Raw genomic sequence first — 57,098 nt, 5'->3', positions numbered from 1 at the left:
CCCGACGCCGCGCCCAGGCTGACGATCGCCAAGATCATGCCGAAGCACGTGTTCAGCCAGGCGGGCGCGTGGGACAAGGCCAAGAGCGGCATGACGATGGGCTCGGGGCCGTACAAGCAGACCGCGCACAACCCCAAGTCCAACACCACCTTCGAGGCGTTCGACGGCTACAACGGGCCGCGTCCGGCCACGGCCAAGAAGATGAACTGGCTGACGATCGTGGACGCCGCCGCCCGCGTCGCCAAGATCTCCGGTGGCTCGGCCGAGGCGCAGATCGCCGACAACATCCCGTACGCCAACGTCGAGCAGCTCAAGCAGCAGGGCCTGACGGTCGAGGGCGGCAAGGGCATGAACCACATGTTCCTGATGTTCAACACGGGCGCCAAGCCCTTCGACGACGTACGGGTGCGCCAGGCCCTGCACTACGCGATCGACAAGCAGAAGATGATCGATGTGGCGCTCAAGGGCCACGGCACGGCCTCCAGCTCCTTTCTCAACGAGGGCAACCCCGCCTACAAGCGGGCCTCGGTCGTCTACGACTACGACCCCGAGAAGGCCAAGGCGCTGCTGGCCGAGGCCGGGGTCAAGAACCTCACGATCAACCTCATGGCCGTGAACGTGAGCTGGATCGCGGACTGCCTGCCCACCATCGCCGCCTCCTGGGAGGCCATCGGCATCAAGACCACGCTGGAGCCGCAGGACACGGCCGCGTTGTTCGCCAAGATGGACCAGTTCCAGGACTACCAGGTGGTCGCCGCCGCCTCGAACCCCAACCAGTTCGGCATGGACGCCGACCTGATCCTGCACTACAACTACGTGCCCGGCGGCCTGTGGATGAAGTACAGCCACTGGGACGGCACCGCGGACGCCAAGAAGCTGTTCGCGATGATGGACGAGGCCAGCAAGGAAACCGACAAGGCCAAACGGACCGAAGTTATCCACAAATATCTGGACTTTGTGGCTGAGCAGGCCATCCTCTACCCCGTCGTCCACAATGAGCTGATGACCGCCTGGGACCCGAAGAAGCTGTCCGGCATCCGCGCCCAGCCCTACCCCGGCATCAACCTGCTGCAGGCCAAGAGGACATGACGCTCGTCGCCAGGATGCTGCTCCGGCGGCTCCTCATGCTGATCCCGCTGCTGCTCGGCGTGGTCGCGTTCGTGTTCATCGTGATGCGCTTCTCCAACAGCAAGCCGGAGTACGCGTACTTCCAGGGTGCGAACCCGACCCCCGAGCAGATCCACCAGTTCCAGGTCGAGAACGGCCTGCTGGACCCGCTGCCCCTGCGCTATGTCCGGTTCGTCGCCGACCTGGCCCAGGGAGACATGGGCACCAGCGTGCTCACCAAGCAGCCGGTGGTGGACTCCATCACGACCGCGCTGCCGCTGACGTTGCAGCTCACGTTCCTGGGCCTGGCCGTCGCGGTGGTGCTGTCGCTGGTGTTCGGCGTCACCGCGGCGCTGTTCCGTGACCGCTGGCCGGACCAGGTGATCCGCGTGGTGTCGCTGGTCGGGGTGGCGGCGCCGTCGTTCTGGCTGGCGCTGCTGATGATCCAGTACCTGGCCGTCGGCGAGGGCCTGTTTCCGACGGGCGGCTACATCAACCCGGCCGACTCCACGGCTGGCTGGCTGCAGTCGATGACGCTGCCCGCGCTGTCGCTGTCGCTGCCGATCGCGGCCCAGCTCACCCGCATCATCCGCACCTCGATGGTGGAGGAGCTGGACCGCGACTATGTGCGCACCGCGATCGGCAGCGGCCTGCCGCCGATCGTGGTCGTCGGCAGGAACGTGCTGCGCAACGCCCTGATCACCCCGCTGACCGTGCTCGGCCTGCGCATCGGCTACCTGATCGGCGGCACCGTCGTCATCGAGACCATCTACGGCCTGCCCGGCATGGGCCAGCTCATGATCAACGCCGTGCGCGACGGCGACCCGGCCGTCGTCCAGGGCGTGGTGCTGACCATCGCGGTCGGCTTCATGGTCGTCAACCTGGTCGTGGACGTCCTCTACCTGCTGGTCAACCCTCGCCTCAGGAGCGCCGCATGAGACGTGGACTGACGGAACGACTCTCCCGGCCGGGCGTGGCCTTGCGCCGCCTCAAGCCCCTGTCGTGGCTGGCGGTCGGCATCGTGGCCGTGGTCGTGCTGGCCGCGCTGCTGGCGCCGTGGATCGCGCCGCACTCGCCGTACTTCCAGGAGGTCACCGGCGGCGGCCCGTCGGCCGCGCACTGGATGGGCCTCGACAGCGCCAACCGCGACATCCTGTCCAGGCTCCTGTACGGGGCCCGCTGGTCGCTGATCATCGGCCTCGGCGCGACCGGGCTCGCCCTGGTGGCCGGGGCGATCGTCGGCGCGACCGCGGCCACCTCGCGCAGGGCCGTGGACGAGACCATCATGCGCCTGCTCGACATCATCATGGCCTTCCCCGGCATCGCGCTGGCGGCCGTGCTGGTGGCGGTGTTCGGCGGCAGCATCCCGGTGCTGGTCATGGCCATGGCCTTTCTCTACATGCCGTCCGTGGCCAGGGTCGTGCGGGCCAACGTGATCGCCCAGTACGGCGAGGACTACGTGGCGGCCGAGCGGATCATCGGGGCGCGCACGCCGTACATCGTCGTCAAGCACGTCGCGATCAACTGCGCCGCGCCCGTGCTGGTCTTCTGCACGGTGATGGTGGCCGACGCGATCGTGTTCGAGGCGTCGCTGTCGTTCATCGGCGCCGGCGTGCGCCCGCCGAACCCCTCCTGGGGCAGCGTCATCGCCGACGGCAAGAACCTGGTGCTGCTCGGCGGCTGGTGGGCCACCGTCTTCCCGGGCCTGCTGATCCTGCTGACCGTGCTCGCGCTCAACATCCTCTCGGAGGGCATCTCCGACGCCTGGGCCGCGCCCGCCACCCGCAGGGCGGTCGCGAAGAAGGACGACGCGTTCGAGCGGGCCAGGCCCGGCTCCGGCGAGGTCGTCGAGCTCCCCGGGCTGGCCGAGGCCGCCCGCAGGCTGGCCGAACGCGCCCGCCCGCTCCCGCAGGGGCCACCGATCCTCTCGGTGGAACGGCTGCGGATCGGGTTCGCGGACGGTGTGGACATCGTGGACGGCATCGGCTTCGAGGTGCACCCGGGCGAGGTGCTCGGCCTGGTCGGCGAGTCGGGCTGCGGCAAGTCGCTGACCGCGCTGACCATCATGGGCCTGCAGCCGCGCAACGCCCGCGTCAGCGGCCACGTCCGCTTCGACCAGCGCGAACTGCTCGCGGAGTCGCGCCGCGCCCGCCGCCGCCTGCTCGGCCACGAGATGGCGATGATCTACCAGGACGCCCTCTCGTCCCTGAACCCGGCCATGACCATCAAGGCCCAGCTCAAGCAGCTCACCCGCCGCGGCGGCCGGCGCACCCCCGCCGAACTGCTCGAACTCGTCGGCCTCGACGCCCGCCGCACTCTGTCCGCCTACCCGCACGAGCTGTCGGGCGGCCAGCGGCAGCGGGTGCTGATTGCGATGGCGCTGTCGCGCGACCCGAAGCTGATCGTCGCCGACGAGCCCACCACCGCGCTCGACGTCACCGTCCAGGCGCAGGTCATCGAGCTGCTGCTGAAGCTGCGCGAGGAGCTGGGGTTCGCGCTGATCCTCGTCTCGCACGACCTCGCGCTGGTCGCCGACGTCACCGACCGCGTGGTCGTCATGTACGGCGGCCAGATCGTCGAGACCGGCGCCACGGCGACCCTGGTCGGCGCGCCCGCCCACCACTACGCCCGCGGCCTGCTGGGCTCGGTGCTGTCGCTGGAGTCGGGGGCCGAGCGGCTCACGCAGATCCCCGGCGTGGTGCCCGCCCCGGCCGACTTCCCGCCCGGCTGCCGGTTCGCCGACCGGTGCCCCATGGCCACGGACGTGTGCCGTACCGAGGCTCCGGTGCTGACGGGGGACACCACGCACGCGGTGGCCTGCCATCACCCGGCGCTCGTAGGAAGTGAGCAGCATGCTTGAGCTGAAGGATGTGCACGTCGTGCACAAGGCCCGCTCGGGTGGCCTGTTCTCGCGGGACCGCGTCCACGCGCTGACCGCGGCGAACCTCACGGTGAGCGCCGGCGAGACGGTCGGGGTCGTGGGGGAGTCGGGCTGCGGCAAGTCCACGCTGGCCAGGGTGCTGGTCGGCCTGCAACAGCCCACCCAGGGCAGCGCGACCTTCCGCGGCAAGGACCTGTGGGCGCTGAAGGAGGGCGAGCGGCGCGCGCTGATCGGCTCCAGCGTCGGGATGATCTTCCAGGACCCGTCCACGGCGCTCAACCGGCGCCTGCCCGTCAGGCAGGTGCTGCGCGACCCGCTCAACGTGCACCGCCGCGGCACCCCCGCCCAGCGCGACGCCCGCGTACGCGAACTGCTCGCCCTGGTGGGCCTGCCCGCCAGCGCCGCCGACGCGCTGCCCAGCCAGCTCTCCGGCGGGCAGCGCCAGCGCGTGGCCGTGGCCAGGGCGCTCGCGCTCGAACCCGACCTGGTCGTGGCCGACGAGCCCACCAGCGCGCTCGACGTGTCGGTCCGCGCCCAGATCCTCAACCTGCTGCTCGACCTGAAGGAACGGCTCGGGCTCGCGCTGGTGTTCGTCTCGCACGACATCCAGACGGTACGCAGGATGAGCGACCGCGTGGTCACCATGTACCTCGGCAGGATCGTCGAGCAGGCGCCCGCGCGGACTGTGCCGATGGGCGCCCGCCACCCGTACACGCGGGCCCTGTTCTCCGCGACCCCGGGCCTGATCTCGCCGATCAACCCGATCCCGCTCGTGGGCGTGGTGCCCTCCGCCACCAGACCACCGAGCGGCTGCCCGTTCCGCACCCGGTGCTGGCGGGCAGACCACCTTTGTGCGGAGGACTGGCCGGCGGCGCAGACCGAAGGCGACCACCTCTTCCACTGCCACCACCCGGTGGCGGCGGGAGCAACTGATGTAGAGCTGATCCAGGAGCGCGCATGACTTTGACCGGCGTCATTCCCCCGGTTTGCACCCCGTTGACCCCTGACTACGAGGTGGACGCCGCCTCGCTGGTCCGGTTGGTCGACCACCTGCTGACAGGGGGCGTGGACGCGCTGTTCGTGCTGGGGTCGTCGTCGGAGGTGGCGTACCTGACGGACGCGCAGCGCCGGGTGGTGCTGGACACCGTGGTCGGCCACGTGGGCGGGCAGGTGCCGGTGCTGGCCGGGGTGATCGACATGACGACGCCACGCGTGCTCGAACACGTGCGGGTCGCGGCCGAGGCGGGGGTGTCGGGGCTGGTGGCGACCGCGCCGTTCTACACGCGTACCCATCCGGAGGAGATCCGCACCCACTTCCGGACCATCGCCGCGCGGGGCGGGCTGCCCGTTTACGCGTACGATCTGCCGGTTTCCGTGCACACCAAACTGAGCGCCGAACTCCTGCTCGGGCTGGCCGCCGAGGGCGCGCTGGCCGGAGTGAAGGACTCCAGCGGCGACGACGGCGGCCTGCGCCAGGTCATCCTGAGCCGCGAGGCGCCCTTCAGCGTGCTCACGGGGTCCGAGGTGACCGTGGACTCGGCGCTGTGGATGGGCGCGGACGGCGTGGTGCCCGGGCTGGGCAACGTGGACCCGCAGGGGTACGTCGAGCTCTACCAGTGCGCCTCCCGGGGTGACTGGCAGGCGGCAAGGGCGGAGCAGGAGCGCCTGGTCAGGCTGTTCGAGATAGTCCGTGTAGGCGGCTCACGCATGGGCGGCAGCTCGTCGGGCCTCGGAGCCTTCAAAGCCGCGCTTCACCTACGCGGTGTCATCGACTGCCCGATCACCGCGCTCCCGCAGGTTCCGCTCAATGACGACGAGGTAGGCCGGATCGGCAAGCTCCTGGCTGCCGCCGGGCTGCTCTGAACTATGCCGTGCCGGCCAGCTGGGCCACGTCGTCCGCGCCGTCCTCGATCAACTTCGAGGCCAGGTTGGACAGGGCCCGCCCAGCGGCCAGCTCGTCCCCGATCCCGGGCACCGGGCGGTCGGTGGGATTGCGTCGGGCGTGTGCCACGCTCTCGTGACGTTTGCCGTCCGCGGTGAACAGCACCGCCGTGGCCGTGGTCACGGCGTCCTCGTCGTCCTCACTGATCCAGATCTGTATGTTCCACTGTTTGTACTCCATGGGAAGACACCTCCCTACCTTCGAGGGTCTCTCTTACGAGCCCAAAGGTAAAGGTCAGGCCCCCGGAACGGCCCTGGTGCCACCCCGGCGGGGGGCCCACGCCGGGCTGCTGGTCTCCACCCGGCACGAGCCCGGGTGCTCTGCTCGTCCCGGTGGCCGCGCCACCCGCCTTCGCGATCGGCCTTGCCGCATGGCTAATAGATTGACGCAATGATTGCGTCAATCTATTATGGCAGCATGTTGTATGCCACGCCGTCCCTCGCCGCGGAAGACGGTCGGGTCCTCGAGGAGATCGAGGCAGCCCGAAGTGCGTTGCATCATCAGGTTCGCGCCACACCCACCAAGTGGACCGCTGGGCTCCGGAAGTTTCTGACCGCCGACGCGGTCGCCGCCTCCAACTCCATCGAAGGCTTCAAGGTCTCCACCATCGACGTGGAAGACCTGATGGAGGGTGAGAGGGACGTGGATGTCTCGGAAGAGAACCGCGAAGAGACCCTCGCCTACCAGCGGATGATGACCTACATCCAGACTCTCCACGACGTCGAGGACTTCCGCTACAGCGCGGGCTTCCTCAACGCGCTCCACTGGATGCTCCAGGGTCACCGCCACACCGTGCGCAAACCCGCCGGGCGGTGGCGCAAGGGTCCCGTCTACGTCACCGACGCCCGTGATCCGAGCATCGCCGCCTACACGGCTCCTGAGGCGCTGGACGTACCCAGCCTGATGCGCGAGTTCTGCGACTGGCTCAACACCGACAACGGTGATTACCCGCTCATCAGAGCAGCTATGGCACATCTGCACCTGGTCTCGATCCACCCCTGGGCCGACGGCAACGGACGGATGTCACGCTCACTGCAGACCCTGATCATCGCCAGGGACGGGGTGCTCGCGCCGGAGTTCTCCTCCATCGAGGCTTGGCTGGGCAGGCCGGGCAACATCTGGGAGTACTACGCTGTGCTCGCCCGGCGCGGCGCGACCTATCGTCCGGACCAGGATGTTTCCGACTGGATCCGTTTCAACCTCACCGCCTACCACCAGCAGGGACAAACGGTAAAAGCCCGCCTTGAGCGCTCTAATCGGGTATGGGTGCTGCTGGAGGAGTTCGCCCGGCAACGGCGGCTCGACGAACGCGTGGTGACCGCGCTGCACGATGCCGCGATATCCGGACGCGTCCGCCGCACCCGCTACGAGAGCGCCGAAGGCCTCAGCGTTCAACAAGCCCAACGCGACCTACGCGACCTGGTCACCGCCCAACTGCTCACCCCAGTCGGTAAGACCCGCACCCGCTTCTACACCACCGGGCCGGCCTTCCCCGAGGAGGTGCTGGAGGTCGCCCGGACCCCGTCACCCCTGGTGGACCCGTACGCTCCCTAGACCGCGGCTCAGTGCGCCAGGCCTTCCGCGCCTGGGGCAAGGAATGTCGCGTAATTCCCTGGGGTTCGTAGGCGATCTTCGCGTCGGCTCTCGTGACTCTGCCGACAAGATCGCACTCCTGGCGTGTGGGCTGACGACTCGCTGAGACTTGATCGCCTGACGAATCGGCGAAGCGAGCGGGGGTTTGGGGGGCCGCGCCCCCCAAACTCACAGCCTGAGCTCCAATGCGCGAAGCGCTATCCAGCGAAGACCATGCCGTTTCCCGTCAGGGCTTGGAGGCGCCGTCGGAGACCGTGATTTCGTGTTTGTCGCCCGGCGCCAGGAACTCCAGCAGCCTCCGCGCCTCCTCCTCCACCTCCTCCAGGACCGGGATCGGCATCCACCGGTGGATGGTGAGCGTGGAGGTGCCCTTGGCGCGGGCCACCGTCCAGTCCCCGGCGGTGAAGCCGTCCACCAGGATGACGCGCGGCATCACGTTCGTGCCCATGAAGCCCTGGAGGGCGGTCGCTCCCGTGTCGGAGATGGCCCGTGAGCGGTCGGCGTACGACAGGAACAGGTTGTCGAAGTCGTACATCAGCCGCACCGGCGCCGGGGTGTCCTCGTCGGGCCGTACGGCGTCGGGCAGGTCGTACAGGGTCCGGCCGGCCTCGTCCCTGAAGCGGACCAGGTCGAGCGAGTCCACCACCTCGCCCAGCCGCGTCAGCCCCGACCACGTCTGCACGTCCATCACCGACGCCGGCCCGAACGCCGCGAGATAGCGCCGCACCAGCTCGGCCGCCGTCATCGGCGGCACCTCGAAGCCCAGCCAGGACTCGGCGCTCGTGTGCGCGATGGGCCCGCTCTTGCCCCACACGCCCCTGGGCGGCACCTGTACGAGCGGCACCAGCCACCGCACGCCCTGGCCGAGCGCGTGCGGATCGTTCGACGGCCACCGCTCGGCCAGGTTCCGGCCCAGCTCGGCGAACGTCATGGGCCGCTCCTCCAGCAACTCCCGCCCGACCGCCGCCAGCTCGTCCAGGTCGACCCCTTGCCACCGCTTGCCGAACGTCGACGTGGTCATGCGCCCGATGGCGGGCTGCAGCAGCGGCCGGATGGCCAGGCAGTCGCGGGCGGAGACGAGGTGGATCGTGCCGCGCTGCAGCGCGATGCGTACGAGCTCGCGCGAGAGCAGCAGGTCGGCGGCGTCGGCGGGTTTGAAGCCCTCCACCCGGTTCCACAGGCCGGTGTACCAGGTGTGCGGGGTCTGCGCCTGGAGCCCGCCGAGGCGCTCCACGACCTCGACCACGGAGTTGTCGGTGCGGCGAAGCAGGTGCTGGCGGTCGAGCGTGGCCCGGTTGAGCGCCCTGCGGCTGATGAGGGGGTCCATAGGTCAAAGGTAGGGGGTATTGAGGTCGATTCCGGACCTCAACAGCTCTTGATCGAACGAAACTAAAACGATCATTTCGAAAGGCATAGGATCGAGGCATGTCCGTCGAGCAGCGCCACAGGCTCATCCTCCGCCAGGTTCGCGACCGCGGCTCGGCCCGGGTGGCCGACCTGGCCGAGGCGCTGGGCGTCTCCGCCGTCACCCTGCGCAGGGACGTCGAGCACCTGGCCGCCCAGGGCCTGCTCACCAGGGTGCACGGCGGCGTCACGCTGCCCGCCGCGGCCCCCGCCCCGCGGGCCGGCGGGCTGACCATCGGCATGCTGGTCCCGACCGCGCACTACTACTACCCGGCCGTGATCAAGGGCGCCCAGGAGCAGGCGGCCAGGGCGGGGGCGCGGCTCGTGCTCGGCATCTCCCGGTACGAGGACGCCGAGGACCGCGCCCAGGTGCGCCAGCTCGTCAAGGGCGGCGCGGAGGGCCTGCTGCTCACCCCGAGCAGGCAGCCCGACGGCTCCCACGTGGAGTGGCTGGCCGGGCTGAGCGTCCCGGCCGTGCTCGTGGAGCGCCGGGCCGAGCCGGCGGGCCCGGCCGCCACGCTCGACGCGGTCGCCTCCGACCACGCCCACGGCGCCTACCTCGCCGTACGCCACCTGGCCGAGCTGGGCCACCGCGGGCTCGCGCTCGTCGCCTTCCCCAGCCCGACCACGCCGGGGATCCGGGCGGGTCTGCTGGCGGGCGCCTCGGCGCTGGGCCTGGACACCCCCGCGGAGATCGTCATCGACCGCGACCGCACCGACGAGCTCGTGGCGGGCGTGCTGCGCCTGGTGCGCGACCGGGGCGTGACGGGACTGCTCGTGCACAACGACGAGGACGCGCTCACGCTGGTCAGGCACCTGGTCGCGGCGGGTGTGGACATCCCGGGCGAGGTGTCGCTGGTCGCCTACGACGACGAGGTGGCCGCGTTCTGCTCACCCTCGCTCACCGCCGTGGCGCCGCCCAAGGAGGAGGTCGGGCGCTGCGCGGTGGACCTGCTGATCGCCCGACTCACCGCGGGCGCCGCCCCGGTCGGCCGCCACGTGGCGCTGCTGCCCGAACTCAGGCCCCGGGAGTCGTCCGCACCCCCTTCGTTATGATCGATTCGATCGTATTGATTGCGGGGGGAGCGATATGAGCGAATCACGGCCGAAGACGCTGCTGGCCATGGGTCGACCGGTGGCGGCCCGGCTCTTCACCGGCGAGGTGCGCGACCGCTTGGTCGGCATCGCCGACGTGGACCCCGGCCTGGTGGCCGAGGACTTCGCGGATCCGGCCGTGGCCGAGGCGCTGGCCGGCGCCGAGGTGCTCTACACGAGCTGGTGGTGCCCACCCGTCACCGCGGACGTGCTGGCCAGGGCGCCCAGGCTGCGCGCGATCGTGCACGCCGCCGGCACCGTGAAGCACCACGTCACCGAGGCGTGCTGGGAGCGCGGCATCGTCGTGTCGTCCGCCGCGGCGGCCAACGCCGAGCCGGTGGCCGAGTTCACGCTGGCCTCGATCCTGTTCGCCAACAAGCGCGTGCTCGACATCGCCGCGCTCTACCGGGAGCGACGGGCGCGGATCGACGTGGACGGCCGCTTCCCCGGGTTCGGCAACTACCGGCGCACGGTCGGCATCGTCGGGGCCTCCAGGATCGGCCGCCGGGTGATCGAGCTGCTGCGGCCGTTCGAGCTCGACGTGCTCGTGGCGGACCCGTACCTGACGGAGGACCTGGGCGTGCCGCACGTCGGGCTGGACGAGCTGATCGAGCGGTGCGACGTGGTCAGCCTGCACGCACCCTCGCTCCCCGAGACCAGGCACCTCATCGACGCGGCCCGCCTCGCCCGCATGCGCGACGGCGCCACGCTGATCAACACGGCCAGGGGCGCGCTCGTCGACCAGGACGCGCTCGTCGCCGAGCTGGCGAGTGGACGGCTGTACGCGGTGATCGACGTGACCGAGCCCGACCCGCTGCCCGCCGACTCGCCCCTCTTCGACCTCCCGAACGTCCTGCTCACCCCGCACATCGCCGGGTCGCTCGGCGGCGAGCTGTCCCGTCTGGCCCACCAGGCGCTCGACGAGCTGTCCAGGTACGCCCAGGGCCTGCCCTTCCGGTACGGCGTCGAAGCGGGGTCGCTGGCGATAAGCGCGTGATGCCCGTACTGCCGGGGTCCGATGGCGCGGGCAGCGGGTCGGCCCTACGCTGCTCTGCATGCGCAAACGGGTGATCGACGACCGCTTCGAGCTCACGGAGCGGCTCGGTGGCGGGGGCATGGGCCTGGTGTGGCGGGCCTGGGACGTGGCCCTGCACCGCGAGGTCGCGCTCAAGGAAGTACGCCCGCCCGACCCCTCCATGGACGAGCACGACCCGGCGGGCGCCCGCGAGCTGCGGGCCAGGGTGCTGCGCGAGGCCCGCGCCCTGGCCCGGCTGAACCACCCGCACGTGGCCACCATCCACCACATCGTCGACCCCGGCGAGCAGGGCTACCCGTGGATCGTCATGGAGCTGGTCACGGGCGGCTCCCTCCAGGACCGCATCCAGCGCGGGCCCATGTCGCCGCAGGAGGTGGCGCGTCTGGGCCGGGAGGTCCTGTCCGCGCTGCGGGCCGCGCACGCCGTCGGCATCCAGCACCGCGACGTCAAACCCGCCAACGTGCTGTTACGCGAGGACGGCCGGTCGGTGCTCACCGACTTCGGCATCGCGGCGGTACGCGAGTCCACGAGCCTGACGGCGACCGGGTCGTTCATCGGCTCGCCCGAGTACATGGCGCCCGAGCGCATCAACGGCGTCGAGGGCGACCCGGCCTCCGACTTCTGGTCGCTCGGCATGATGCTGTACGTGGCGGTGGAGGGCCGGCACCCGCTGCGCAGGAGCACCACGCTGGCGACCCTGGCCGCGGTGCTCAACCAGGAGGTGCCGCCGCCGGAGCGCGCAGGGGCGCTCGCCCCCGTGCTGAGCGCGCTGCTCAGGCGTGACCCGGCGGGCCGCCCCGACGCCGAGACCCTCGACCGCATGCTGGCCTCGGCGGCCGACCCCGGCGCGGCCCCGCCCCCGATGCCACCCGCACCCGCTCCCGCTCCGGCGATGCCAGGCCCGCACGCCCAGGGCCCCGCCCCGGCGGGCCCCGCGATGGGCCCCGGAATGGGTCACGCGACAGGTCCTGGGATGGGTCACGCGACGGGCCCCGGGATGGGTCACGCGACGGGTCCCGGGATGCCCGGGCCGCACGCCGCCTACACGGTCCCGCCCAGGGCCGGTCACCCAGGGCCGCCCATGGCCGGGCAGACCATGCCGCCCGGGTACGGCCACGCGCCGCAGCAGCCCCCGTGGGGTCCGGCGCCGATCCCGAAGGCGACCACCATGCACGGCCGCCGCCGCCGCGGCGGCGGCGGCCTCACCGTGGGCATCGTGACGTCGGCCGTCGCGGTCACGGTGGCGGGCGTGCTGGTGTGGCAGCTGATCCCCTCCGCGTCGAGGAGCACCACGAAGAAGGACCCAACGGTGCGCTCCACCTCGGAGGACTCCTCAGAGGTGGAACGCACCGATCCCGAGTCCCCGCGCGACAGCACGCCCGCCACGCCCGGCAACCTGCACACCCCTGCGGGAATGCGGGCCCTGATCACCAAGATCAAGACCGAGCTCGGCGACACCAAGGTCGTCAGGATGACGGTCTACCCCACGTACGCGTCGATCGAGGCACCGCTCAGGCGCGACAAAGAGCTCTATGACACGTACTTCTACCGCGACGGCGAGATCACCCGCTCGAGCGCCGGCGGCAAGATGAGCGGCAAGCCTTTCGTGGACCTGCAGAAGTACAACTGGGACGCCCTCCCCGCCCTGTTGAAGAAGGCGAACAAGGACCTCGGCGTCGCCAAGCCGACCTCGCGCTATCTGATCGTGGACCCCGACTACGCGTTCGCCACCCCGCGCCAGGTGCTGCTCGTCTACGCGTCCGACGAGTACAGCTCGGGCTACCTGGTCGCCAACCTCCAGGGCAAGGTGGTCAAGACGTACGCGAGCGACTAGCAGATCTTCTGGTAGCCGCTCTCCGGGATCAGCCGGGTCCACTCCGCCTTGCTCAGCGACCCGCCCGCCCTGGCGCACACCGCCTGCGCCGCCAGCCCGGGATCGACCGGGCTCTCGCGTACGGTGCCGTCCGGCCCGACGCCGCGCAGCCGCTTGCCGTCCTGGGTGAAGGCCGGCCCGGCGGCCCACGAGCCCGCCTGGCCGACCTCCCGCATCGTGCTCGCGTCCCAGAGCGAGGTACGGGCTGCGTCGATGGCCAGCAGGTCGCCGCCGGGGGAGAAGCGGAGCTCGTCCACCGGGGCCGTCCCCGTCTGGATGGTGCCCCGCGCCTTCCCCTTGCGCAGGTCCCAGAGGAGCACGTGCCCGCCCTCCAGCCCGAACGCCAGCGTGCGCCCGTCGGGCGAGAAGGCGAGCGCGGTCGGCGCGGGCGGGTCCTCGTCGGGGTCGGCGGACCGATCGAGGACCAGCGGGGTGATCGCGCCGGTGCGCAGGTCGAGGAGTTTGGCGCCGGCGGCCAGCGTCGAGCCGTCGGGGCTGAAGGCCATCGCCAGGTCGCCCGCGCCCTCGTACGCCTTGATGCGCCGCCCCTTGCGCACGTCCCACGTCTCCAGGGTCCTGCCCCGCGCGGTGGCCAGCGTGTCGCCGGTGGGGGAGAGGGCCACGGCGAGCACGTCGCCGCCCGCGTCGATGGCGGCGACCCGGCGGCTGCTGGTCACCTCCCACACGGTCACGGGGTCGCCCGCGACGGCGAGCAGCCGGCCGTCGGCGTCGAAGGCCAGGTCGCCGGCGGCGGCGATGCGGCCGAGCGGCTTGCGCTCCACGGTGTCGGTGAGCTCGATGGAGTCGCCGACCTCCTTGGCGGCGACCCGCCCGTTGCCGGAGAAGGCGGCGGAGGGGGCGTCCTCGGACGGCAGGGGCAGCCCCGAGACGTCGAGCGAGACGACGGAGCCGGTGCCGCTCAGGTAGCGCAGCGAGCGGCCGTCGGCGGAGAAGGCCAGGCCGCGCTCGGGGTTTCGGAGGGGGTAGGCGCCCGCGAGGCGGCGTTCGGCGACGTTCCAGACCCGGACCTCGCCGTCGCCCGGCAGCGCGAGCAGGCGTCCGTCAGGGCTGAAGGCGGGCGGGTCGGCCGAGGTGTGCCCCAGGGAGTCGGCTCCGACCACCTCGACGCCGCGCACCGACTCTCGGGCCGTGCGCCCGTCCGCCCGGAACATCTCGGGTGTTCCGGACGCCGTGGGGTTCGGCGTGGTCGCCCGCTTGGGGATGACGGGGCTCGGGGGCCTGGCCGCCACGAGCGTGATCCCGTCGCGCCCGGCCACGGCCAGCGTCGCCCCGTCGGGGCTGAACGCCAGGGCGGGCGCCGCCGCGTCCGCGCCGGTGGGCGGCTGGACCGAGACGGTGCCGGTCTTGGTCCGCCCTACCAGCTCCCACAGATCGACCCGCCCGCTCAGGCTGGAGAAGGCGGCCCTGGTCCCGTCGGCGGAGAGCGCCACCTGGCGGTCGGCGACGTCGAACAGCAGCCGCCCGCCCCGGTAGACCCTGGTCCTGTTGCCCTGGCCGATCGCGTAGGTGACCGGCTCTAAGGGCGCGCGCCCCGTGGACACCTCGAACGGCCGGCCGTCGGCCGCCTCCGCGAACCTCCCGTCGTCGCTCAGCACGCTCCCAGCCGGCAGCGAGTACGAGCCGAGCCGCTGCCCGCCGGCCAGGTCCCAGACGGCGACCGTACCCGTGCCCCATTTGACCAGTTGGTCGCCGCGCAGTACGTAACGCGCCCGCAGGTCGGCGGCGGGATCGGTGAACACCCCCAGCTCCGGCTGCACCAGCGACGCCTGCAGCGCCGCCCGCGCCTCGAACACCGGCGACAGCTTCCAGGCCGCCACGCTCAGCCGCATCGCCGTACGCGGATCGGACGACCGCAGCGCCTCCGCCCGGGCGGCCACGGCCCGCGCATTGGCCTCGACGAGCTGCCCGCGCAGCTGGTTCTGCCCGTGCACGGACACCACGGACAGCGTCACGGCGATGGCCAGCACGGCGGCCAGCGCCGCCAGCGCGGGCGTGAGCAGCCTCCTGCGCTGCTTGGACAGGGTCACGCTGTCGTTGACGAAGTCGCGTTCGAGCTGGTTGAGGCGTAGATGACGGCGCTTGGTCGCGGCCCAGGCGAGCGCCGTGTCGAGCGCCTGGCCGCGGAAGAGGTGGCTCCTGCCGCGCCGGTGCTCCGACCAGTTCCTGGCGGCGTCGCGGATCTCCCGGTGCACGTGCATGCTCTCGCGCTCGTCCTCGACCCAGGCGCGCAGCCGGGGCCAGGCCCGGTAGAGGGCCGCGCTGGCCGGGGCCACCCGCTGGTCGCTGACCGCGACGAGCTTGCCCACGGGCGTCTCGGTCGGCGCCACGCGCACGCTGCGGCGTACCAGGAGACCCGCCTCCATGAGCGGGCCGAGCACGTCGCCCTCGTCGTGCGGGCTGTCGCCGTCGAGCAGGCGCAGCAGCAGCCCCGGCACCTCCGCCTGCTGCCGCGGCGTGAGCGCGAGGTAGACCTCCTCGGCCACCTCGCCCAGCGAGCGCGGCCCGGCGTGCCCCTCGGGCGGCCGTACGTCGGCCGGGCTCTCGACCCACAGCTCCGGCGCGGCGGGCCGGTCGGCGGGATCCTTGGCCAGGGCGCGTCCGACCAGCTCGCGCAGCGGCTCCGGCAGCACGCCGAGGTCGGGGTCGACGGTCAGCAGCCGGTGCATGACCCCGCCCAGGCTCGTCCCGCTGAACGGATCGTCCCCGGTGGCCGCGAACAGCACCACGGCGCCCCACGCGAACACGTCGGCCGCCGCCCCCGAGTCGCGCCCGGTCAGGACCTCGGGAGCCGTGTACGTGTACGTGCCGCCGGCCGGCACGCCCAGCTCGATCACCTTGGGCCCGTCGGCGGCCAGCAGCACGCTCTCCGGATTGAGCCCCCGGTGCGTCAGACCCGCCTCGTGCAGCGCGCTCAGCGCCGACGCCAGCGCGCCGGCCAGCGCGACCAGCTCGTCGCCCGCGTAGGGCCCGTGCAGTTCGACCGCGCGCCGCAGGTCAGGTCCGTCCACGTACTCGCTCACCACGTACGGCACGCCCTCGTCGTCGCCGACGGCGACCACCTCCGCCAGATGGGGGCAGGTGACCCGCTCGAACCGGCGACCGACCTGGCCACGCGGCACCGTCACCGCGAAGCGGCGGCCCTCGTCGTCGTAGGCGTCGTAAACCACGCCGCGCCCGCCCGCGCCGAGTCTGGCCGCCGGCCAGAAGCCGCCGAGCCTCTCGGGGTCACCGGGCACCAAGCGCATCGTCACTGATGCTTAGATGCACGCCACTGCCCAATGGTTGTCCCAAAGACGCCACAGGTCCCCCGCGCGCCTCGGGGGACCCATGCGTCATGATCATTATGCCAGGCTTCCGGATCTTGCCGGCCATTCGCGCCGGAGCACCGACATGAGCACCGCGTCGTGCCATTCGCCGTCCCACAGCAGGGCGTCGCGTTCGACGCCCTCCTCGACGAAGCCGACCTTCTTGTAGACGTGCCGCGCCCGCTCGTTGAAGGCGTAGACGCCCAGCCTGATGCGGTGCAGCGGCGTCGTGGCGAAGGCGTGGTCGAGGACCAGCTCGATGGCCTCGGTGCCGTAGCCCTTGCCGAAGGCGCGCTCGCCGATGAGGGCTATGCGGAGGTTGCAGGCGAGGTTGTGCTGGTCGAGCTCGTTGAGCACGATCTCGCCGACGTATTCGCCGGCGGCCATGATGGCCAGGTCGAGCCGGTCGGCGTGGTCCTTCCTGGTGGCGTACCACTGGTGGGCGGCGCCGCGGTCGATCTCGCCGTGCGAGCCCGTCAGGCGGCCCACCTCGGGGTCGGAGACCAGCTCGAAGAGGCCGTCGACATGCTCCGGGCCGACCGGGCAGAGGGTCACGCGGTCACCCGTCAGGGTGGGCTTCTCGGCGAACATCCCCTTTGGCTATCAGTGCCGATCGCCTTCGGGCAAACCCATTTCCCGCAGCGTCGCGTCCCGCACCTGCTCGGGGGTCAGCTCGCCGACGTCGCACCTCAGGTCCGCGACCTCCCGGAAGAACGGCTCACGGCGGGCCCGCATGACGGCGGGGCCGTAGTCGGGGCGGTGGCTGCTCGACTTCATCCGCTGGGCCAGCACCTCGTCGGCGGCGTCCACCCAGACCACGAACGCCTTGGCCAGCGCCGCGCGCACCTCGGGGAACTCGACCGTGCTGGCCGCCGCCGCGATGACCTCCGGCTCGCCGGCCAGCTGGTGCAGCACGTGGTCGGCCTCGTACCGGTGCAGGGCGTCCGCTCCCTCGCGTTCGGCGATCTGCGCGGCGGTGCCGCCGTAGCGCTCCTGAAGGAACGGATCGCTGTCGCTGAACGGCAGCCCGAGCGCCTGCGCGATCAACCGGCCGGCGCTCGACTTGCCCGAGCCCATAAGCCCGACCAGTACTACTGGTTTGTTTTTCGACATGTGGATAGAGGTTCCCGTGTCAAGGAGGTAAATCTGATGACTATCGCCGGAAGCATCATCCTCATCATGCTCGGCGCGATCCTCACCTGGGCCGTCGAGTTCGACCTCGCCGGTCTCGACATCAACGTAGTGGGCGTCATCCTCATGCTCGGCGGCCTCGTCGGACTCCTGTTCGGCATCTACAGGATCAGCGTCACCCGTAGAGCGGTCGGACCCATCGACGAGCCGGTTCACCGTCACGAGGTCTACGAGGAGCCTGAAGCCCGCAGGACCACCGTGTACGAGGAACGCCGCCGCTACGACGAACCACCGCTGTAGGAGGTGAATCGACATGCCAGCTGTTGAAGAGCTGCCGTCGACCATCAAACGTTCGCCGAAGAGGGCACAGAACACGTGGATCAAGGCGCACGACAACGCCGTGAAGGAGTACGGCGAGGGGCGGCGCGCCCACATGACCGCGTTCGCCGCGCTGAAGCGATCCTTCGAGAAGGTCGGCGACCACTGGGAGCCCAAGAAGGGCCCCTCCGACAAGGCGACGATGACCCGGACCGCTAAGGCGACCACGACGCGGACCAGTGGCCGGACCAGTGGCAAGGCCACGATGACCCGGACCGCCAAGGCCGCCACCCGGACCGCCAAGGCCGCCACCCGGACCGCCAAGGCCGCGATGACCCGGACGGTCAAGACGGCCGAGGGCGTCAACCTCAACGCCACCAGGGAGTACCTGCAGAAGATGGCCGCCAAGCTCGATGTGCGCGGCCGGTCCAAGATGACCAAGCAGGAGCTGGTGAACGCCATCAGGAGGGCCAACAGGAGGCTGACGGCGAAGGCCCGCTGACGGGAGGTTCCCGTTCAGGGGGCCGCGCCAAGAGGGCCGGGGGCATGTCGCCCTTCGGCCCTCACTCATGTCCGGCACTCATGTCCGGCATATCCATCACAGGAGCCGCTTGACCGCCTCGGCGATCGCGTGGCGGTCGATGCCGGCGTCGGCCAGCTGCTCCTCGGGTGTCGCGGACCCGGGCAGGCCCGTCACGGCCAGCTTCACCACCCGCGGCCCGAGCTCGCTGACCGCGTCCGACACCGCGTCGCCGAGCCCGCCCTCCAGCCGGTGGTCCTCCACCGTGATCAGGTTGCCCGTGGTGGTGGCCGCCTCGACCAGCGCGGCCGTGTCGACCGGCTTGACCGAGTACAGGTCGATCACCCCCACCGGGATCCCGGCCCCGCCCAGCTCGTCGGCCGCCGCCAGCGCCTCGTGCACGGTCACGCCCGCGGCCACGATCGTGGCCCGGTCGTTGGGCGAGTGCCGCAGCACCCGCGACCCGCCCACGGGGAACCGCTCGTCCGGCGGGTAGATGACCGGCGTCTCCCCGCGCGTGGTGCGCAGGTAGGAGACGCCTTCGACGTCCGCCAGCTCGGCAGTCAGCGCCGCCGCCTGGTTGGCGTCGCACGGGTAGAGCACGGTGCTGCCGTAGACCGCCCGCAGCATCGCCAGGTCCTCCAGGCCCATCTGGGAGGGCCCGTCCTCGCCGATCGCCACCCCCGCGTGCGACCCCACGAGCCGGATCGAGGCCCTGCTCACGCCGGCCATCCTGATGAAGTCGTACGCCCTGGTCAGGAACGCCGCGAACGTGGCTGCGTACGGCTTCCACCCGCGCACCTGCAGGCCGATGGCGGCGGCCACGAGCTGCTGCTCGGCGATGTACATCTCGAAGAACCGCTCCGGGAACTCCTTCCCGAACGCCTCCGCCCTGGTCGAGTCCGCCACCTCGCCGTCCAGCGCCACGATGTCCCCGCGCGCCGCGCCGAGCGCCGCCAGCGCCTCCCCGAACGCCGTCCGGGTGGCCGCCTTGTCGCCCACCTTGTACGCGGGCAGGCTCATCGGCCTGGTCTCGAACCGGTACGGCGCCGCCGGGGCCTCGGGCTTGTGCACCTCCACCCGCAGGTCCCGCCGGCCGCCCAGCTCCTCGATGGCCTTGTCCGGGTCCTTGAGCGGTTTGCCGTGGGCCCCTTCGCGGTTCTCGACCTCCAGGGCCCCCTCGCCCTTGCGCGTCTTGGCCAGGATCACCGTCGGCCGCCTGCGCGTGTTGCGGGCGTCGCTGAGCGCGTAGTCGATCTGCCCGGGATCGTGCCCGTCGATCTCGATCGTGTGCCACCCGAACGCCCCGAACCTGCGCGCGTAGGCCCCCGTGTCCCATCCGTGCCGGGTGGGCCCGCGCTGGCCGAGGCGGTTCACGTCCACGATCGCGGTCAGGTTGGCCAGCCCCTCGCAGCCCGCGTGCTCGGCCGCCTCCCAGATGGACCCCTCGGCGAGCTCGCTGTCCCCGCAGAGCACCCACACCCGGTACGGCATCCGCTCCAGCCGCCCGGCCATGGCCACCCCGACCCCGACCGGCAACCCCTGCCCGAGAGACCCGGTGGCCACGTCCACCCACGGCAGCCGCGGCGTCGGATGCCCCTCCAACCGGCTGCCCCGCCGGCGGAACGTCAGGAGCTCCTTGTCGTCGACGACCCCGGCTGCCTTGAAGAGCGCATAGAGCAGCGGGGACGCGTGCCCCTTCGAGAAGATCAAGTGGTCGTTGGCGGGGTTGTCCGGGTTCTCGAAGTCGTAGTGCAGGTGGCACGCGAAGAGCACGGCCATCAGATCGGCCGCCGACATCGACGATGTCGGATGGCCGGACCCGGCCTCAGCGGCCGCCCGCACGGAATCGACCCGCAGTTGCGCGGCCAGCTCGGTCAGGTACTGAAGATCGCGCTCAGGCATCATGGCCTCCTCGGAAGCGGTTTCCCGCCGCCTACCCCGCCAGGCCCGCTTAAGTCGGGTCGATCAGGGGGACGGGGCTCGGCTCATCGCCCGCGCAGGCGCAGGGCGGCCCACGCGGCGGCCGCGCCGCCGGCCAGCGCGAAGAGGACCGCGCCGCGGTGCTGGGCCAGCCAGAGCTGGGGGCTGTGGGCGTGGGAGCGCGCGTCGAACGAGCCGTGGGCGCCGAAGTCCACGTCCTCGTCCACCGGCTTCCACAGGTTGGCGACGCCTTCCGGCGGTTTGTCGTCCGTCTGCTGGGACCGCGCGCCGGTCCTGGCCAGATAGCGGTCCACCAACGCCGGCGCCACGCGCTGGGCCAGGAGGGTGGCGGCCGTGCTGGCCCCCACCCAGTACTCCTTGCGCTCCGGGTGCTCGGCCGCGTACACGATGGCCCTGGCGGCCACCTCCGGCTGGTAGATCGGGGGGACCGGCTGCGGGTGGCGCCGCAGCTTGGACAGCACCCAGTCGAACTGGGGGGTGTTGACCGCGGGCAGCTGCACCAGCGTGATGTCGATGCCGCTGCGGTCGGCCAGCAACTCCGTGCGGACCGACTCCGTGAACCCCTTGACCGCGTGCTTGGCGCCGCAGTACGCCGACTGCAGCGGGATGCCGCGCTGCGACAGCGCCGAGCCGGTCTGGACGATCGCACCCGCGTTGCGCGGGCGCATGAGGTCCAGGGCCACCTTCGTGCCCCAGACGTAGCCCAGGTACGTCACCGCGGTGGTGCGGGCGTACTCATCTGGGGAAATATCGGTGAATTTGGCGAAGACGGAGGAGAATGCGGTGTTGATCCAGACGGAAATGGGCCCCATCTCCGCCTCTATGCGCTCGGCCGCCCTCCGCACCTGGTCATAGTCGGCCATGTCGGCCTCGAATACCTCGCCGATGCCTCCTTCCACCCCCACGTCCACGGCGGCGGCGCCCAGCCCGGTCGTGCCCCGGGCGATGAGCGCCACCTTCGCACCCTGGTGCCCGAGCTGCCGGACGACCGCTCGCCCGACCCCGCCGCTGGCACCCGTCACCACCACTACGCGCCCTTCAAGTGGTGTCATGTCGCAGTCAGCCCGCCTCTCCGTCCTGTCGCAGCTTCTGGCGTCGTACGGCCAATGCGATGTCGACCACCGTGGCCAGGGCCACCACGAGCGCGATCCCCGTCATGACGGGCGCCCCGACGATGATCCCGAGCACCGCGAACGCGAACATGAACACCAGCAGGAACGACCCGATCCTGATGTGCGCAACGTCGCGTGGCGTCGCGGGCACCATGGCATGGCCCCTGATGTCCCGCTCCTCGTGCCACTTTCCGTTATCCGGTATGTCCCTGTTATCCGACATGCCGCCCACCTGCCCGTTCTGTTTGTCCCTTAACTTCCGGGGTAACCGCCGCCCCCCGCGGGCGGTCGAGGCGTACGGCCAGGACGGGACGATATTTCGGGCAACCGGCCACGGCGGGCCCGGTCGAGCAGGCGGTTATTGACCCTATTCGTGCCGTTTGAGGTGTTAATCCAGGGGCATGCGGCGACAGAAGAAGGAGGCGAGCGATGGAAGCTCCGCAGTACGTCGCGGCCCGTGTCCAGCAGGCGCTGGCCGAGGACGGACGCACGCACGAGCTCGGAATCCGCGTCGACATACGAGGCGACCAGCTGTTCCTGCGCGGTGAGGTCAGCGGGACAGGGCAGCGCGAGCGGCTCGGCCAGGTGGCGCACGAGGCCGCGCCCGAGCTCCACCTGCACAACGAGATCAGGGTCGTGGAGGCCAGTGAGCCGGGGGAGGATGAGCGTCTTGACTGACCTGCGTATCGCGGCCGTCGGAGACATCCACCTGGGGGAGGACGACAGAGGCCAGTACCGCAAGAGACTGGTGGGCATCGAGGAACGCGCGGACGTGCTGATGCTGGCAGGCGACCTGACCAGGCACGGCACGCTGGAGGAGGGGCGGGTCGTGGCCGACGAGCTGCGCGGCCTGCCGATCCCCGTCGTCGCGGTGCTCGGCAACCACGACTACCACTCCGACTTGCAGTACGAGATCGCCGGCGAGCTGCGCGACGCGGGCGTCGTGGTGCTCGACGACGACGGCGCCGTCGTCCAGTGCGGCGACAGGAAGCTGGGCGTGGTCGGCGGCAAAGGGTTCGGCGGCGGGTTCGCGGGCAAGTGCGCCAGCGAGTTCGGCGAGCGGGAGATCAAGAACTTCGTCGCCCACACCCGCTACATCGCCGAGTCCTGGAAGGTCGCGCTGAAGGAGATCGTGGCCGAGAAGCGCGTGGTGCTGTCGCACTACTCCCCGATCAAGGAGACGCTGGAGGGGGAGCCGCACGAGATCTACCCGTTCCTGGGCAGCTACCTGCTGGCGGAGGCGGTCGACACGGCGGGCGCCGACCTGATCCTGCACGGCCACGCGCACAAGGGCAGCGAGAAGGGCATGACGCCGGGCGGCATCAGGGTCCGTAACGTGGCGCTGCCGGTGCTGGGCCGCGCCTACGCGGTCTACTGCCTCGACTGCGAGACCGGGTTCTAGAGGATCATCGCGGCCAGGAGGCAGATGTCGTCCTCGGTCGTGTCGAACGCCCCCAGCATCATCCCCGACACCCCCTCGACCAGCGCGGCGCTGCCGCCCCTCGATCAGCACGGGGCGGGGCGCCCGGCGTTCGTCCAGGCGTAGGTGCGCTCCTTCGGGTCGCTCAACGTGGTCGGCACCCGGCCGGCTCGCCGGCGGGGTGCCCGGACACGGTCCTGGAGTGGCGGTTGGCCGCCAGGATGCGGAAGTCGACCACGCGACCCAGTGAGTCTTTGAAGGGGGTCAGGTAGAGGGCCGAGGCGTGGGACGGCCTCCAGCATCCCGCGTACCCGGGTTTTGAGCGCCTGTGGTGCCGCAGCCGCGCCAGTTGTTCACGTACTCTCGCCGATGCCGCGCCGGTTTCGAAGCGGGCGAACGGCGGATATTTGTTCACACGCTCCCCACGCAACTCGGGAGCGCGGAACTTACACGTTGAAGATGCTGACCCCGCCAGGTCCGACCAGGAATCCGAGGACGATGAGCACGATCCCCCAGAGGAGGTCGCGCCTGGCCAGGATCACGTAGATCCCGGAGATGACCAGTATTACCGCGATGATCCAGAGCAAAGTAGCCATGGGTCTGCCACTGCCCTAAGGGGGGTTCGCATAACATGTTTTTTCCCTCATTAATGGGCAAGAGACCCCGGCATCCAACGCCTAGTTGACGATCGTTTGGGTAGCCCGAAAACATGACGAGCCACGGTCACGCTGTCACCGACGCCATCCTCGACACGCTCAAGCGTGCCAGCTCGGGGCTGAAGGACGCCGGGGTGAAATTCGCGCTGGCCGGAGGATGCGCGGCTTACGCGCGAGGCGCCGCACCGTCGCTGCACGACGTCGACTTCATGCTGACCGAGCACGACGTGCCGACCGCGCTGGAGGCGCTGCGCGGGATCGGCTTCCAGACGGCCAAGCCGCCGGAGGACTGGCTGGTCAAGGCGTACGACGAGGGGCGGCTGGTGGACCTGATCTTCCGGGTGTCCGACCAGCCGATCACCGACGAGTTGCTCGACCGGGCCGAGCCGCTGAAGGCGTCCGCCGTGATCGTGCCCGTGCTGGAGGCCACCGACCTGGTCATCTCGTGGCTGCTGCCGCTGTCGGAGCACGCCTGCGACTACGGGGCGCTGCTGGCCCAGGTGCGCGCGCTGCGCGAGCAGGTCGACTGGCCGCGCGTGGCCGCCGTGCTCCAGGACTCGCCGTACGCGATGACGTTCATCACGCTCCTGGAGCGGCTGGACGTGCTGAAGGGCCCGATCGAGCCGAAGGGCGACCCGAAGTGGCCGTGAAACGCCGCGAAGGGCCGCGCCCCTGGGGCGCGGCCCTTCTGTTGCGGCATGTCCGGGTTGCACGAGCCGGCCGTAGTAGTCGCCCAGCCGCGTCCGGTACTCGGGTTCCTTGAACCTGCCCTCGTCGAACTCGGGAGCGTCCTTGATCTCGGCCTTGGTGCGCGCCACGTACACGTTGCGCTCCTGAGGGTCGATGCTCGTGACGACCTGTGCCGGGAGCATGACCTTCTTACCGAAGATCCAGGTTCCTCGGGCGCACGCCTCCTGCTACCCGGCCACGGCCGCGTAAACGTCTTGCAAAGCACTTGCATGCAGGCGAGCGGCAAGCGGCCGGGCGCACCCTCTCCATGAACAGGAGGGGGTGGAACCCATGCGAACCAGCTCAGACCGGCTCTACGAGATCGACGGCCTCCGGCTGCTGGCGGCGCTCTGCGTCGTGCTCTTCCACTACACGTTCTCCGGCTGGGCCGGCGGCAACAGCCCGGTGGTCTTCGCCGCCGAGAGCTCCTGGTCCAAGTACGGCTACCTGGGCGTGGACCTGTTCTTCCTGATCAGCGGGTTCGTGGTGCTGATGAGCGCGTGGGGCAGGAGCCCGCGCTCGTTCGTGGTGTCGCGGGCCGTGCGGCTCTATCCGGCGTACTGGGTGGGCATCGCGGTCACCGCCGTGGTCACCGTGACGCTGGGGCAGGGGCTGTTCCAGGTGACGCTGCCGCAGGTGCTGGCGAACCTGACGATGTTCCAGGCGGTGCCGGACATCGCGAACGTGGACGTCGTCTACTGGACGCTCTGGGCCGAGATGCGGTTCTACTTCCTCATCCTGGCCCTGACCTGGATCGGGATGACGCGCGGCCGGGTCATGGCGGGGCTGTGGGGCTGGCTGGGGCTGACGTTCGCGGTGGAGACGGGGCTGCTGCCCGGGTTCGCCGACCTGGTCGTGCAGTCGGAGTTCTCCCACTACTTCATCGCCGGGATGGCCCTGTTCATGCTCTACAAGTTCGGGCTGAACCGCCAGATCGCGCTGCTGGTGCCGATCTGCCTGGGCAACGCGGTCTACCGGGCCATCGGGTACGCCGACGCCGTCGGCTCGCGGTACGCGGTGTCGTACTCACACACGGTGATAGTCGCCGTGGTCGTGCTCGTCTTCCTCGTCATGACGCTCGTGGCGTTGCGGGCCACCCGCCTGCTGGCCAGGCCGTGGCTGGTGACGGCCGGCGCGCTCACGTACCCGCTCTACCTGCTGCACGGGCACATCGGGTTCATCGTGTTCAACCGGGTGGGGGACGCGGTGAACAAGTACGTGCTGCTGGCCGCGCTCGTCGCGGTCATGTGCGGGGCCGCGTACCTGGTGCACAGGTTCGTGGAGCGGCCGCTGGCACCGGCGTTCAAGCGCCTGCTGTCCGGCCGGCCGGCCGTTCCGTCACTGGGCGTGTTCGTCGCGGGGCGTCCCACAATCTGACGCGTTCTTCCCGTTAAGCCCCCAAGTGCGACTACGATCCCGGTCAAAGCACGCAAAGGGGGCGGGGTTGAGTCTCAGCGGAGAGTACGAGTGGGCTCCACCCGGAGTCGACCCGACGCGGCCCAGCGTGGCCCGGGTACACGACGCGCTGCTCGGCGGCATGGAGAACTTCGCCGCCGACCGCTCGGTGGCCCGCAAGCTGAAGGACACGGTGCCCGAGGTGGTGAACCTCGTCTGGTGCAACCGCGCCTTCATCGGCAGAGTCGTGGACTTTCTCGTCCGCGAGGCCGGGATCAGGCAGATCATCGACCTGGGCGCCGGGCTGCCCACGGTGGAGAACACGCATGAGGTGGCCCAGTTCGCCGACCCCAGGGCCAGGGTGGTGTACGTCGACAACGACCCCATGGTCGAGCCGCACGCCCGCGCCATCCTGAACGGCAACCCGTACGCCGACGCCATCACCGCCGACGTCCGCGACGTGGACGCCGTCCTCGGCCACCCCTCGCTGCGCCGCCTGATCGACCCGGCCCAGCCCACGGCGATTCTCATCGTCGGCCTGCTGCACCTGCTGCCGGACCAGGACGACCCGCACGGGCTGGTCCGGCGGTACATGTCCGCGCTGCCGAAGGGCAGTTACCTGGCCGCCTCCAACATGATGGCCTCGGACAACCCCAAGGCCCAGGCGCTGGAGGCCATGCTCCACGTCACCATGGGCACCGGGTACTTCCGCGACCGGGACTCCATCGCCGCGTACTTCGACGGGCTGGCGCTGGTGGAGCCCGGGGTGGTGCACTTTCCCGAGTGGCATCCGGACGAGCGCCTGCCCGGCCCGCTGGCCACCTGGGAACAGCTCCTGCTGGGCGGCGTGGCCCGCAAACCCTAGCCGCCGCCGCGCCGCGCTAGGGTGAGCGAGTGCATCGACGCTTGATCTGCTCCCCGCCGCCCGCCCTCTAGCGGGCGGCATTCCCTGAGATTCCGGGTCTGACCGATCCGGGGGTGGTTGCTGCCCGCACACCGGGCCCATTCCAACCACTCCATCCGGAGCACTCCTGTCATGACCCATGTCTCCGCCCGGCGGGGCGCCCTTTACGTGTCCGTGGCCGCGACCGCCTGGGGCACGGGCGGCGCCGCCGGTTCGCTGCTCTTCGAGTCCGGCGGCCTCGGCGCCGTCGGCGTCTCCCTGTGGCGCTACCTCCTCGGCGCCGCCTTCCTTCTCCTCCTCACCCGCCGCCCCGTCGTGGTCGACGGCCGGATCCTGCTGATCGGCGCCGGAATGGCCGTCTACCAGACCGCGTACTTCGCCGCGATCGCCCACTCCGGCGTGGCGATCGCGACCGTGGTGACGATGGGCGCCACCCCCGTCTTCACCGCCCTGGGCAGCCGCTTCCTCCTCCGCGAGCCGCTCGGCCGCGTCGCGCTCACCGCCCTCGCCACCGCCCTGATCGGGCTCGTCCTCCTCACCGGGGAGACCGCGCTGCAGGCCCGCACGTCCTCCATCGCGGGCATCGGCCTCGCCCTGCTCTCGGCCGCCGGGTACGCCGGGGTCACGATCCTCTCCCGGAGGCACGGGGGCGACGATCCGCAGGGTGTGGCGATCGGCGGGTTCGTGGTCGGGGCGGCGTGCCTGGCGCCGTTCGCGCTGGTGGAAGGGGTTGTGCCGAACGTGAGCCTGTCGTCCGTGGCGCTGCTGGTCTACCTGGGCGCGGTGCCGACGGCGCTCGCGTACGGCCTGTTCTTCCGAGCCCTGACCGCGCTGCGCGCCACCACGGTGTCGATCATCACGCTCGGGGAGGCCGTGGGCGCGGCGGTGCTCGGCGTGGTGCTGTTCGGGGAGCGGCTCACCCCTCTTGCCTGGTCGGGGTGCGTGCTGCTGCTGGCCGCCGTCACAGTTCTCGCCGTACGGGCTGAATCCGGGTGACTCGGACATGAGCGATGTGGCGGCGCAGCGTCCCGGATGAGCTAATGTCCGGTACGGCGGCGCTTGCCGTAACGTCGCTCCGCTCCCCTCCCTTGTAAGAGGGAACGGTGTCGGCGAAGCGTGCGTTGGAGGAACTGTGGCCTCAATAAAGGGAATTATCAGGAATCTCTTGGATCGTCCAGGAGGGGTACCCCTGACCCCCTATGAGAAGACCGTCAAGGCGGCGGAAGGCCGCGCCGATCGGTTGCGCAAGCTCGACGAGCTGCCCGAGCCGAAGATGGACGATCTGGCCGAGTTCTGCGCCATCGCACGCGAGGCCGCCGACAGGACGCTGGGCCTGCGGCCGTACGACGTGCAGTTGCTCGGCACCTTGGCCCTCCTCGACGGGAAGGTCGCCGAGATGGCCACCGGCGAGGGCAAGACGCTGTCCGGCGCCATGGCGGCGGCCGGCTACGCGTTGCAGGGCAAGCATGTCCACGTGATCTCGGTGAACGACTATCTGGCCAGGCGCGACGCCGAGTGGATGGGCCCGTTCTACGAGGCGCTCGGCGTCACCGTGGGCTGGATCGGCCAGAACTCCACGTCGGAGGAGCGGCGCGAGGCGTACGCGAAGGACGTCACGTACGGGCCCGTCAGCGAGATCGGGTTCGACGTGCTGCGCGACCGGCTCCGCACGGTGGCCGGCGAGATCATCGTGCCCGCGCCCGAGGTGGCCCTGATCGACGAGGCCGACTCCGTGCTGGTCGACGAGGCCCGCGTGCCGCTCGTGATGGCCGGGTCCACCGACCCCGGCAGCGCGGTGCCGGAGATGGCGGCGCTGGTCAGGCAGCTCGTACGCGGCTACCACTACGAGATCGACGAGCAGGCCCGCAACGTCTACCTCACCCCCAAGGGCGCCGACAGCGTCGAGAACCTCCTCGGCGTCGAGCTCTACGACGAGCACGAGCCCGGCACGCTCATCGAGCTCAACCTGGCCCTGCACGCTCACGCGCTGCTGGCCCGCGACGTCGACTACATCGTGCGCGACGGCAAAGTCCAGCTGATCAACCCCTCGCGCGGCCGGGTGGCGCTGCTCCAGCGCTGGCCCGACGGCCTCCAGGCGGCCGTGGAGGCCAAGGAGGCGCTGCCGCCGAGCGAGAAGGGTGAGATCCTCGACTCGATCACCGTTCAGGGTCTGATCCGCCGCTACCCGGAGATCTGCGGCATGACGGGCACGGCGGTGGCGGTCAGCGAGCAGCTCGGCGAGTTCTACGGCCTCAAGGTCGCGGTCATCCCGCCCAACCGGCCCTGCGTGCGCGAGGACGAACCGGACCGCATCTATCCGACCGTCCCCGACAAGGACGCCGCCCTGGTCGAGGAGATCCAGGAGATCCACGCCACCGGCCGGCCGATCCTCATCGGCACGCTCGACGTCGCCGAATCGGAGAACCTCGCCAAGCTCCTCCAGCGCCGCGGCATGGAGCCGGTCGTCCTCAACGCCAAGAACGACGCCGAAGAGGCCGCGATCATCGCCAAGGCGGGGGAGCGCGACGCCATCACCGTCTCCACCCAGATGGCCGGGCGCGGCACCGACATCCGCCTCGGGGACGGCGTCGCCGAGCTGGGCGGCCTGTACGTGATCGGTTCGGGCCGCCACGCCAGCAGCCGCCTCGACGACCAGCTCCGCGGGCGCGCCGGCCGCCAGGGCGACCCGGGCGGGTCGGTCTTCTTCGTCAGCACGCAGGACGACCTGATCACCCAGTTCGTCCCCGACGAGCGTCCGCCCGCCGCCGACGCCGACGGCATCGTCCGCCACCGGCGCGGCGCGTACCTCGTCGGCCACGCCCAGCGCGTCGCCGAGGGCGTCAACCTGGAGATCCACCGCAACACGTGGCGCTACACCCGCCTCCTGGAGCACCAGCGCGAGCTCATCCTGGAGTGGCGTGACAAGGTCCTGCACGGCGACTCCGCCTCCAAGGCCCTGTCCACGGCCGATGCCGAACGCTGGGAGGCCCTGCCGGAGGACACCAGGGACGAGACCGCCCGCCAGATCGTCCTGCACGCCATCGACCGCTGCTGGACCGAGCACCTGGCGTTCCTGACGGACCTGCGCGAGGGCATCCACCTGCGCGCGCTGGGCCGGATGAGCCCGGTCGACGAGTTCCACCGGGAGGCGGTGGCCGAGTACAAGTCGCTGCTGGCCGAGGTGGAGCGGCGCTCGCTGGAGTCCTTCGAGGCTCCCGAGCCGGACCTGAAGCGGCCGACGGCCACCTGGACGTACCTGGTGCAGGACAACCCGTTCGGCACGGAGTGGGACCGCATCCTCAAGCGTGTGACGGCCGCCACCCGCCGCGGCTAGCCGTACCTGACAGGAGCTGACAGGTACGGCTGAAACCATGGGCTCATGACGACGAAAGCAAAGCTCCTGGCCGTTACCCTCGACTGCGCGGAGCCCAAGAAGCTGGCCGAGTTCTACCACGAGATCACGGGGTGGGAGATCCAGTACGCCGAGGACGAGTACGCCGCCGTGGGGAACGGCACCACCAGCATCTACTTCGGCCGGATCCCCGACCGCAAGCCGGTGACCTGGCCGAGCCCGGACAAGCAGTTCCACCTGGACTTCCGGGTGCCGGACGTGGAGAAGGCGGCGGAGGAGTACGTCGCCCTGGGGGCCACGAAGCCCGAGTTCCAGCCGGGGGTCACGGAGGACGGCGTCGGCTGGATCGTCCTCCAGGACCCCGCAGGCCACCTCTTCTGCGTCTGCCCCGACCGCTCCTGACCTCTTCCCACCCGGTCACACATGTGTCCTGACCGGGATCAGCTCCGCCCGAACGATCCACCAAAAGTATGATTCGCCAGCTTTGCTTCCCTCATAAGCTAGAGGAATGCTCTTGGAAGGATCCATGCCCCTGCGCGGGCGCCCATGACCTGGGTCGGCCTGATCATCGCCCTGGCAGGAGCGCTTGGATACGCACTCGGCGCGGCCCTGCAACAGTACGAGGCCGTGGCCGGGGGCGCCTCGCTCAAGCTGGTCCGGCGCCCCCGCTGGTTGATCGGCGGCGCCATCGGCCTCACCGGCGCCTGCCTGCACGCCGTGGCGCTGAGTTTCGCCCCGCTGGTGGCCGTCCAGCCGATCAGCGTCGCCACGCTGGTGTTCGCCGTGCCGCTGGCCGCGTTCATGTACGGGCGCAAGCCGTACCGAGCGGAGATCTTCGGCTCGATCGCGGTGGCGGTGGGCCTGCTCTGGCTCATGCTCCTGGTGCCGCACCACAACGTGACGCCGAGACTGAGTGACGGCGCCGCGCTCGTGTTCCTGGCCGTGATCGGCGTGATCGTCCTGGTGACGCAGCTGATCGCGGCCCGGGTGCACGGGCCGAGCAGGGCGTTACTGCTGTCCGTGGGCGCGGGCGTGGTGACGGCGAGCGTGTCCACGTTCGTCCGGGTCGTCGGGGGCGGCATGGAGGGGGACTGGGGCCGGCTGGTGCACTGGTTCACGCTCGCCGTGCCCGTGCTGCTGGTCTGCGCGGTGGTGCTGTTGCAGCGCTCGTACGCGGTCGGCTACTTCGGCATCGCGTACGCCGGCGTACAGGTCATCGACCCCATCACCTCGGTCCTCGCCGGCGTGATCCTCCTCGGCGAGCCCCTGCCGACCAACCCCTCCACCGCGATCCCCGCCATCCTGGCCAGCGCGCTCACCATCGGCGGCACGATCACCCTCGGCCGCCTCGCCCCCGACCACTCCCACCCCACCCCCACGCAGCCCCAGCCGGCCCCCGAGCCGGTGTCCGCGACCTCCCAGGCCGGCTGACCCCTTCGCCGGTGGTCAGCAGGTGTCGCGGTGCGGTAGTTCGGGCAGGTGCCGGGACCACTCCTGCGGGGAGAGGGCGCCGTACCGGGAGCAGATGTACGCGGCGTGATCCCGGGGCGCGGGCTCGGGTGCCAGATCGATGGTCAGCACGATTCCGTGTCCGGCCAGGACCCGCAGCCGTCGTCCGTCCCCGGTGACCGTGGCCTGGGCCGCCCGGTCGACGCCGGCCGCGGGCACCGCCCTGTCGGCCACCGGCGTGCCGGTGCCGTCATCGAGCCGCCAGACCCGCACGCGATCGCTGTCCGTGCTGACGAGCAGCCGCCCGTCCGGGCTGAACCGCAGGTGGCCCGGCGAGGGGCGCAGCCGGGTGGACCGGCTGGGCACTCCGTCGAGGCCGTAGATCTGGATCCCGCTCTCCTCGGCGATCGCCACCCTCTGGCCATCCGGGGCGAACGTCGTGTACTCCCACGGCATCCGGTCCAGCCACGGTGCGCGGGACGGCCGGGGCGGGCGGCGGATCTCCGAACGATTGCCGGCGAAGACCAGCGACACCCGATCCCCTGGGCCGACCACCGCGTACTCGCCCACGAACGCGGCTCGCCGCGCCCTCAGGTCCCACGCCCAGCGCTCGCCCGACAGCCGGGCCGCCGCGAACAGCAGGCCGCCGCCCGGGCTGAACCATGCCGACTGCTCCCCGGGCGCGCCGAGGCCGCGGCCGAAGGGCGGGCCGACGCCGTCGCCGGACGTGGTGTCCCAGAGGTACGAGCGGTCGACGCCGACGAGGGCCACCGTGTGGCCGTCGGGGGACCAGGCCATGGCGCGCACGGTCTGGACCGGGCCCGCCGTTCGAGCGAGCAGGCTGCGGGAGGGGATGTCGTACACCCGCAGGGTTCCCTCGTCGAGTGCGGCGAGGCGGGAGCCGTCGTCGCTGATGGCGTGGAGGGAGCGGGGGCCCGCGTACGGGTCGGCGAACACGTCCACCGCCGGATCCGCCGACGTCAACGCCCGGCGCGCCTCGGGGATCGGGGCCAGGCGCCACGCGGCGAGGCTGAGCTTGCGGGCCGTCACCGGGTCCGCCAGTCGCAGCGCCTCCGCCCGGGACGCCGCCACCTTCGCCATCGCCTGGTCCAGGCGTCCGTCGGCGGCGCCCCGCTGCCACAGGGCGAGCAGCACCACCACCGACAGCAGCCCCGCCATGACCGTCCACCGCCTGCGCGACCTCCGGCGTACCCTGGCGAGCCCCGCGTCCAGGAACGTCTGCTCGCCGGAGCTCAGCGTCACCCGCCTCCGGCCGCTGGCCGCCCACGCCAGGGCCCTGTCCAGCGGCTCCCCCCGGAACAGCGCCGCCTCCCGCCGCCCGCCCGCGTCCCACCGCCGGGCCGCCCGCGCCAGCTCCCTGTGCACGGCCAGTCCGTCGCGCTCGCCGTCCAGCCACTCGTGCAGCCGCGGCCAGGCCCGCAGGAGCGCCGCGTACGTGATCGCCGGCGAGCCGTCACCCTCGGTGAGGAGGCCTGCCTTGCCGTACGCCTCCAGCACCCCGTCGATCGAGGCCACCTCGTCGGCGGCGCGGCCGGCGACCAGGTCGGTTCTGGAGGCGGCGACGATGATGTCGGAGCCGTCGGAGTCCAGGTCCACCAGGCGGAGGAAGACGTCCGGCACCAGGTCCTGCTCGGCCGGGCTGAGCCGCGCGTACACGGTCTCGGCGCGGACGCCCAGCGGCGGGTCGGAGACGGGCTCGGGGGGCAGCAGGCGGCCCTGCTGGGATTGCGGGGCGTCGAGGAGGGAGAGGAGGAGCTGGTGGGCGCTCGGGCGGCGTTCGGGATCTCGCTGCAGGGCGGCGGCCACCAGCCCGCGTAACGGGCGGTCCAGCCGCTCGCCGTGGCCTGATCGCTCGTCCGGGCCGTAGGCGGCGAAGATCAGCAGCCGCCCCCAGGCGTGCACGTCCGCGGCCGGTGCCGCCGGCTCCCGGGAGAGACACCAGCCCAGGCCGACCAGACGTGGTCCCTCGGTGCCCAGGATGACCTTGTCGGGGGTGAGGGACCCGTGCACCGCGCCCGCCTCGTGGGCCGCGGCCAGCGCGGTGGCCACGGCGGTGGCCAGGCGGTAGAGGGCGTCGCCCGTGTACGGGCCGTGCCGGTCCACGACCTGCCGCAGGGTGGGGCCGGGGATGTACTCGCCGACCAGGTAGGGCGGCTCGCCGTCCAGGCAGGCCTCCGTCAGCCGGGCAACCGACAGCGACCGCACCCGCCCGGCCGCCGAGGCGGCGGTGGCGAGCCTGGCGCGGGCCTCGGCGTCCGGCAGGCAGGGCACTCCCAGCGCATGCCGCGTGCCCGACTCGTCGTAGGCCTCGCGGACGACGACGTGCCCGCCGCCGTCGAGCCGGGCGCCGAGCCAGTAGCCTCCCAGCCGATCAGTCATACACCCCTTAACGGTCCAAGCGGGCCCGGTGCTGCGGCCACTCCTCTTCGAGGATGCCGAAATAGACCGTGTCGCGCCAGGTGCCGTCCGGACGCTTGCGATGCCGCCGCAGCGTTCCCTCGTGCACCCCGCCGATGCGCTTGATGGCGTTCTGCGACCGGAGGTTGAGGTGGTCGGTCTTGAGCAGGACGCGGTTGTAGCCGAACGCGAAGGCGTGGTCGATGAGCAGGACCTTGCAGCCGGTGTTCACGGCCGTGCGCCACACCGACCGGCCGTACCACGTCCAGCCGATCTCGATGCTCGCGTCGAAGCCCGGCACGTCGCCGTACGTGGTCCAGCCCACGGCCCGCCCGCTCTCCTTGAGCACCACCGCGAAGGGGACGTGGTTGTCGTCGGTCATCAGCCCGAGGGCGACCTTCCCCAGCTCCTCCTCGGACCGCGGCGCGGGCGCGGGCAGCCAGCGCCAGACCTCCTCGTCGGCGCCGGAGGCGGCGAACAGATCGGGAACGTGGTCGAGGGTGAGCGGTTCGAGCCGGACGACGCCGTTCTCGAGCACCACGGGGTCAGGCAGCTTCGCGGTCATGGCAGGCAACTCTAGGGGCGCCTGTGAAGTCCCGATGATGGCCACCTGCACCTTTTTGTGGGGAACCACCTGTCGACACTCATACCGGCCGGTCGGTAGGCTCGCAGGCATGGACTTCGCCTTTGACAGCGTCACCGAGGACCTGCGCGAACGACTGCTGCGATTCATGGAGGAATGCGTCTACCCCGCCGAGGCCCCCTTCGAGGAGCAGGCGGCGGCCAGCGGCTGGAGCCCGCCGCCCCTCATGGAGGATCTCAAGGACGAGGCCAGGAAGCGCGGCCTGTGGAACCTGTTCCTCCCGGGCGAGCACGGCGCCGGCCTGACGAACCTCCAGTACGCGCCGCTGGCGGAGATCATGGGCCGGAGTCCTACCATCGCCCCGACGGCCACCAACTGCGCCGCGCCCGACACCGGGAACATGGAGGTCCTTTCCATGTTCGGCAGCGAGTGGCAGCGCAAGGAGTGGCTGCGGCCGCTGCTCGACGGGGAGATCCGCTCCGCTTTCGCGATGACGGAGCCCGACGTGGCCTCCTCGGACGCCACGAACATCGCCACCTCCATCGTCAGGGACGGCGGCGAATACGTCATCAACGGCCGCAAGTGGTTCATCTCCGGCGCGATGAACCCCAACTGCAAGATCTTCATCGTCATGGGCAAGACGAACCCGGACGCGCCCAAGCACCGCCAGCAGAGCATGATCCTGGTGCCCCGTGACACACCCGGGCTGCACATCAAGCGCGGCATGCACGTCTTCGGCTACACCGACGCCGACCACGGCGGCCACGCCGAGATCGTGTTCGAGGACGTACGCGTGCCCGTGGAGAACCTGATCGGCGAGGAGGGCGGCGGCTTCGCCATCGCCCAGGCCCGGCTCGGCCCCGGCCGCATCCACCACTGCATGCGCCTGATCGGCATGGCCGAGCGCGCCGTGGAGCTGATGTGCAGGCGGGCCCTGGCCAGGACGACGTTCGGCAAGCCCGTCGCCCAGCAGGGCGTGGTCCAGGAGTGGATCGCCGAGTCGCGGATCAGGATCGAGCAGTTGCGCCTGCTCGTGCTCAAGACCGCCTGGCTCATGGACACGGTGGGCAACCAGGGCGCGCACACCGAGATCCAGGCCATCAAGATCTCCACACCGATCGCCGTGGAGTGGATCCTGGACAAGGCCGTCCAGGTGCACGGCGCGGGCGGCGTCTCGCAGGACTTCCCCCTGGCGGGGCTCTGGGCGGGCGCCCGCTCGCTGCGCCTGGCGGACGGCCCCGACGAGGTGCACAAGCGGTCCCTGGCCTATCGCGAGCTGAAGAGGTACATGTGAACGAGGCGGAGATCAAGGAGCGGGTCGCGGCGTTCCTCGCGGAGCACGACCCGGACGGGGACCGGCCGGAGTTCCTGCGGGCGAGGTTCGACGCGGGGCTGGCCTGGGTGTGGTTCCCCGAAGGGCTCGGCGGGCTGGGCGCGTCGCGGGAGCTGCAACTGGTCGTGGAGCGGGAGCTGGCCGGGACGCCGCAGCTCAACGTCGGCGTCCAGGGGATCGGGCTCGGGATGGCGGCCCCGACGGTCCTGGCGTTCGGGACGGAGGAGCAGAAACGCCGCTTCCTCCGGCCGCTGTGGACCGGCGAGGAGATCTGGTGCCAGCTCTTCAGCGAGCCCGGCGCGGGATCCGACCTGGCTACGCTCGCGACCCGCGCCGTCAGGGACGGGGACGAATGGGTCGTCGATGGCCAGAAGGTGTGGACGTCCGGCGCCCATCACTCCAGGTGGGCCATCCTCGTCACCCGTACCGACCCGGACGTGCCGAAACACCGCGGCATGACGTACTTCATCTGCGACATGCACGCGCCGGGCGTCGAGGTGCGGCCGCTGCGGCAGGTCACCGGTGAGGCCGAGTTCAACGAGGTGTTCCTGACCGGCGTGCGGCTCCCCGACGACCTGCGGCTCGGCGAGGTCGGCGACGGCTGGCGGGTCGCGCAGACCACGCTGATGAACGAGCGCGTCGCCATCGGCGGCGCTCCCGTGCGGCGCGGCGGCGGCATGGTCGGCGTCGTGGTCGACTCCTGGCGCGCCCACCCCGAGCTGCGCACCCACGACCTGCACCAGCGGCTGCTGTCGCTCTGGGTGGAGTCGGAGGTCACCCGCCTGTCCGGGGCACGCCTGCGCGAGCAGCTCGCCGCCGGCCAGCCGGGGCCCGAGGGATCCGGCATGAAGCTGTCGTTCGCCAAGCTCAACCAGGCGCTGTCCGGCTTCGAGGTGGAGTTCGGGCGCGACCTGGGTTACGACGACTGGACGTTCCGCCGCTCCGAGGACGTCGACTTCTACGGCCGCGGCCCCGGCTACCGCTACCTGCGGGCCAAGGGCAACTCGATCGAGGGCGGCACGTCCGAGATCCTGCGCAACATCATCTCCGAGCGGGTGCTCGGCCTGCCCTCAGAGCCCCGCGTCGACAAGGACGTGCCCTGGAAGGACCTGCCGCGATGACACGGAGCGAACTGAGCGACCCAGCGACGCTGCTGTATTCAGAGGTCGAGGAGGAGCTGCGGGCCGCGGTGCGCGGGCTGCTCGCCGACCGCTGCCCGCCCGCCGCCGTGCTCAAGCGGATCGAGTCCGAGCCCTACGACCTGGACCTGTGGAAGACGCTGGCGGGCGAGATCGGGGTGGCCGGGCTGCTCATCCCCGAGCAGTACGGCGGCGCCGGGGCGTCGGCCAGCGAGGCGGCCGTCGTGCTGGAGGAGCTGGGCAGGGGAGTGGCGCCGGTGCCGTTCTTCACCAGCTCGGTGCTGGCCACCCGCGCGCTGCTGCCGACCGGTGACGCGCTGCTGGAGGAGCTGGCCGAGGGCAGGAAGACCGCCGCCCTCGTCGTGCCGTTCGCGGCCTCCCCGTACCGGACGGGCGCGGCCGTGCGGTACGAGGACGGGCGGCTGAGCGGGACCGTCACCGGGGTGGCCGGGGCCGACGTGGCCGACGTGCTGCTGGTGCCCGTCGGCGGCAGGCTGCACGCCGTGGAAGGGGGCGCGCTCGTCCAGGTCGTGCCGTCGCTCGACCAGACCAGGCCCGTCGCGACCGTCACCTTCGACGGGGCCGAGGCCAGGGACGTGGGGGAGTGCGACCTGGCCGAGGTGCTCAGGTTCGGGGCGGGGTTGCTGGCGTCCGAGCAGCTCGGGGTGGCCGAATGGTGCCTCGACACGACGCTCGCCTACGTCAGGGAACGCCACCAGTTCGCCCGGCCGATCGGCTCCTTCCAGGCGATCAAGCATCGGCTGGCAGACCTGTGGCTGGACGTCGTACGGGCCAGGGCCGCCGCCCGGAGCGCCGCGACCGACGGCTCGGCGCTCTCCGTGGCCGTGGCCCAGTCGTGGAACGCGGGCGTGGCCGTACACGCCGCCGAAGAGGCCCTGCAGCTCCACGGCGGGATCGGGATGACGTGGGAGCACCCCGTGCATCTCTACCTCAAGCGCGCCAAGGCCGCGGAGATCGCGCTGGGCACGCCCGGCGACCATCGCGCGGCGCTGGCCTCACTCGTCGACGTGCCCGGCCCCGAGTGAGGTGAGCAGCAGGTCGGCGAAGTGCCTGCCCACCTGGGCGCCGGTCAGTGGCCCGTCCACGTGGAACCACGAGCCCAGGTGGTGCACCGAGCCGAAGAAGTAGTCGACGACCAGCTCCGCCGGGACCCGGTCGCTGAAGACGCCCTCGCGCTGGCCCTCGGCCACGAGGCCGCGGAAGCGCTCGTGGTAGCGGCGGCGCTCGGCGCGCACAGTCTTCTGCGTCTCCGGCGCGAGCAGGTGCATCGACCTGAAGAAGATCTTGGAGTCGTCCAGGTTCGCGGCCGTGGTCTCCACGACGTCGGCCGCGGCCCGGTACAGGCGCTGCCGCACGTCGCCGGGGCCGTCGGCGATCCGCGTCAGCCGGTCCATCTGCATGCGCAGCACCCGGCCGTAGATCTCGTGCAGCAGGTCGTCCTTGGAGTCGAAGTAGTGGTACATGGCGCCCTTGGTGACGCCGGCCGCCACGACGATCTCCTGCACGGAGGTGCTCTCGAAGCCGCGCTCGGCGAACAGACGGGTCGCCTCGGCGAGCAGTCGCTGTCTGACCGGTTCCTCTTTCACATGTCCCCCTTTGTCACCTGCTTTAGCATACCGACTGGTCGGTTGAGGTCATTTGCTGGTCTTGCGGGTACTAATTACGTCACCTTAGGCTCGCCTTGGTTGAGGGGCGGGTATCCCTTGACTGGCGAGGGATCTTCGGCGTGGCAGATCCTGCATCACATCTACATTGGGGGTTTGCCGTGCCCGGTGGCTCTATCTATGTGCAACCAGACGAGAAGTACACAGGGTCTTCTCCGCAGTGGTGGTACGAGAAGTTCTGGCGTGAGGACGCGTCCAACCGGCGCAAGTCCCGGTATGTCAAGGCTGCCGTGGGCTTCGTGATCGGGGTCGCGCTCGCCCTGAGGTTCGGCCTCTCCGGGGCCGCTCCGCTGTTCGGCCTGCTCCTGGGCGGGCTCGTGGCGGCGGGCGACTGGCTCCTCGACTGGCGTTCCTTCCACGCGACGGCCGTGTGGCGCGGCGCGCGGAAGGGTGAGGCGATCACCGGGAAGCTGCTGCGCAGGTCCCTCGGCCGCCTCGGCTACACCGTGCTCGACGGCCGCGCCATCCGCGGCCAGGCGTCGATCGACCACCTGGTGATCGGCCCGGGCGGCTTGTGGATCATCGACAACGAGTCCTGGAGCCCCGACACCGAGATCGCCTGCTACGCCGGCCGGCTGTTCTTCGGCGAGAAGTACGGCACCAAGACGGCCAAGCCGCTGGTGGAGGCCTCCGAGGCGTTCGCCGAGCTGCTGAGCCGCGAGACGCGCATCCCGGTGACGATCACGCCGTTGCTCGCCGTCCACTGCGGGCTGCTGCCCAAGGGCGGCATCGTGGTCGCCGAGGGCCTGACGCTGCTCAAGCCGCGGCTGGCGGCCAAGGTGATCAAGTCGGCCGACCACGTCGCGCTCAACGCCGAGCAGATCGAGCTGCTGACCCGCACCGCGGCCAGGGAGCTGCACCGCGCCTGAGGCCTCAAGCCGGCGCCTCAGGCTTCAGGCCAGCGTCTCGATGAAGGCCGCGAGCTGGGCGACGTTGCGGCACTCGTGCATGGCGACGACCGCGCCGTACTCGCTCGCGACCGAGTCTCCCGTGTCCCACTGCGCCACGGGCTCGGGGTTGAGCCAGTACGCGTGCCGCGAGCGGCCCACGAGCGACCTGAGCACGTCCAGGGCGGGCGGCTGGTAGTTGGAGCGGGCGTCGCCCAGGATCAGCAGCGAGGTCCTGGGCCCGATGGCGTCGCCGTACCGCTCGGCGAAGCGCTCCAGCGAGTGCCCGTAGTTGGTACGCCCGAAGCGCACCATGTCGGCCTCGTTCGTCAGCCTGGTCATGGCCTCGACCACGTCGGCGCCGGGGACGAAGAACCGGGTGATCTCGTCCACCGTGTCCACGAACCCGAACGCCCGCACCTTGGTGAACTGCTCCCTCAGCGCGTACGTGAGCAGCAGCGTGAAGTGGGCGAACGACGAGACCGAGTCGCTGGTGTCGCAGAGGATGACCAGCTCGGGCTTGTGCGGCCGCGGCGGCCTGAAGTGCGTGGTCAGCGGCACGCCGCCGCTCTGCAGCGAGGCCCGCACGGTCCTGCGGAAGTCGAGGCGGCCGCGCCTGCCCCTGCGCTGCTTGATCGTCAGGCGGGTGGCCAGGCGTCTGGCCAGCGGATGGACCTCGCGGCGCAGCCTGGCCAGATCCGCCTTGGTGATGCGGAGGAAGTCGATCCGGTCGAGCGGGGGCCGGACGGCGGAGCGGGCGATGCGCTCGATCCCTGAGTCCTCGGCGATGCGGCGGCGCACGTCGGTGGCCACGGCCTCCTCGAAGCGCCGGGTGTTGTCGTAGACCGTCCTGCGGGCGTTCTTCTCGGCCAGGCCGCCGCGCTCCTGGCCCTCTAGAACGTTCTGGAGGATGCGGGCCATCAGCGTCTCGGGGGAGAGGGTGCGCATGACGCTGTAGGAGAACCAGTTCTGCCGCCCGGGGGTCGCGGCCGGCTGGTGGCCGAAGCGCCCCACCATCGCCTGGGCGAACTCGCGCAGCTCCTGGTCGGTGCCGCCGGTCAGGAGCCGGGCCAGATGGTCGCGGAGCTCGTCGACGGGGGCCGTCTCCAGGTCGATCGGCCGCTCGGCGCGCTCGGTGTGCATGCCGGACGTCGAGGCCGGGAACCACAGGTCGAACAGCACGTCGAACCCCGGCCGGTACGCGGGCTTCTTGACCAGCGTGGCCGCGTAGGCGGCGCGCAGCGACTCCCGCTCGCTCAGCTCGATCACCCGCAGCGCGTGCGCGGCGTCCAGCCCCTCGGCCACCGACACCGGGATCCCGGCCTCGCGCAGCGCCCGCACGAACCCGACATGCCTATCGATCAGCGACATCCGGCAACCCCAGCTCCTTGACCGCCCGCGCCTGGTCGGAGGCGTGCTTGAGCACCACACCCAGCGTCCCGGCCACGGTGGCCTCGTCGAGGTCGTCCCGCCCGAGCGCCAGCAGCGTGTTGGCCCAGTCGACGGTCTCGGCCACCGACGGCGCCTTCTTCAGCTCCAGCGCCCGCAGCGTGGCCACCGTCCTGGCCAGCCGCTCGGCCAGGTCGGCCCGGATGCCCGGCACCTGGCTGAGCACGATGTCCCGCTCCCGCTCGGGGGTGGGGTATTCGAGGTGCAGGTAGAGACAGCGTCGCTTGAGCGCCTCGGACAGCTCGCGGGTGGCGTTGGAGGTCAGCACCACGTACGGCCGGCGCGTGGCGGCGATCGTGCCCAGCTCCGGGATCGTGATCTGGAAGTCCGACAGCAGCTCCAGCAGCAGCCCTTCGACCTCGACGTCGGCCTTGTCGGTCTCGTCGATGAGCAGCACGGTCGGGCCGGCGGCCCTGATCGCCTTCAGCAGCGGCCGCTCCAGCAGGAACTCCTCGGAGAAGATGTCGTCGTCCGCGCTGGTGGCCTGGATCCTGAGCAGCTGTTTCTTGTAGTTCCACTCGTACAGCGCCCTGGCCTCGTCGAGCCCCTCGTAACACTGCAGCCTGATCAGCGTGGCCCCGGTCGCCAGGGCCACGGCCTTGGCCAGCTGCGTCTTCCCCACGCCCGCGGGGCCTTCGACCAGCAGCGGCTTGCCCAGCGCCGCGGCCAGGAACACCGAGGTGGAGATGGCGTCGTCGGAGAGGTAGTCGACGGCGGCGAGCCGCTCCGCCACCTCGGCGGGAGAGTCGAACATCGATGATCCTGTCTGCCGGAGCCGGGGGCCGAACTTTATTCTAGCCTTGACCGCCCGACAGGCCCGCCTGCTACCGATTCGACCAGGATGCGGATCACCGGTATATTCCTCTCTGCAAGCGCCGCTAGCTCAGTTGGTTAGAGCAGCTGACTCTTAATCAGCGGGTCCGGGGTTCGAGTCCCTGGCGGCGCACCGCACGAAAAAAAGGTGAGGATGCCAAGGCATCCTCACCTTTTTCGTCGTCAGGATTCGACGCTCTCCGCGTTCTGGGCGCTCAGCTGCGCCTCCTGCTGCACTTCCTGGATCTGCTCCTGGGTGACGTTGAGGTTCCCGAACTCCTTGACCGCCTGGTAGTACGTCCAGGCCAGGCCGTTGCAGGTGGACTTGGAGACGCCCGAGTACTTGGCGCACACCTGCTTCATGTCGTAGTAGAACGAGTCATCGATGCGCGACTTGTTCGCCGGGAACTGGCTCACGTCCTTGTAGTTGCGGTAACCGAAATCGTGCCTTCTGCACGGCATCCGGAAATCGAAGCCGAGCGGCTGGTCCGGGCTGCTCGAGCACAGGTCGGTCGACCAGTCGAAGGCGTAGTCGGCCCACGCGGCCTGGTTCTCCCAGGCCGCCCGCCACGACGAGGCGCTGGCGGCCGTGGGCTGCGAGAAACCGGAAAGAGCGGCGAGCTTCTGCTCCAAGGTCACCGCGTGGGCGGGCAAGGCGAACCCGAGTACGGTGATCACAGAGAGGGCGAAAGCGGCGAGTAGCGCGCGGGATCGTCTGACCATGAGGGCCTGCTCCTGTTGCCGGGGGGTCGGATGCACGTCCTCACGATGACCCGAAACCTTCGGGAAGGGCAGAAGCAGATCTTGCTCAATTCCGAAAGAAGGGTTCGCCGAGTCTCGATCTTTACATGGCGCCGCTTTTCTGTCAGTCGTGGAGTCAGTGAGGCCCGATGCCCTCCAGGGTGAAGCGCGCGTTCCACTCCCGCACCCACTTCCGGCCGAAGCCCTCGGCCGAGTTCAGCGGTGTGGCGGCCGCGTCGAACTTCCCCGTGGCCGGGTCGAAGGCGAAGCCGGCAGCGGTGTCCTGCCTGACGTTGTAGGAGTCGAAGTCGGGGTTGAACGTCTTGTTGCTCAGGCCGCCGGCGTCGTCGGTGTAGGCGAAGCCGCCCGACGCGATGCTCACCGACCGGGTCAGCACGTTGTGGGACGGCACGTACACGGAGTCCGGGTCGCGCCAGACGTACGCCTCCGTGCACTCCGTGGTGCCGATGGTGGTGCAGATCCGGCCGCTCGCGTCCGCCGGGACGTACCAGGACCGGATGTTCGGGTACTGGCGGCCGTAGTGCCGGTACCACTTCTCGACGTTCTCGCGGGTGTTGGTGAAGCCGGTGCCGTCGCCGGCCTTCAGCATGTCGTTGAAGCGCTCGACCACGACCTTGGAGTTGGGCACCGGCAGCCGCCCGCCGCTCTCGTGGTAGAGCTTGTCGTGCCCGATGTACGTCACGTCCTTGAACACGTTGTCGGTCGCGACGTTGCTGTGCCCCGACTGGTAGAACAGGCCGTGCTGGGCCCCGTCGAAGAAGTTGTGGTGGATCACCATCCCCGACATCCCGTCGTCCATGTAGACGGCCTGGTTGCCCTTCGGCCCGACGTTCCTGAAGAGGTTGTAGGAGATCACGTTGTTCAGGTACGTGTAGTCGCGGCCCGCGTAGATCACCCCCTGGTCCGAGGCGTGCGTCACGAGGTTCTCGAACCGGTTGTGACTCACCTCCATGTCGTTGCCCATGATCTGGATGGCCATGTGTGGCGCGTCGTGGACGTTGTTGTACCTGAAGGTGTTGCCGACGCCGTACAGGTAGCCCGCCGGGGTGTAGGTGGCGAGCTTGGAGAAGTCGTAGATCTCGTTGTGCTCCACGACGTGGTCGCCGCGCTCCAGCGAGTCGCGGTCGCCGCCGGCCGTGAACACCCCGCCGCCGCCCAGGTCGTGCAGCCTGCTGTTGACCACCCGGTTGCGGTGGCCGCCCCGGCTCGTGCGGTATTCGGCGATGGCCGTGATCGCGTCGTTTGCCTCGCCGATCGCGACCGCGTCCATGCTGACGTTGAGGATCTCCAGGCCGTCGATGGTGCACGACTCCGCGTCCAGCAGGCGTACGCCGGTGCCGGTCGTGCCGTTGAGCTTCAGTCCCTTGAGCGTCACCCCCTTGACGTTCTCCAGCGTGAAGAAGGGGGCGTCGAAGGAGGTCAGGCTGATCCGCTTGCCCTCGACCGTGCCGCCGGGCGGGTAGTAGTAGAGAGCGTCGCCGCCGTTCCAGCGGTCGATGTAGTACTCGCCCTCGGCGTCCAGCTCGCTCAGCACGTTCTGGGCCACGAACGACGTCCACTTGTCCGTGGCGGCGTACATCGTGGGGTAGCGGGTCCGGAGCTCGTCGCCGTTGACGGAGGCGATGTGTACCCGGTCGTTGGCATAGTTGTTGCCGAAATATCCGGACAGCCAGCCGTCGGTCTCGTACGTCGTGTTGTCGGGGGTCCCGCCGGACGGGGCCCACGTGGCGGAGCGCTCCTTGAGCGCGGGGTCAACGGCGGTGTAGGCGGGGCCGGGCAGCTTCAGCATGTCCTCGTAGGGCAGGGTGGTGCCGTCGGCGGTCTTGTCCGAGAAGTAGTCGCGGGCGCCCTTCGGCGCCTCCTTGACGGTGAGGTCGGCGCGGTCCAGCTTCTCGCCGCCGTTCGGGTACTGCGCCAGGGTCTGCGCGACGTCGTCGGTGATCAACTCGGGCGCGTACGGCTGCGGCTTCCAGTTGAACCCGTTCTTGTTGAGCCGCCCGGCGGGGATGCCCTCGGCGGCCAGGTCGTAGACGTAGACCTTGCCGGACACCGAGTCCCGGACCCGCGACCTCGACGACCACTTGGCCTCGCCCGCCGGGAGGTCGCTCAGCCTGCGGAACTTCTCCGGCGAGAGCGTGGTGACCCCGGCGAACTCCACCCGCTCGCCCGGATAGGCAGCATAGGTGACGTAGGAGTTGCGCTCCCCGCTGAGCTGGACGGTCCTGGACGTCCGGTAGACGCCGCCCCTGATGCGGACGGTCCCGGGGGAGCGGGCGCTCGTCCGGCCCGCCAGCGCGTCGCGGGCCTGCTCGACGGTCGCGAACGGGTCCTGCTCGGTGCCGCGGGCCCCGTCCCTGCCGTCCGGTGACACGTACACGGTGAGCGGGGCGGAGGCCGCCGCCGGGGCTTGCGTCGCGGCGATCGACGGTAAGACCGCGACCAGGATGACCATCACGTTTCTGATTCGGCTGCGTCGCACCATAATCGATAAAATATTACGGATCTGACCCGGAGATCAATCGTTTGACCAACCCCGATCGGGGTCAGCGGTCGTGCAGGTGGTGGAAGTCGTCCAGGCTCTGGCGGTAGAAGGCGAGATCGCTCTCCAGCTTCTGCCTGGTGAGCCGATGGGGCTCGGACTCCCGCAACGCCCTGCCCATCCCGGTCCAGAAGGCGTCAGGGGGCAGCTCGGCGGCGCCGCGGGGGAAGAACTTCAGCGCCTCGGCCACGGCGTCGGCGGCGAAGCGCCAGTCGGTCTCGATCCTGCCGAACGCCTCGGGGTCCGAGGGGTCCGCGGCGAAGAACAGCCCGCCCTCCAGCGCCCGGCTCGCGTACGTGGCGGCGACGAGCACCCACTGGCCGGGGTCGATCAGCTCGGAGAGGCCGGAGCCGAAGATCAGCCCCGCCTGCCTCGCCACGACCTCGGCCTCCTGGGGGACCAGGACCTCCGTGCCGCCGAGCCGCACCACCCAGCCGTCCGCGTCCTGCTCGGCCGCCGCCCGGCGCGACGCGCCCTGCTCCCCGCCGGCCATCAGGTCGAAGTAGACGTACGCCTCCACGAGGGAACGGGCGAGACCGCGCTCAGGCATGCCGGCCCGCCAGGTCCTGGTAGGTGTCCCTGACGATGAGCAGCCGGTCGAGCTGGAACCTGCCGGGGTCGGCCGCTCGCAACTGCTGCCCGCGCTCGGACCAGAACCCGTCGTCGGGGACCGCGTCCGCCCCCGGCGGCACGAACTTGACGACCTCCTCGACGGCCGCGGTCGCGACCCGCAGCGTGCGCCTGGCCTCGGCCCGGTCGTCCACCGGCACGTTGCCCGCGCTCAGGTCGGCCACCCACAACCATTCGCCCGCGTCGAGCAGCTCGGACGGCTCCGTCCCGCCGAACGTCGGGTAGCCGGTGGGCAGCACGGGACGCTCCGGCAGGCCGAACAGGTATTCCCGGGCCGTCCCGCACTCCCCGCACACGCCGGAATAGCGGTTGACCAGCCCTTCCTCGACGCTTACCAGCCCGCTGTGCCAGGTCGTGTCCACCGACCCGCAGGCGCACGGGTGCAGATCGAGGTAGAGATGCGCCTCGTCCCTCGTCCGCGCCACCGCGAATGCCATAGCCGTCCTCTCCTCGGAAGTCCCATCATGCCGGAACGCGCGATCCCGTTCACACCGCCATCGTGCGGGCCACGTCCGGTGCCTGCCCGGCGCGTAGGCCGCACTCGCACGGCCTGTCGGCGGGGCACCGGCAGTTCTCCTCTTCCGGCGGCGACCAGCCGGTCGCGTTGGCGAGCGTGCGCAGGCGGTCCATGTACGCCGGCAGGTCCCGGGGACGCGCCCCGTCCGCCAGCCTGGCGAGCTCGGTGGCCAGCGGCTGCGGGACGAGCTGCCACACCTGGGGGCGGGTGGCGGCGAGCAGGTCGTGGAGCACGCCGAGCCGGGCCGGCCGCTGGCGGGTGGTGGCCGCGCGCGCCTGGCGCACGGCCTCGTACAGCTCGGCCAGGGCCGCCTGGTCGCCGGCGGCCGTCACGCCCAGCGTACGGGCGACCGCTCCGGCGGCCGTCGCGGCGGCGGCCCGCTCGTTCGCGCCGATCGTGCGGCGGCCGTCCACCTGGACGGTCAGCATGCCCGTGTCACCCGCAGTGTCACCCACTGGGCCCGACCGCACCTCGACGGGGATGGGCGGGCGGCCGGGGAGCACGATGTCCAGCAGGCCGGAGCCGTAGTCGTGGACCCGGGCTCCCATGAGCGCCGCGCCGCGTTCGACGGCCCTGGCCGCGGCCGTCTCCGGCAGCGTCGCATGGCCGCGGATCGCCGTGACGTCGGCGGGAGCGAGCTCGCCCGCCCGCGCCAGCGCCAGCAACCGGGGCGCCGCCCCGGCCTGGCCGGGCGCCAGGCCGGCCCGCGCCGCCTCGGCACGCAGTGCCTCGGCCGCGCCGCTCCAGCCGCCTTCGGTGACCGCGCGGGCCAGCCCGCGCAGCCGCGCGAGCGTCGCGGCGTCGGCCACCCCGAGCACCTGTCCCGGCGCCGTGGGGTGTGCGCCGAAGGCCGGCCCCGGGCCGAGCGTCCGGCCCGCCGGGCGGCCGTCCAGCGCGGCCGCGTGCGCGGCGATCTGCTCGGCCACCGCGACGACCCCGCGCTCGCCTCCGTCGGCGGGCACGCGAAGCGCCAGCCGCCCCGGCTCGCGCGAGTCGACGGTCACGTCCGTGGCGCCCGGCGCGGCGTCGGCCAGCGCCACGGTGAAGGTCCCGCTCCTGGTGGACACCGTGAACTCGCCCAGGGGCCCCGCCGGAGCCAGGTCGGCGACGCCGGCGGTCTGCGCCAGCCTGCCGAGCCCGGCCGGCGAGGTGTCCAGCCCCACCGGGCCTCCCCCGTTGAGCAGCCGCGCGAGCCGGCTCAGCGGCTGAGGGGCGGCCGGCGCCCGCGGACCCGTTCCCCACGGTGGCGCGGGCGGGGTGTGACCGCGGCGTTCGAGGTCGGCCGCGATGGCGTCGATCGCGTCGGCCAGGACCGCGCGCGTGGCCGGGTCGGAGGTCGCGTGCCACTTGCGCGACAGGTGGGCGTGCTCGTTCAGGCGGGGGAGCAGGCAGTAGTCGGTGCCCTCGGCCTGGTGTTCCGACAAGGAGGTCCTGATCACGCCCTGCGGCGCGCCCGACGACGCGGCGAGCGTCTCCTGCAGGACGTGCGAGAGCTCGTGCACCAGGACCGACGACACCACGTCCGGGTGCACGCGCGGCCAGAAGCGCATGACGTGCGGGTCGTCCGGCGTGCCCGCGCGCAGCTCGGTGGAGGCGTCGTTGCCTGCGCCCGGTTCCCCGATCAGCACGCGGACGTGCTGGTCGGGCGCGTTGGGGACCTGGACGGTCAGCGTGTCGCCGTTCCAGGCGACGTGCGCGGCGGCGCCGCCCAGATCGCCGAGGGCGATGTTCTGGTCGCGCAGCTCGTCCATGGTCAGATCGGGGACCCCGTCGGGCCGGCCCGACCGGCTGAAGGGCGTGCCCTCGATCGCGGGGGAGGGCATGCCGCCGGGTGTCAGCCCCTGGGCGACGCTCCCGCCCGCCGTCGGGCTCGCCGCCTCCCGGTCGGCGGGCCACGCCGACTTGTCGACGTCGGCGAGCAGGATGCCCTGTGCCATCAGCGCGGCCCTGACCTGATGGACGAACGTGCCGGGCTCGTGGGAGTTCATGAAGACGTGGCGCAGGTCGAGGCCCGCCTGGTGGGCGGCGTCCAGCAGGTTGGGCGGAAGGGTGGCGAACGCCTCGGCGAACCCGCCGTCGGGCGTCGTGCTGTGGATCGTGCCGTCGGGGGCGGCGTCGTACCGGTGGATCCCGTCCGCCTCCCGGATCGCGACCCGGGCCACCATGCCGCGTTCGCGGGCGGCCAGCCGCGCGTCCTGGAGGATCTGGATCAACCCGGAGCGGCCCTCGGCCGGAGCGAACGAGAACGTCGTCCAGCCGGGATCGACCGACGGTGTGAGCCGCACGTTCGACTCCACCCGGGAGCGCAGCTCCGCGATCTCGTCCTCGAAGAGCGTCACGTCGATCTCGCCGCTGGTGGCCCCCGCCATGTGGACGGGATCGCCGACGGGGTGCTCGTTGCCGTCCCGCAGCCGCGCCACGTGCTCGAAGGTGAGGTCGTAGTCCACCCTGAGCCGGACGACGTAGGCCTTGCCCTGCTCGAACTTGCTGCGCTCGCGGCGCGCCCCGTGGTGGTCCGACACGCTCTCGGACGCCTGCTCGCCGGCCCGCACACCGCCGTCGAGGCCGGACTCGCCGTCGCTCATGCTGCCGCTCGTGCCGACGGGCAGCGTACGGCCGCGGGACACCGTCGCGTTCTGGGCGTCGGCGGCCCTGTCGACCTCGCCCTTCTCCGCGTCGATGGGCCCGGCGACGATGGTGAAGTCCGACAGGCGGGCCCGGATCGTGACCTGCGCGCCCTGGTCCTTGAACTTCTGCCTGGCCAGCGGCACGACGAGGCCGGCGGGCCCCGCCATCCGCTCGAACCCGGTCAGCAGGGCGTCGTGGGACAGCCGCTTGACCAGCTCGGCCCGGCGTTCCGCGACCGAGGCGGCACCCAGCATCTTCGCGAACCGCGAGGTGATGATGTCGAAGAGGAGGGGTTTGCCGGCGTGCTCCCGCAGCCTGTCGGGGAAGTAACCGGGACGCAGCTCGACCAGCCGGGGATCGATCACGGGGGTGACCGGCCCCGGGTCCTCGCCGACGGGCCGGATCATGCCGGTCGGGATGCGCCGCACGAGTACGGCGCGGTACTTGACCGGGGGCGCGACGCGGAGGATGCGCCGGAGCGCGTCCGCGGCGCGGCGGGCCGCGGACCGGAACTTGCCCGCGCGCACCGGCCTGCGCGTGACCTCGATGACCAGCGTCATCTTCTGCTCGACCCGGTTCATGCCGTTGAACACGGCCATCCGCTGCAGCCGCGTTCCCTGCCGGTTGGTGGAGCCCGAGTACGAGCGGCCCCGGTCCGTCCCCACGCCGACGCCGTGGCCGTCGCCGTTGTCCACGCTGCCCTGGTTCACGCCCGCCGAGTAGGAGCCGTTGTACGACTCGGAGTGCGACAGGTCGGTGTAGCGGTAGCGCTGCCTGATGACACCGGCCTGCGAGGTGTGCGTGAGGAACCGGCCCCGGCGGGAGTCCTCCGGGTTGTCGTACACCAGCCGGGCCGTGACCGTCACCTCCTCGGCCTGCGCGGTCTGCGCGCCGACCTGGACGTGGTAGCTCTTCTCGTAGCCCTGCGTCGACCACATGTCGTTGACGTGGATCAGCGCGGCGTCACTGGAGAAGTCGACGCTCAGCTCGTCGAGCAGGGTCGGGCTCCCGTCCACGGCCTCGGGGTGGGCGGCGCGCACGGCGTTCAGCACCGCATCCATCATGTCGATGGGATTGCCCTGCTCGTCGGTCAGGTCGAGCGACTCCACCGTGCCCAGGCCCACCGTCCCGTCGTACGACGGCGCCAGCACGACGTCCCTGGAGCGGTCGATCAGGTCTGTCGCCTCGCTCAGCGTCTGGTCGAGCTGCTGCTGCTCGTTTCCCTGTTGGGCCGTGGTGGCCGCCGGGCCGAGGCCCGTCAGCTCCTGGATCTTCTCCAGCAGGGCCTGCGGGGTGTGCCGCGCGGCGTACCCCACGTCCTCGCCGGCGGCCCGCGCCTTGGCGACGTCCATGATGTAGCGCTGGACCAGGGGCACGGCGAGGCTCGGGTCGAGCTTCATGCTGCCGTTGAGGAAGCGCTCGACGGCGTCGCCCACCAGGGGGCCGGGCAGCGGGAGCTCGCCTTCGGCGTACATCACCAGCGCGTCGTCCTCGGAGAGCATGAACAGCCCGGTGCCCTGCGCCGTGGCCGGTTCGTGCTCGCCGCTCGGGACCCGGCCCGCCAGCGGCACCGCGTGCGCCATGCTCTCCGAGCCGGTGACCGTGAGGTCCGCGGTGGCCCGGAGGAGGATCTGACGGCCGAAGTCGATCGAGAGCCCCTCGTCGCCCCAGATGTCGAGGACCGAGGTGGAGACGGAGGTGCCTCCCGACCGTGAGGGCAGCGAGAGCGAGCCGCTGTCGCTCGACGTGCCGCCGTCGTCGAGGTCGGAGACGCTGGTCGAGGCGCCGACGGAGTGACCCGACGATCCGCCCCAGGAGACGCCGGCGCTGCCGAGCCCGAAGAGGATCTCTCCCTTCACGTGGTCGATGACGCCCAGGACCTCCATTTCGCCGACCTCGCCCGTCACCGTCATGGACGCCTGGGTGGGCGTCCCCTGCGGGCGGACGGCGAGGCCGGTGGTGAGCAGCCTCATCAGCATCCTGGGGTGCGAGACGAGGTTGCGCACGCCCAGGACCGCCATGAACATCTGGTACGCCACCGAGTCCTGGCGCATGCTTCCCGGCTGCACCTTCTTCGCGGCGGTCTGCAGGCTGCCGTGCGCGTCCCAGTGGACGAGCTTCGCCCTGGACAGCACCTTCTTCGACACCTTGCCGATGGGCGCGGGCGCCGAGCCGTCCTTCGAGGGGAGGAGGTCCGCCGCGAACAGCAGCCTGGCCGAGCCCCTGCCGGACGCCAGGGGGGTCGTCTCCCCGTCGTGCACGAGATCGACCTTCAGGTCGTGGCCCACGGAGAAGATCGCGACCGGGCCGGTGCTCTCGTGCAGGCTCACCACGTTGACCGTGCTGCCGACGCTCGAACCCGCCGTACGGGTGCGGTTGCCACCGGCGCTGACGCCCACCTCGTGCGACAGCCCGTCGTGCCCCTTGTCGGGGCCGTCGCTCTCGGCGACCGAGGCGCCGCCGCCGTACGTCCTGGACTGGCTGACGGCCCGGGCCGAGGTGTCGGAGCCGATGTCGAGGTTGACCACCGTCTCCGAGTCCGTGTACCCGATGTAGCGGTAGTTCTTGAAGTCCTGCTTCAGCGAAATGTGCAGCATGTGGTGCTCAGGGGCGCCGTTCAGGCCGTGCGTCACCAGGTCGACGGCGATGCCCTCCTGGGCCAGGGTGTCGTAGCCGGACCTGATCCGGTGCTCGGACAACTGCTCGGTGACCTCCTGCAGGTTGAGGATCTGGGCTGCGCGGGCGAGCGAGTTGGACGCGTACTGCCGGACGTCGTTCACGGTCTTCGGGATGATGCCGCGGTCGGCGAGCTGGTCCATCACCTTCTGCCTGACCTCGGCCAGCCCGTCGATGTCCTGGACGAGGCCGGGGCCGACGCCCCGCATCTGGCCGGGGCCGTCGCCGAGCCAGGAGGGCAGCTCGGGCTTGCGGCCGGGGGGCGGGCCGGGGCGCGGGTCGCCCCGCAGCACCTGGTTGCCGTCCGCGTCGAGCAGCGGCCGGCCGTCCTGATACACCAGCGCGTCCTGATCGACGGGCAGGCCGAAGCGGTAGGCGGCCGACTCCCGCATGGTGACCACCGCCGCGCTGCGCATCGGCCGGAGCTTGACGGGCGGCTTGCCGAACTCCTCCACGATGAACGTGGTCTCCAGCGCGAGCCGGTAGCTCTGCTTGGGGCTGGTCTTCCGGTGCACGCTCGGGTGGATCGCCTGCTGGTTGGCGGTGGCCGAGTACGACCGCGACGCCGACCTGGAGCCGCGGACCCGCGGCCCGATGCTGGGCTCGTAGCTGCCGAACCCGTCGATCTCCTGCAGCGCGGGATGGGTGAACCCGGCCGAGGCGCTCGCTTCCAGCGACCCGCCGGACGACGCCCCGCCCGGCGTCGCGGCGAAGTCGACGAGCACCTCCTCCTCCCACTCCTCGGCGCTCGCCCCGCCGAGCGGCTCGCTCGCCACCAGCACGACGCGGGTCTCGGCGCGTACCCTCGCGTGCGGCTTGCCGTTCCTGGTGAAGACGCGCTCCAGATCGCCGTTGACCGCGTCGCGGAGCCGGTGGGGCAGCTCCTCGGTCACGAAGGTCCGCAGCTGGTCGTGGGGGATGGCGCCGACCTGGTTATACAGCCCGCCCAGCGCCCCGGCGACCGTGTCCAGCGCGCCTTCCAGGCCGGTCATGCTGGTGATGATGTGGTTGGGGAGCTTGTCGTCGCGCTTGGCGTCGTCGATCCAGGCCAGCTTCCGCGGCGCCTGGTCGGTGAAGGAGTGCGAGACCCACAGCCGCTGCCCGGCGGCGTCGCCGGGTGCGCCGGAGTTCACGACGGCGGCCTTCTGCCAGCCGTCCGTCTTCCGCGTGCGGATCTCGACGGTCCACGTCGCGGCGGCGTCGAACAGCAGCGACTCGCTCCTGTTGTCGGCGACGGAGCCGCCCTGCGCGTACATCCCCGCGCCGCCCGACGCCGACCAGTTCCGGCCGGCCACGACCCCGACGCCGACCCCGAGCATCTCGGTCAGCGTCCTGGCCCATTCGCCCTCGGGCAGGAGCTGCGCCAGGACGGCCGTGTTGAAGCCGAGGGGCAGCCCGCCGCTGCCGGACTCGGTGGCGGTGACCGTACGGCCGGCCTGGAAGAACAGGCCCACCATCGTCTCCGACGCCTTGACGCCCGGGTCGAGCACTTCGACGAGGTCGGCGAGGGAGAGCTTGACCCGCACCTCCGCCGCGTTGCTGCCGCGGCCCACCCGCAGCACGACGCCGTCGGGGGAGACGAGCTTGTGGAAGTCGGCGCGCAGGGCGCGCTCCAGCTCGTCCGTGCTGAACTGGTAGCCGATCTTGTGGCGTTCCAGGACGTTGTTGACGGCGGTGGTGAGAGCGGTGTGATGGGCGAGCGGGCCCGTCGGCATGGCCATGGACAGGCTGTCCTGCTGCGGCAGCGCCGCTGACAGGGCGTTCAGATAGCCCCGGTGGCGCCGCGCGGCCTCGGCCGCCAGCGATCGGGCGATGGAGGCCATGCCGACCTCGCCGGGCTGGGTGGGCGCTCCTGTCCGGCGCATCGCCGACAGCAGTTGCTCGTAGGCCTTTCTCGTCTGCGTCGCCTGCGCCAGGGCGGGGCCGTACGCCTTCGCGATCCTGGTGTGCCGTGCCTGCGTGGCGCGGTGCGCGCGGTTCTCCTGCCGTGCCTTGCGCGCCCGCTCGAAGCGGCCCTGATCGTGCTGCTTCAGCGCCTTGCGCGCGTCCCGCGTGGCCTGGCGGGCCTTCTTGCGCGCCTCTTCTGCGCTGTTCGTCTTCGACTGGATCTGGATCTTGAGCGCCTGCTCGGCCTGGACCAGCGCGTCGATGATGGCCTGTACGTCCTCGGCGGACGGGTTGGGGCCGGGTAAGGGGGGCGCGAGGGACGGCCGGGTGCCCTGTGTGGGGGCCCACGGCGGCAGGGGCGGGGTCTGGCCGTGTTCGCGCAGCTGGCGGGCCACACCGTCGATGTCGACGGCGATGAGCCGCTTCTCCGGGAGCGTCTGGGCCCGGTGCCATTTGTCGGCCAGGAACGCCAGCTCGTTGAACCAGGCGCGCACGCACGCGTTCTGCTTGGCCTCGCCGTCGCTCTTGCGCGGCAGGATGCTTCGCCGGCCGCCCTCGCCGGCCGTCTGCAGCTTCTGCAGGGTGTCGGTGATCTCGTGCAGCCAGACCCTGGGCAGCTGGTCGGTGGCGACGCGCGGGTTGAAGTGGACGAGATGGGCGTCGTCCTCGGTCCTGCCGCTCCTGACCTCGGTCTCGCCCATCAGGTTCGGGGACAGGCCGCCGATGACGGGGCTGAAGTAGTGGGTGCCGTCCGTCGCCGTGTGGACCGCCAGCGTCCGGCCGTCCTGCGACCAGCTGAAGCCGGTCACGCCCTGGTCGAGGAAGTGGGTCGCGAGCAGCTCGGCGACCGCGTCGTACACCTCGTCGAAGTCCAGGTCGGGGCCCTGGCGGCCGTTGGGGACGTACCTGGTGCCGGGGACCGGCCGCGACGTGACCGTGCCCGGCTTGCTCGTGTGCGCCGGTGCGGCGTCGGGCGCCGGGGCCGCCGCGGGGGCGGTCGGCTGCCCGGTCTGGACGACGTCCTCGCCCTGGACGACCGCCAGCATGGCGGCGGCCTCCGCCTGCAGCTCCGAGAGGTCCTGGACCTCCTCGGCCCGCATGTCCAGCGCGGAGCGGACGCGGCCCATGGTGGCCGCGGAGATCACGCGCACGCCGTTGGGGGTGGAGATGAGGAGGTCGCCCTCCGGGCCGACCACCGCGTCGGGGAAGTTCGCGGCGAGCGCGCCGATCAGCGCCGTACGGGCTCGGACGGCGGCGGGCATGGGCTGACCGGCCGGGGCCGACCCGTCGAGGGAGGTGACCGGCTGCCCGGAGCCGTCGTCGGCGAGCTGCGTCGAGCCGGTCGCGGCCTGGGCGTCGGGCGCCACCTGGCCGTCGGGCGCCGTCTGACCGTCTGGCTGGGCGGGGCTGGTGTCGGGCTGTGCCGGGTTGTCCGGGGTTGCCTGGTTGGCGTCCGGCTGGGCGGGACCGCTGTCTGGTTGGGCGGGGCCGTTGTCCGGCTGGGCCGGGTCGGCGTCGGGCGCGGGGGTGCCGTCCGGCGCCTGGCCCGTGGCTGAGGGTTGCCCGGCCCGTCCCGAGGCGTCGTCCGGTCGCGGGCCCGCGTCGCCGGTGGGCTGCGACGCGGCGTCGTCCTGGGAGGGTGCCGCCGCACTCGAGTCCGTCTCGTCGGGTGCCGCCGCATTCGGGGACGCTTGGTCGGGTGTTGTCGCATTCGGGTCTGTCTGGTCGGGGTCCTCGCTCCTGGAGGTCCGCCGCTGCGACGACGCGTCCGGGTCCGGTGCGGCGGGGTTGCGCCGGCTGTCGCCGTCCCGGCCGCCGTCGGCCCTCGGCGTCGCCGGAGCGTCGGGCCTCGGGGTCGTCGGTGCGGTCGCCTGCCCGCCGGACCTCACGGTGGTGGGCCCCGCGGGGTCGGGCTGGCGCACGGCGCCGGGCATGCCGGGCTGGGGGCCGCCGTTCGTGGGGCCGCCGCCCGACGTGTTCCCGTCCGCCGGGCCCCCTGTCGGGCCACCCGCCGCGCGGCCGGCGTCGGTGCGCGCGGCGAGGTCGTAGGCGGAGGCGAGAGAGGTGACCGGGTGGGCCAGCGCCGTGTAGACCTCGGGGTTGAACGGGCTGATCGTCCCGGTACGCCCGGCGCCGCCCATGAAGCCGCCCAGGAGGGAATCGGCCGTGAACGGGTTCTGCCACTGGTCGTAGACCACGCCGTTGGCGATGAAGCTGCCGGCCGGGGAGGCGATCGTGTTGGTCAGGCCCGTGGTCAGGGCGCGGCCCGCGAATCCCGGCACGTGGCTGGTGATCTGGGACACGGGCCCGGCCAGCGCCGTGCCGAAGAGCGCGCCGCCGCCCGCGCCGATGACCGAGGCGGCCGACTTGTTCACGTCCCAGTCCTGCACGGTGCCCATCTGGAGTTGCTGGTACTGGGCGGCCGCGTCGATGAAGAACTCCTCGCCGATCTCCTCGATCAGCTCCCGGCCGATGGGTGAGGCCAGCAGCCTGGCGATGAGGCCGCGCCCGGTGGCGCCGCTGAGCGCGGTCACTCTGGCCAGTTGCCGCACGCCCAGTTCCCGGCCGCCCAGGGTCATGAGTCTGACGAGGATCCGCGTGATGGCCGCGCGGGCGCCCGCCGCGTACGGCCCGATGATCGCGGTGGAGGAGCCGGCGGTGAAGAAGGCGACGAAGAGGGCGATCGCGATGGCGACGACCGTCACCCAGAAGGCCACGTTGACGGAGAGCTTGGAATACTGCGTCTCGACGGCGAAGTTGTTGGCCTGCTGCGAGTAGGCCCGCGCGTTCCCGGACACCCCGGCCAGCCCGCCCTCTTGGCCGTACAGGAAGGTGGCCCTGGTGACGAAGTTCGCGGTCGCGGGCGAGATCCACCCGTCCAGGAGGACGCGCGTGGCCGAGCCCGCGGCCGGCGCGGAGCTGACGGACCCCTCGGCCAGCTTGTCGTACGCCTCGGACAGCTTCGACAGCCCGCTCTCGCTGGCGCCCGGCCATTTCTGCCCAGCCGAAAGCAGGGGGATCAGCCAGTAGACGACCCAGTCGGGCAGCGCCTCGGTCTCCCACGCGGGGAGGACGTCGCTGTCGATGCGGACCGCTGGCCGCGGGGCGGCAAGGCCGCCGCCGTTCTTGCTGCCGGAGCCCTGGACCCCGGTGTCGGCGTTGACCGTCACGTCCTGGGCCTCAGATTTCCTGCACCCGCCCGGCCGCCATGTCGCGCTTGATGTCGAGATCCATCTTCAGGGTGTTGTCGACGGCCGTGCGCACCCCGCTCCCCGCGCCGGTGATCTCCTTGGCCAGCTGGGTGCACTGGCTGAGCATCTGGTTGGGGCCGTCGTTGCGGAAATGGGCGGCCCTGAACGCTTCCCCCTCGGCGCCGGGACCCCACGGGGCGGCTTCGAGCGCCTCCTGGACCAGGGCGACCAGCCTCGCCGACTCGTGTTCGAGGTCTTCGGCCATCGTCGACCACTCGGACAGCCCCCGGTCCACGCTGGGCTTGATGATCTGCGTACCGTCCCAGAGCCTCATCGTTCACCCTCCATCCGCTCGGCGAGTTGCGTCAGGGCGGTCTCGACGTCGCCGTCGAGGTGTGCCTCGAGCTCCGCACGGGGGATCACCGGCTCGAGGATCTCCGTGACGCGCTCGCGGGCGCCGGCCGCCGCCCGCTGAGCCGTCTCGACGATCGTGTCGGCCAGCTGCCGTGCCTCCGGCCGCCGGTAGATGCGCGGGTCCAGATCGAGCCGGACGAGCTCGCCACGCGGGCCGACCGTGACCGACACCAGGCCGTCGCGTGACTTCTCGGTGAACTGCACCCCTCTGGCCTGGGCGTGCAGCTCCATGCCCGCGTTCTGGATCTGCCGGAACATGTCGCGCAGCTCGTCGGCGTATGCCCTCATCGCCGCCGAATCAGGCTGGTCGAGCGACTCCATGACACCCCCCTGAAGCCAGGCCTCCCGTCTACGGGAAAT

At 71.2% G+C, this 57,098-nt stretch carries 45 protein-coding genes and 1 tRNA gene (1 of these 46 running past the window's edge); 25 read left to right on the top strand and 21 right to left on the bottom strand.

Going from position 1 to position 57,098, the window contains the following annotated elements:
- The 5 genes in view from AB0L65_RS22130 to AB0L65_RS22110 are tightly spaced (each overlapping or abutting the next) and all read left to right on the top strand, a layout consistent with a single transcriptional unit that may run on beyond the window.
- On the top strand, positions 1-1,089 hold the 3' portion of the coding sequence (locus AB0L65_RS22130; protein WP_364248225.1) for an ABC transporter substrate-binding protein. Its footprint begins 516 nt before the window's first position; 1,089 of the gene's 1,605 nt are visible here — the last part of the coding sequence; the start codon falls outside the window, past its left edge; the stop codon is at positions 1,087-1,089.
- Positions 1,086-2,045, top strand: coding sequence for an ABC transporter permease (locus AB0L65_RS22125; RefSeq protein ID WP_364248223.1), 960 nt, complete (start codon positions 1,086-1,088; stop codon positions 2,043-2,045). The genes AB0L65_RS22130 and AB0L65_RS22125 overlap by 4 nt, the downstream gene beginning before the upstream one ends.
- A complete protein-coding gene (locus AB0L65_RS22120; RefSeq protein ID WP_364248221.1) occupies positions 2,042-3,967 on the top strand; it encodes a dipeptide/oligopeptide/nickel ABC transporter permease/ATP-binding protein in 1,926 nt (641 codons plus the stop codon). The genes AB0L65_RS22125 and AB0L65_RS22120 overlap by 4 nt, the downstream gene beginning before the upstream one ends.
- Positions 3,960-4,949 carry an ABC transporter ATP-binding protein gene (locus AB0L65_RS22115; protein WP_364248219.1) on the top strand — a complete coding sequence of 330 codons (990 nt, stop codon included), beginning with the start codon at positions 3,960-3,962 and terminating at the stop codon, positions 4,947-4,949. Before AB0L65_RS22120 ends, AB0L65_RS22115 begins: the two co-directional genes overlap by 8 nt.
- Positions 4,946-5,851, top strand: coding sequence for a dihydrodipicolinate synthase family protein (locus AB0L65_RS22110; protein WP_364248218.1), 906 nt, complete (start codon positions 4,946-4,948; stop codon positions 5,849-5,851). The genes AB0L65_RS22115 and AB0L65_RS22110 overlap by 4 nt, the downstream gene beginning before the upstream one ends.
- A gap of 1 nt (position 5,852) precedes the next feature.
- On the opposite strand, the gene AB0L65_RS22105 is transcribed toward AB0L65_RS22110, so the two are convergent.
- Positions 5,853-6,110, bottom strand: coding sequence for a DUF1876 domain-containing protein (locus AB0L65_RS22105; protein ID WP_185067965.1), 258 nt, complete (start codon positions 6,108-6,110; stop codon positions 5,853-5,855).
- Positions 6,111-6,320: 210 nt separating this feature from the next.
- Between AB0L65_RS22105 and AB0L65_RS22100 the strand changes: the two genes are divergently transcribed.
- Complete coding sequence (locus tag AB0L65_RS22100; protein WP_364248216.1) at positions 6,321-7,484, top strand: Fic family protein; 1,164 nt, start codon at positions 6,321-6,323, stop codon at positions 7,482-7,484.
- Positions 7,485-7,749: 265 nt separating this feature from the next.
- On the opposite strand, the gene AB0L65_RS22095 is transcribed toward AB0L65_RS22100, so the two are convergent.
- Entirely contained in the window at positions 7,750-8,850 is a 1,101-nt protein-coding gene (locus AB0L65_RS22095) for a winged helix DNA-binding domain-containing protein (protein ID WP_364248215.1), read from the bottom strand.
- 98 nt (positions 8,851-8,948) lie between these two features.
- Between AB0L65_RS22095 and AB0L65_RS22090 the strand changes: the two genes are divergently transcribed.
- The 3 genes from AB0L65_RS22090 to AB0L65_RS22080 are packed head-to-tail and all read left to right on the top strand — an operon-like array spanning position 8,949 to position 12,892.
- Entirely contained in the window at positions 8,949-9,983 is a 1,035-nt protein-coding gene (locus AB0L65_RS22090; protein WP_364248214.1) for a substrate-binding domain-containing protein, read from the top strand.
- A 34-nt stretch (positions 9,984-10,017) separates the two neighbouring features.
- Positions 10,018-11,019: a hydroxyacid dehydrogenase gene (locus AB0L65_RS22085; protein WP_364248213.1), complete on the top strand. Its 1,002-nt coding sequence runs from the start codon at positions 10,018-10,020 to the stop codon at positions 11,017-11,019.
- A 58-nt stretch (positions 11,020-11,077) separates the two neighbouring features.
- Positions 11,078-12,892, top strand: coding sequence for a protein kinase (locus AB0L65_RS22080; RefSeq protein ID WP_364248211.1), 1,815 nt, complete (start codon positions 11,078-11,080; stop codon positions 12,890-12,892).
- On the opposite strand, the gene AB0L65_RS22075 is transcribed toward AB0L65_RS22080, so the two are convergent.
- The 3 genes from AB0L65_RS22075 to AB0L65_RS22065 form a co-directional block, all read right to left on the bottom strand.
- Positions 12,889-16,188: a WD40 repeat domain-containing serine/threonine-protein kinase gene (locus AB0L65_RS22075; RefSeq protein ID WP_364248209.1), complete on the bottom strand. Its 3,300-nt coding sequence runs from the start codon at positions 16,186-16,188 to the stop codon at positions 12,889-12,891. The genes AB0L65_RS22080 and AB0L65_RS22075 overlap by 4 nt on opposite strands.
- 105 nt (positions 16,189-16,293) lie before the next feature.
- Positions 16,294-16,848 carry a GNAT family protein gene (locus AB0L65_RS22070; RefSeq protein WP_350728251.1) on the bottom strand — a complete coding sequence of 185 codons (555 nt, stop codon included), beginning with the start codon at positions 16,846-16,848 and terminating at the stop codon, positions 16,294-16,296.
- 12 nt (positions 16,849-16,860) lie between these two features.
- Complete coding sequence (locus AB0L65_RS22065) at positions 16,861-17,370, bottom strand: shikimate kinase (protein WP_350728250.1); 510 nt, start codon at positions 17,368-17,370, stop codon at positions 16,861-16,863.
- 36 nt (positions 17,371-17,406) lie between these two features.
- On the opposite strand from AB0L65_RS22065, the gene AB0L65_RS22060 reads away from it, so the two are divergent.
- Together AB0L65_RS22060 and AB0L65_RS22055 are read left to right on the top strand one after the other, a co-directional pair.
- Positions 17,407-17,688: a hypothetical protein gene (locus tag AB0L65_RS22060; RefSeq protein WP_192787484.1), complete on the top strand. Its 282-nt coding sequence runs from the start codon at positions 17,407-17,409 to the stop codon at positions 17,686-17,688.
- A gap of 13 nt (positions 17,689-17,701) precedes the next feature.
- A complete protein-coding gene (locus AB0L65_RS22055; protein ID WP_364248208.1) occupies positions 17,702-18,208 on the top strand; it encodes a ChaB family protein in 507 nt (168 codons plus the stop codon).
- A 96-nt stretch (positions 18,209-18,304) separates the two neighbouring features.
- Here AB0L65_RS22055 and AB0L65_RS22050 read toward each other — a convergent pair whose 3' ends face one another.
- The 3 genes from AB0L65_RS22050 to AB0L65_RS22040 form a co-directional block, all read right to left on the bottom strand.
- Positions 18,305-20,134, bottom strand: a complete 1,830-nt coding sequence (locus AB0L65_RS22050) for a transketolase (protein ID WP_364248207.1) — start codon at positions 20,132-20,134, stop codon at positions 18,305-18,307.
- Positions 20,135-20,214: 80 nt separating this feature from the next.
- Complete coding sequence (locus AB0L65_RS22045; protein WP_364248206.1) at positions 20,215-21,222, bottom strand: SDR family oxidoreductase; 1,008 nt, start codon at positions 21,220-21,222, stop codon at positions 20,215-20,217.
- A 7-nt stretch (positions 21,223-21,229) separates the two neighbouring features.
- Positions 21,230-21,505: a hypothetical protein gene (locus AB0L65_RS22040; protein WP_350728245.1), complete on the bottom strand. Its 276-nt coding sequence runs from the start codon at positions 21,503-21,505 to the stop codon at positions 21,230-21,232.
- Between the two features lie 206 nt (positions 21,506-21,711).
- Between AB0L65_RS22040 and AB0L65_RS22035 the strand changes: the two genes are divergently transcribed.
- Together AB0L65_RS22035 and AB0L65_RS22030 are read left to right on the top strand one after the other, a co-directional pair.
- The gene (locus AB0L65_RS22035; RefSeq protein ID WP_192787480.1) at positions 21,712-21,960 is read left to right on the top strand and encodes a BON domain-containing protein; all 249 of its coding nucleotides are present in this window, start codon (positions 21,712-21,714) and stop codon (positions 21,958-21,960) included.
- Positions 21,953-22,684 (top strand): metallophosphoesterase, encoded by a 732-nt coding sequence (locus AB0L65_RS22030; protein WP_221519178.1) that lies wholly within the window; start codon positions 21,953-21,955, stop codon positions 22,682-22,684. Before AB0L65_RS22035 ends, AB0L65_RS22030 begins: the two co-directional genes overlap by 8 nt.
- A gap of 464 nt (positions 22,685-23,148) precedes the next feature.
- Here the strand turns inward: AB0L65_RS22030 and AB0L65_RS22025 are convergent, their stop codons facing one another.
- Positions 23,149-23,298: a GPGG-motif small membrane protein gene (locus tag AB0L65_RS22025; protein ID WP_165959640.1), complete on the bottom strand. Its 150-nt coding sequence runs from the start codon at positions 23,296-23,298 to the stop codon at positions 23,149-23,151.
- Between the two features lie 113 nt (positions 23,299-23,411).
- Between AB0L65_RS22025 and AB0L65_RS22020 the strand changes: the two genes are divergently transcribed.
- From AB0L65_RS22020 to AB0L65_RS21990, 7 genes are all read left to right on the top strand, one after another.
- Positions 23,412-24,008 (top strand): nucleotidyltransferase, encoded by a 597-nt coding sequence (locus tag AB0L65_RS22020; RefSeq protein WP_350728242.1) that lies wholly within the window; start codon positions 23,412-23,414, stop codon positions 24,006-24,008.
- 370 nt (positions 24,009-24,378) lie between these two features.
- Positions 24,379-25,464, top strand: coding sequence for an acyltransferase (locus AB0L65_RS22015; RefSeq protein WP_364248205.1), 1,086 nt, complete (start codon positions 24,379-24,381; stop codon positions 25,462-25,464).
- 67 nt (positions 25,465-25,531) lie between these two features.
- Entirely contained in the window at positions 25,532-26,347 is an 816-nt protein-coding gene (locus AB0L65_RS22010) for an SAM-dependent methyltransferase (RefSeq protein WP_350728239.1), read from the top strand.
- A gap of 171 nt (positions 26,348-26,518) precedes the next feature.
- Positions 26,519-27,382 (top strand): EamA family transporter, encoded by an 864-nt coding sequence (locus AB0L65_RS22005; protein ID WP_364248204.1) that lies wholly within the window; start codon positions 26,519-26,521, stop codon positions 27,380-27,382.
- Positions 27,383-27,551: 169 nt separating this feature from the next.
- Entirely contained in the window at positions 27,552-29,720 is a 2,169-nt protein-coding gene (secA2, locus tag AB0L65_RS22000) for an accessory Sec system translocase SecA2 (RefSeq protein ID WP_364248203.1), read from the top strand.
- A 45-nt stretch (positions 29,721-29,765) separates the two neighbouring features.
- Positions 29,766-30,140, top strand: coding sequence for a VOC family protein (locus tag AB0L65_RS21995; protein ID WP_364248202.1), 375 nt, complete (start codon positions 29,766-29,768; stop codon positions 30,138-30,140).
- Between the two features lie 144 nt (positions 30,141-30,284).
- Positions 30,285-31,169 (top strand): DMT family transporter, encoded by an 885-nt coding sequence (locus AB0L65_RS21990; protein WP_350728235.1) that lies wholly within the window; start codon positions 30,285-30,287, stop codon positions 31,167-31,169.
- Positions 31,170-31,184: 15 nt separating this feature from the next.
- Here AB0L65_RS21990 and AB0L65_RS21985 read toward each other — a convergent pair whose 3' ends face one another.
- A complete protein-coding gene (locus AB0L65_RS21985; protein WP_364248200.1) occupies positions 31,185-33,587 on the bottom strand; it encodes a protein kinase family protein in 2,403 nt (800 codons plus the stop codon).
- A 7-nt stretch (positions 33,588-33,594) separates the two neighbouring features.
- Complete coding sequence (locus tag AB0L65_RS21980; RefSeq protein ID WP_364248198.1) at positions 33,595-34,170, bottom strand: GNAT family protein; 576 nt, start codon at positions 34,168-34,170, stop codon at positions 33,595-33,597.
- A gap of 109 nt (positions 34,171-34,279) precedes the next feature.
- On the opposite strand from AB0L65_RS21980, the gene AB0L65_RS21975 reads away from it, so the two are divergent.
- The 3 genes from AB0L65_RS21975 to AB0L65_RS21965 are packed head-to-tail and all read left to right on the top strand — an operon-like array spanning position 34,280 to position 37,706.
- The gene (locus AB0L65_RS21975) at positions 34,280-35,482 is read left to right on the top strand and encodes an acyl-CoA dehydrogenase family protein (RefSeq protein ID WP_363979530.1); all 1,203 of its coding nucleotides are present in this window, start codon (positions 34,280-34,282) and stop codon (positions 35,480-35,482) included.
- Positions 35,479-36,642, top strand: a complete 1,164-nt coding sequence (locus tag AB0L65_RS21970; RefSeq protein WP_364248196.1) for an acyl-CoA dehydrogenase family protein — start codon at positions 35,479-35,481, stop codon at positions 36,640-36,642. The genes AB0L65_RS21975 and AB0L65_RS21970 overlap by 4 nt, the downstream gene beginning before the upstream one ends.
- A complete protein-coding gene (locus tag AB0L65_RS21965; protein ID WP_364248194.1) occupies positions 36,639-37,706 on the top strand; it encodes an acyl-CoA dehydrogenase family protein in 1,068 nt (355 codons plus the stop codon). The genes AB0L65_RS21970 and AB0L65_RS21965 overlap by 4 nt, the downstream gene beginning before the upstream one ends.
- Here AB0L65_RS21965 and AB0L65_RS21960 read toward each other — a convergent pair.
- Positions 37,677-38,267: a TetR/AcrR family transcriptional regulator gene (locus tag AB0L65_RS21960; protein ID WP_363979539.1), complete on the bottom strand. Its 591-nt coding sequence runs from the start codon at positions 38,265-38,267 to the stop codon at positions 37,677-37,679. The genes AB0L65_RS21965 and AB0L65_RS21960 overlap by 30 nt on opposite strands.
- A 200-nt stretch (positions 38,268-38,467) precedes the next feature.
- On the opposite strand from AB0L65_RS21960, the gene AB0L65_RS21955 reads away from it, so the two are divergent.
- Positions 38,468-39,214, top strand: coding sequence for a nuclease-related domain-containing protein (locus tag AB0L65_RS21955; protein WP_364248192.1), 747 nt, complete (start codon positions 38,468-38,470; stop codon positions 39,212-39,214).
- 24 nt (positions 39,215-39,238) lie between these two features.
- Here AB0L65_RS21955 and AB0L65_RS21950 read toward each other — a convergent pair whose 3' ends face one another.
- Together AB0L65_RS21950 and AB0L65_RS21945 are read right to left on the bottom strand one after the other, a co-directional pair.
- Positions 39,239-40,603, bottom strand: coding sequence for a VWA domain-containing protein (locus tag AB0L65_RS21950; protein ID WP_364248190.1), 1,365 nt, complete (start codon positions 40,601-40,603; stop codon positions 39,239-39,241).
- Positions 40,587-41,435: a MoxR family ATPase gene (locus AB0L65_RS21945; protein ID WP_364248188.1), complete on the bottom strand. Its 849-nt coding sequence runs from the start codon at positions 41,433-41,435 to the stop codon at positions 40,587-40,589. Before AB0L65_RS21945 ends, AB0L65_RS21950 begins: the two co-directional genes overlap by 17 nt.
- A gap of 118 nt (positions 41,436-41,553) precedes the next feature.
- On the opposite strand from AB0L65_RS21945, the gene AB0L65_RS21940 reads away from it, so the two are divergent.
- Positions 41,554-41,627 (top strand) — tRNA-Lys (locus tag AB0L65_RS21940).
- Positions 41,628-41,677: 50 nt separating this feature from the next.
- Here AB0L65_RS21940 and AB0L65_RS21935 read toward each other — a convergent pair.
- The 7 genes from AB0L65_RS21935 to AB0L65_RS21905 form a co-directional block, all read right to left on the bottom strand.
- A complete protein-coding gene (locus tag AB0L65_RS21935; protein WP_350728226.1) occupies positions 41,678-42,217 on the bottom strand; it encodes a phospholipase in 540 nt (179 codons plus the stop codon).
- A 154-nt stretch (positions 42,218-42,371) separates the two neighbouring features.
- Positions 42,372-44,708, bottom strand: coding sequence for a right-handed parallel beta-helix repeat-containing protein (locus tag AB0L65_RS21930; protein WP_364248280.1), 2,337 nt, complete (start codon positions 44,706-44,708; stop codon positions 42,372-42,374).
- 91 nt (positions 44,709-44,799) lie between these two features.
- Positions 44,800-45,345, bottom strand: coding sequence for a hypothetical protein (locus AB0L65_RS21925; RefSeq protein WP_364248186.1), 546 nt, complete (start codon positions 45,343-45,345; stop codon positions 44,800-44,802).
- The gene (locus AB0L65_RS21920) at positions 45,338-45,862 is read right to left on the bottom strand and encodes a hypothetical protein (protein WP_364248184.1); all 525 of its coding nucleotides are present in this window, start codon (positions 45,860-45,862) and stop codon (positions 45,338-45,340) included. Before AB0L65_RS21920 ends, AB0L65_RS21925 begins: the two co-directional genes overlap by 8 nt.
- Positions 45,863-45,911: 49 nt before the next feature.
- Positions 45,912-56,303: a hypothetical protein gene (locus AB0L65_RS21915; protein ID WP_364248182.1), complete on the bottom strand. Its 10,392-nt coding sequence runs from the start codon at positions 56,301-56,303 to the stop codon at positions 45,912-45,914.
- Positions 56,304-56,313: 10 nt separating this feature from the next.
- Positions 56,314-56,658, bottom strand: a complete 345-nt coding sequence (locus tag AB0L65_RS21910; RefSeq protein ID WP_364248180.1) for a hypothetical protein — start codon at positions 56,656-56,658, stop codon at positions 56,314-56,316.
- Positions 56,655-57,059, bottom strand: a complete 405-nt coding sequence (locus AB0L65_RS21905; RefSeq protein ID WP_364248178.1) for a YbaB/EbfC family nucleoid-associated protein — start codon at positions 57,057-57,059, stop codon at positions 56,655-56,657. The genes AB0L65_RS21910 and AB0L65_RS21905 overlap by 4 nt, the downstream gene beginning before the upstream one ends.
- Between the last annotated feature and the right edge of the window lie 39 nt (positions 57,060-57,098).

It is taken from the genome of Nonomuraea sp. NPDC052116 (assembly GCF_040680035.1).
Classification (GTDB): domain Bacteria; phylum Actinomycetota; class Actinomycetes; order Streptosporangiales; family Streptosporangiaceae; genus Nonomuraea; species Nonomuraea angiospora_A.
Note: the sequence above shows the minus strand (reverse complement) of the source record. Positions and strands in the feature narration are given on the sequence as shown.

Bases quoted from the DNA above. Each gene is read 5' to 3' on its own strand.
- AB0L65_RS22050 (WP_364248207.1), bottom strand. From the start codon at position 20,134: ATGATGCCTGAGCGCGATCTTCAGTACCTGACCGAGCTGGCCGCGCAA.
- AB0L65_RS21975 (WP_363979530.1), top strand. From the start codon at position 34,280: ATGGACTTCGCCTTTGACAGCGTCACCGAGGACCTGCGCGAACGACTG.
- AB0L65_RS21945 (WP_364248188.1), bottom strand. From the start codon at position 41,435: ATGTTCGACTCTCCCGCCGAGGTGGCGGAGCGGCTCGCCGCCGTCGAC.
- AB0L65_RS22045 (WP_364248206.1), bottom strand. From the start codon at position 21,222: ATGACACCACTTGAAGGGCGCGTAGTGGTGGTGACGGGTGCCAGCGGC.
- AB0L65_RS22060 (WP_192787484.1), top strand. From the start codon at position 17,407: ATGACTATCGCCGGAAGCATCATCCTCATCATGCTCGGCGCGATCCTC.
- AB0L65_RS22020 (WP_350728242.1), top strand. From the start codon at position 23,412: ATGACGAGCCACGGTCACGCTGTCACCGACGCCATCCTCGACACGCTC.
- AB0L65_RS22125 (WP_364248223.1), top strand. From the start codon at position 1,086: ATGACGCTCGTCGCCAGGATGCTGCTCCGGCGGCTCCTCATGCTGATC.
- AB0L65_RS21950 (WP_364248190.1), bottom strand. From the start codon at position 40,603: ATGTCGCTGATCGATAGGCATGTCGGGTTCGTGCGGGCGCTGCGCGAG.
- AB0L65_RS21990 (WP_350728235.1), top strand. From the start codon at position 30,285: ATGACCTGGGTCGGCCTGATCATCGCCCTGGCAGGAGCGCTTGGATAC.
- AB0L65_RS22015 (WP_364248205.1), top strand. From the start codon at position 24,379: ATGCGAACCAGCTCAGACCGGCTCTACGAGATCGACGGCCTCCGGCTG.
- AB0L65_RS22090 (WP_364248214.1), top strand. From the start codon at position 8,949: ATGTCCGTCGAGCAGCGCCACAGGCTCATCCTCCGCCAGGTTCGCGAC.
- AB0L65_RS22035 (WP_192787480.1), top strand. From the start codon at position 21,712: ATGGAAGCTCCGCAGTACGTCGCGGCCCGTGTCCAGCAGGCGCTGGCC.
- AB0L65_RS22100 (WP_364248216.1), top strand. From the start codon at position 6,321: ATGATTGCGTCAATCTATTATGGCAGCATGTTGTATGCCACGCCGTCC.
- AB0L65_RS22055 (WP_364248208.1), top strand. From the start codon at position 17,702: ATGCCAGCTGTTGAAGAGCTGCCGTCGACCATCAAACGTTCGCCGAAG.
- AB0L65_RS22025 (WP_165959640.1), bottom strand. From the start codon at position 23,298: ATGGCTACTTTGCTCTGGATCATCGCGGTAATACTGGTCATCTCCGGG.
- AB0L65_RS21965 (WP_364248194.1), top strand. From the start codon at position 36,639: ATGACACGGAGCGAACTGAGCGACCCAGCGACGCTGCTGTATTCAGAG.
- AB0L65_RS22110 (WP_364248218.1), top strand. From the start codon at position 4,946: ATGACTTTGACCGGCGTCATTCCCCCGGTTTGCACCCCGTTGACCCCT.
- AB0L65_RS21920 (WP_364248184.1), bottom strand. From the start codon at position 45,862: ATGGCATTCGCGGTGGCGCGGACGAGGGACGAGGCGCATCTCTACCTC.
- AB0L65_RS21935 (WP_350728226.1), bottom strand. From the start codon at position 42,217: ATGGTCAGACGATCCCGCGCGCTACTCGCCGCTTTCGCCCTCTCTGTG.
- AB0L65_RS22120 (WP_364248221.1), top strand. From the start codon at position 2,042: ATGAGACGTGGACTGACGGAACGACTCTCCCGGCCGGGCGTGGCCTTG.
- AB0L65_RS21910 (WP_364248180.1), bottom strand. From the start codon at position 56,658: ATGAGGCTCTGGGACGGTACGCAGATCATCAAGCCCAGCGTGGACCGG.
- AB0L65_RS21985 (WP_364248200.1), bottom strand. From the start codon at position 33,587: ATGACTGATCGGCTGGGAGGCTACTGGCTCGGCGCCCGGCTCGACGGC.
- AB0L65_RS22115 (WP_364248219.1), top strand. From the start codon at position 3,960: ATGCTTGAGCTGAAGGATGTGCACGTCGTGCACAAGGCCCGCTCGGGT.
- AB0L65_RS22065 (WP_350728250.1), bottom strand. From the start codon at position 17,370: ATGTCGAAAAACAAACCAGTAGTACTGGTCGGGCTTATGGGCTCGGGC.
- AB0L65_RS21930 (WP_364248280.1), bottom strand. From the start codon at position 44,708: ATGGTCATCCTGGTCGCGGTCTTACCGTCGATCGCCGCGACGCAAGCC.
- AB0L65_RS22105 (WP_185067965.1), bottom strand. From the start codon at position 6,110: ATGGAGTACAAACAGTGGAACATACAGATCTGGATCAGTGAGGACGAC.
- AB0L65_RS22005 (WP_364248204.1), top strand. From the start codon at position 26,519: ATGACCCATGTCTCCGCCCGGCGGGGCGCCCTTTACGTGTCCGTGGCC.
- AB0L65_RS21980 (WP_364248198.1), bottom strand. From the start codon at position 34,170: ATGACCGCGAAGCTGCCTGACCCCGTGGTGCTCGAGAACGGCGTCGTC.
- AB0L65_RS22040 (WP_350728245.1), bottom strand. From the start codon at position 21,505: ATGTCGGATAACAGGGACATACCGGATAACGGAAAGTGGCACGAGGAG.
- AB0L65_RS21905 (WP_364248178.1), bottom strand. From the start codon at position 57,059: ATGGAGTCGCTCGACCAGCCTGATTCGGCGGCGATGAGGGCATACGCC.
- AB0L65_RS22085 (WP_364248213.1), top strand. From the start codon at position 10,018: ATGAGCGAATCACGGCCGAAGACGCTGCTGGCCATGGGTCGACCGGTG.
- AB0L65_RS22070 (WP_350728251.1), bottom strand. From the start codon at position 16,848: ATGTTCGCCGAGAAGCCCACCCTGACGGGTGACCGCGTGACCCTCTGC.
- AB0L65_RS21995 (WP_364248202.1), top strand. From the start codon at position 29,766: ATGACGACGAAAGCAAAGCTCCTGGCCGTTACCCTCGACTGCGCGGAG.
- AB0L65_RS22080 (WP_364248211.1), top strand. From the start codon at position 11,078: ATGCGCAAACGGGTGATCGACGACCGCTTCGAGCTCACGGAGCGGCTC.
- AB0L65_RS22095 (WP_364248215.1), bottom strand. From the start codon at position 8,850: ATGGACCCCCTCATCAGCCGCAGGGCGCTCAACCGGGCCACGCTCGAC.
- AB0L65_RS21925 (WP_364248186.1), bottom strand. From the start codon at position 45,345: ATGCCTGAGCGCGGTCTCGCCCGTTCCCTCGTGGAGGCGTACGTCTAC.